At 73.7% G+C, this 54,128-nt stretch carries 60 protein-coding genes and 1 tRNA gene (1 of these 61 only partly in view); 41 read left to right on the forward strand and 20 right to left on the reverse strand.

Annotated elements, in window-relative coordinates:
• Positions 1–7 precede the first annotated feature (7 nt).
• From ACWCYY_RS04420 to ACWCYY_RS04435, 4 genes are all read left to right on the forward strand, one after another.
• Complete coding sequence (locus ACWCYY_RS04420; RefSeq protein ID WP_449795064.1) at positions 8–1,045, forward strand: FecCD family ABC transporter permease; 1,038 nt, start codon at positions 8–10, stop codon at positions 1,043–1,045.
• Positions 1,042–2,112, forward strand: a complete 1,071-nt coding sequence (locus tag ACWCYY_RS04425) for a FecCD family ABC transporter permease (RefSeq protein ID WP_449795065.1) — start codon at positions 1,042–1,044, stop codon at positions 2,110–2,112. Before ACWCYY_RS04420 ends, ACWCYY_RS04425 begins: the two co-directional genes overlap by 4 nt.
• The gene (locus ACWCYY_RS04430; RefSeq protein ID WP_449795066.1) at positions 2,109–2,945 is read left to right on the forward strand and encodes an ABC transporter ATP-binding protein; all 837 of its coding nucleotides are present in this window, start codon (positions 2,109–2,111) and stop codon (positions 2,943–2,945) included. The genes ACWCYY_RS04425 and ACWCYY_RS04430 overlap by 4 nt, the downstream gene beginning before the upstream one ends.
• A 182-nt stretch (positions 2,946–3,127) precedes the next feature.
• Positions 3,128–3,478, forward strand: coding sequence for a hypothetical protein (locus tag ACWCYY_RS04435; protein WP_380150450.1), 351 nt, complete (start codon positions 3,128–3,130; stop codon positions 3,476–3,478).
• A gap of 108 nt (positions 3,479–3,586) precedes the next feature.
• Here ACWCYY_RS04435 and ACWCYY_RS04440 read toward each other — a convergent pair whose 3' ends face one another.
• Complete coding sequence (locus ACWCYY_RS04440; protein WP_449795067.1) at positions 3,587–4,582, reverse strand: MsnO8 family LLM class oxidoreductase; 996 nt, start codon at positions 4,580–4,582, stop codon at positions 3,587–3,589.
• A gap of 234 nt (positions 4,583–4,816) precedes the next feature.
• Here ACWCYY_RS04440 and ACWCYY_RS04445 point away from each other — a divergent pair, with 234 nt between their 5' ends.
• A complete protein-coding gene (locus tag ACWCYY_RS04445) occupies positions 4,817–5,443 on the forward strand; it encodes a histidine phosphatase family protein (RefSeq protein WP_449795068.1) in 627 nt (208 codons plus the stop codon).
• Between the two features lie 35 nt (positions 5,444–5,478).
• Here the strand turns inward: ACWCYY_RS04445 and ACWCYY_RS04450 are convergent, their stop codons facing one another.
• The 4 genes from ACWCYY_RS04450 to ACWCYY_RS04465 all read right to left on the reverse strand — a co-directional run bounded on the left by ACWCYY_RS04450 (position 5,479) and on the right by ACWCYY_RS04465 (position 9,724).
• Positions 5,479–8,175, reverse strand: a complete 2,697-nt coding sequence (locus ACWCYY_RS04450) for an NACHT domain-containing protein (protein ID WP_449795069.1) — start codon at positions 8,173–8,175, stop codon at positions 5,479–5,481.
• A 222-nt stretch (positions 8,176–8,397) separates the two neighbouring features.
• Positions 8,398–8,577, reverse strand: coding sequence for a hypothetical protein (locus tag ACWCYY_RS04455; protein WP_449795070.1), 180 nt, complete (start codon positions 8,575–8,577; stop codon positions 8,398–8,400).
• A gap of 14 nt (positions 8,578–8,591) precedes the next feature.
• Positions 8,592–9,248, reverse strand: coding sequence for a hypothetical protein (locus ACWCYY_RS04460; RefSeq protein ID WP_380150454.1), 657 nt, complete (start codon positions 9,246–9,248; stop codon positions 8,592–8,594).
• Positions 9,249–9,325: 77 nt separating this feature from the next.
• Entirely contained in the window at positions 9,326–9,724 is a 399-nt protein-coding gene (locus tag ACWCYY_RS04465; RefSeq protein ID WP_449795071.1) for a hypothetical protein, read from the reverse strand.
• Between the two features lie 178 nt (positions 9,725–9,902).
• Between ACWCYY_RS04465 and ACWCYY_RS04470 the strand changes: the two genes are divergently transcribed.
• The 13 genes from ACWCYY_RS04470 (at position 9,903) to ACWCYY_RS04530 (ending at position 22,006) form a co-directional block, all read left to right on the forward strand.
• On the forward strand, positions 9,903–11,486 hold the full coding sequence (locus ACWCYY_RS04470) for a phage tail sheath family protein (RefSeq protein ID WP_449795072.1): 1,584 nt from the start codon (positions 9,903–9,905) through the stop codon (positions 11,484–11,486).
• Between the two features lie 24 nt (positions 11,487–11,510).
• Entirely contained in the window at positions 11,511–11,954 is a 444-nt protein-coding gene (locus tag ACWCYY_RS04475) for a phage tail protein (protein WP_380150457.1), read from the forward strand.
• Positions 11,955–11,962: 8 nt separating this feature from the next.
• Positions 11,963–12,421, forward strand: coding sequence for a hypothetical protein (locus ACWCYY_RS04480; protein WP_449795073.1), 459 nt, complete (start codon positions 11,963–11,965; stop codon positions 12,419–12,421).
• Entirely contained in the window at positions 12,418–12,585 is a 168-nt protein-coding gene (locus ACWCYY_RS04485; protein WP_380150459.1) for a DUF6760 family protein, read from the forward strand. Before ACWCYY_RS04480 ends, ACWCYY_RS04485 begins: the two co-directional genes overlap by 4 nt.
• Before the next feature lie 133 nt (positions 12,586–12,718).
• Positions 12,719–14,437 (forward strand): hypothetical protein, encoded by a 1,719-nt coding sequence (locus ACWCYY_RS04490; RefSeq protein WP_449795074.1) that lies wholly within the window; start codon positions 12,719–12,721, stop codon positions 14,435–14,437.
• A 71-nt stretch (positions 14,438–14,508) separates the two neighbouring features.
• Positions 14,509–14,940 carry a phage tail protein gene (locus tag ACWCYY_RS04495; RefSeq protein ID WP_380150462.1) on the forward strand — a complete coding sequence of 144 codons (432 nt, stop codon included), beginning with the start codon at positions 14,509–14,511 and terminating at the stop codon, positions 14,938–14,940.
• Positions 14,941–14,956: 16 nt separating this feature from the next.
• A complete protein-coding gene (locus ACWCYY_RS04500) occupies positions 14,957–15,712 on the forward strand; it encodes a CIS tube protein (protein ID WP_449795075.1) in 756 nt (251 codons plus the stop codon).
• A gap of 91 nt (positions 15,713–15,803) precedes the next feature.
• A complete protein-coding gene (locus ACWCYY_RS04505; RefSeq protein ID WP_449795076.1) occupies positions 15,804–17,630 on the forward strand; it encodes a VgrG-related protein in 1,827 nt (608 codons plus the stop codon).
• Between the two features lie 42 nt (positions 17,631–17,672).
• Positions 17,673–17,954 (forward strand): PAAR domain-containing protein, encoded by a 282-nt coding sequence (locus ACWCYY_RS04510; RefSeq protein ID WP_449795077.1) that lies wholly within the window; start codon positions 17,673–17,675, stop codon positions 17,952–17,954.
• A gap of 2 nt (positions 17,955–17,956) precedes the next feature.
• Positions 17,957–18,412 carry a GPW/gp25 family protein gene (locus ACWCYY_RS04515; protein ID WP_345280972.1) on the forward strand — a complete coding sequence of 152 codons (456 nt, stop codon included), beginning with the start codon at positions 17,957–17,959 and terminating at the stop codon, positions 18,410–18,412.
• Entirely contained in the window at positions 18,409–20,385 is a 1,977-nt protein-coding gene (locus tag ACWCYY_RS04520; RefSeq protein WP_449795078.1) for a putative baseplate assembly protein, read from the forward strand. The genes ACWCYY_RS04515 and ACWCYY_RS04520 overlap by 4 nt, the downstream gene beginning before the upstream one ends.
• Positions 20,382–20,957, forward strand: a complete 576-nt coding sequence (locus tag ACWCYY_RS04525) for a phage tail protein (RefSeq protein WP_449795079.1) — start codon at positions 20,382–20,384, stop codon at positions 20,955–20,957. Before ACWCYY_RS04520 ends, ACWCYY_RS04525 begins: the two co-directional genes overlap by 4 nt.
• Complete coding sequence (locus ACWCYY_RS04530) at positions 20,954–22,006, forward strand: NADase-type glycan-binding domain-containing protein (RefSeq protein WP_449795080.1); 1,053 nt, start codon at positions 20,954–20,956, stop codon at positions 22,004–22,006. Before ACWCYY_RS04525 ends, ACWCYY_RS04530 begins: the two co-directional genes overlap by 4 nt.
• A 9-nt stretch (positions 22,007–22,015) precedes the next feature.
• Here ACWCYY_RS04530 and ACWCYY_RS04535 read toward each other — a convergent pair whose 3' ends face one another.
• The gene (locus ACWCYY_RS04535; protein WP_449795081.1) at positions 22,016–22,555 is read right to left on the reverse strand and encodes a YrhB domain-containing protein; all 540 of its coding nucleotides are present in this window, start codon (positions 22,553–22,555) and stop codon (positions 22,016–22,018) included.
• 81 nt (positions 22,556–22,636) lie between these two features.
• On the opposite strand from ACWCYY_RS04535, the gene ACWCYY_RS04540 reads away from it, so the two are divergent.
• From ACWCYY_RS04540 to ACWCYY_RS04550, 3 genes are all read left to right on the forward strand, one after another.
• On the forward strand, positions 22,637–23,020 hold the full coding sequence (locus ACWCYY_RS04540; RefSeq protein WP_449795082.1) for a PadR family transcriptional regulator: 384 nt from the start codon (positions 22,637–22,639) through the stop codon (positions 23,018–23,020).
• Positions 23,017–23,616, forward strand: coding sequence for an HAAS signaling domain-containing protein (locus ACWCYY_RS04545; protein ID WP_449795083.1), 600 nt, complete (start codon positions 23,017–23,019; stop codon positions 23,614–23,616). Before ACWCYY_RS04540 ends, ACWCYY_RS04545 begins: the two co-directional genes overlap by 4 nt.
• A gap of 86 nt (positions 23,617–23,702) precedes the next feature.
• Positions 23,703–24,653 (forward strand): hypothetical protein, encoded by a 951-nt coding sequence (locus ACWCYY_RS04550; protein ID WP_449795084.1) that lies wholly within the window; start codon positions 23,703–23,705, stop codon positions 24,651–24,653.
• 27 nt (positions 24,654–24,680) lie between these two features.
• On the opposite strand, the gene ACWCYY_RS04555 is transcribed toward ACWCYY_RS04550, so the two are convergent.
• Both ACWCYY_RS04555 and ACWCYY_RS04560 read right to left on the reverse strand, forming a co-directional pair.
• A complete protein-coding gene (locus ACWCYY_RS04555) occupies positions 24,681–25,175 on the reverse strand; it encodes a hypothetical protein (protein ID WP_449795085.1) in 495 nt (164 codons plus the stop codon).
• A gap of 59 nt (positions 25,176–25,234) precedes the next feature.
• The gene (locus ACWCYY_RS04560; protein ID WP_345280950.1) at positions 25,235–25,420 is read right to left on the reverse strand and encodes a hypothetical protein; all 186 of its coding nucleotides are present in this window, start codon (positions 25,418–25,420) and stop codon (positions 25,235–25,237) included.
• A gap of 238 nt (positions 25,421–25,658) precedes the next feature.
• Between ACWCYY_RS04560 and ACWCYY_RS04565 the strand changes: the two genes are divergently transcribed.
• Positions 25,659–25,732 (forward strand) — tRNA-Met (locus tag ACWCYY_RS04565).
• A gap of 86 nt (positions 25,733–25,818) precedes the next feature.
• On the opposite strand, the gene ACWCYY_RS04570 is transcribed toward ACWCYY_RS04565, so the two are convergent.
• Together ACWCYY_RS04570 and ACWCYY_RS04575 are read right to left on the reverse strand one after the other, a co-directional pair.
• Positions 25,819–27,492, reverse strand: a complete 1,674-nt coding sequence (locus ACWCYY_RS04570) for a BTAD domain-containing putative transcriptional regulator (RefSeq protein ID WP_449795086.1) — start codon at positions 27,490–27,492, stop codon at positions 25,819–25,821.
• A gap of 227 nt (positions 27,493–27,719) precedes the next feature.
• Positions 27,720–28,376, reverse strand: coding sequence for a hypothetical protein (locus ACWCYY_RS04575; RefSeq protein WP_449795087.1), 657 nt, complete (start codon positions 28,374–28,376; stop codon positions 27,720–27,722).
• 269 nt (positions 28,377–28,645) lie between these two features.
• Here ACWCYY_RS04575 and ACWCYY_RS04580 point away from each other — a divergent pair, with 269 nt between their 5' ends.
• The 3 genes from ACWCYY_RS04580 (at position 28,646) to ACWCYY_RS04590 (ending at position 30,605) form a co-directional block, all read left to right on the forward strand.
• The gene (locus ACWCYY_RS04580) at positions 28,646–28,768 is read left to right on the forward strand and encodes a hypothetical protein (RefSeq protein WP_449795088.1); all 123 of its coding nucleotides are present in this window, start codon (positions 28,646–28,648) and stop codon (positions 28,766–28,768) included.
• 86 nt (positions 28,769–28,854) lie between these two features.
• Positions 28,855–30,237 (forward strand): NAD(P)/FAD-dependent oxidoreductase, encoded by a 1,383-nt coding sequence (locus tag ACWCYY_RS04585; RefSeq protein ID WP_449795089.1) that lies wholly within the window; start codon positions 28,855–28,857, stop codon positions 30,235–30,237.
• Positions 30,238–30,323: 86 nt separating this feature from the next.
• Positions 30,324–30,605, forward strand: a complete 282-nt coding sequence (locus ACWCYY_RS04590) for a hypothetical protein (protein WP_345280942.1) — start codon at positions 30,324–30,326, stop codon at positions 30,603–30,605.
• A gap of 242 nt (positions 30,606–30,847) precedes the next feature.
• On the opposite strand, the gene ACWCYY_RS04595 is transcribed toward ACWCYY_RS04590, so the two are convergent.
• The 3 genes from ACWCYY_RS04595 to ACWCYY_RS04605 all read right to left on the reverse strand — a co-directional run bounded on the left by ACWCYY_RS04595 (position 30,848) and on the right by ACWCYY_RS04605 (position 33,443).
• Positions 30,848–32,218: an FAD-dependent oxidoreductase gene (locus ACWCYY_RS04595; RefSeq protein ID WP_449795090.1), complete on the reverse strand. Its 1,371-nt coding sequence runs from the start codon at positions 32,216–32,218 to the stop codon at positions 30,848–30,850.
• Positions 32,219–32,337: 119 nt separating this feature from the next.
• Entirely contained in the window at positions 32,338–32,928 is a 591-nt protein-coding gene (locus ACWCYY_RS04600) for a DUF421 domain-containing protein (protein ID WP_345280936.1), read from the reverse strand.
• 89 nt (positions 32,929–33,017) lie between these two features.
• Complete coding sequence (locus tag ACWCYY_RS04605) at positions 33,018–33,443, reverse strand: hypothetical protein (protein ID WP_449795091.1); 426 nt, start codon at positions 33,441–33,443, stop codon at positions 33,018–33,020.
• 152 nt (positions 33,444–33,595) lie between these two features.
• Here ACWCYY_RS04605 and ACWCYY_RS04610 point away from each other — a divergent pair, with 152 nt between their 5' ends.
• On the forward strand, positions 33,596–34,099 hold the full coding sequence (locus ACWCYY_RS04610) for a hypothetical protein (RefSeq protein WP_449795092.1): 504 nt from the start codon (positions 33,596–33,598) through the stop codon (positions 34,097–34,099).
• A 214-nt stretch (positions 34,100–34,313) separates the two neighbouring features.
• On the forward strand, positions 34,314–34,544 hold the full coding sequence (locus ACWCYY_RS04615; protein ID WP_449795093.1) for a hypothetical protein: 231 nt from the start codon (positions 34,314–34,316) through the stop codon (positions 34,542–34,544).
• A 55-nt stretch (positions 34,545–34,599) separates the two neighbouring features.
• Here ACWCYY_RS04615 and ACWCYY_RS04620 read toward each other — a convergent pair whose 3' ends face one another.
• On the reverse strand, positions 34,600–34,821 hold the full coding sequence (locus tag ACWCYY_RS04620) for a hypothetical protein (RefSeq protein WP_380150470.1): 222 nt from the start codon (positions 34,819–34,821) through the stop codon (positions 34,600–34,602).
• 201 nt (positions 34,822–35,022) lie between these two features.
• On the opposite strand from ACWCYY_RS04620, the gene ACWCYY_RS04625 reads away from it, so the two are divergent.
• Positions 35,023–35,976, forward strand: a complete 954-nt coding sequence (locus ACWCYY_RS04625) for a GlxA family transcriptional regulator (protein ID WP_380150471.1) — start codon at positions 35,023–35,025, stop codon at positions 35,974–35,976.
• 173 nt (positions 35,977–36,149) lie between these two features.
• Positions 36,150–36,830 (forward strand): DJ-1/PfpI family protein, encoded by a 681-nt coding sequence (locus ACWCYY_RS04630; RefSeq protein ID WP_449795094.1) that lies wholly within the window; start codon positions 36,150–36,152, stop codon positions 36,828–36,830.
• Positions 36,831–36,946: 116 nt separating this feature from the next.
• On the opposite strand, the gene ACWCYY_RS04635 is transcribed toward ACWCYY_RS04630, so the two are convergent.
• Both ACWCYY_RS04635 and lysA (ACWCYY_RS04640) read right to left on the reverse strand, forming a co-directional pair.
• Positions 36,947–37,327, reverse strand: coding sequence for a hypothetical protein (locus ACWCYY_RS04635; protein ID WP_449795095.1), 381 nt, complete (start codon positions 37,325–37,327; stop codon positions 36,947–36,949).
• A gap of 847 nt (positions 37,328–38,174) precedes the next feature.
• On the reverse strand, positions 38,175–39,548 hold the full coding sequence (gene lysA, locus ACWCYY_RS04640) for a diaminopimelate decarboxylase (protein WP_449795096.1): 1,374 nt from the start codon (positions 39,546–39,548) through the stop codon (positions 38,175–38,177).
• Between the two features lie 287 nt (positions 39,549–39,835).
• Here lysA (ACWCYY_RS04640) and ACWCYY_RS04645 point away from each other — a divergent pair, with 287 nt between their 5' ends.
• The 3 genes from ACWCYY_RS04645 to ACWCYY_RS04655 all read left to right on the forward strand — a co-directional run bounded on the left by ACWCYY_RS04645 (position 39,836) and on the right by ACWCYY_RS04655 (position 42,771).
• The gene (locus ACWCYY_RS04645) at positions 39,836–40,411 is read left to right on the forward strand and encodes a universal stress protein (RefSeq protein ID WP_345285343.1); all 576 of its coding nucleotides are present in this window, start codon (positions 39,836–39,838) and stop codon (positions 40,409–40,411) included.
• Positions 40,412–40,602: 191 nt separating this feature from the next.
• Positions 40,603–41,064, forward strand: coding sequence for a hypothetical protein (locus tag ACWCYY_RS04650; protein WP_380150475.1), 462 nt, complete (start codon positions 40,603–40,605; stop codon positions 41,062–41,064).
• Positions 41,065–41,355: 291 nt separating this feature from the next.
• On the forward strand, positions 41,356–42,771 hold the full coding sequence (locus ACWCYY_RS04655; protein ID WP_449795097.1) for a lamin tail domain-containing protein: 1,416 nt from the start codon (positions 41,356–41,358) through the stop codon (positions 42,769–42,771).
• Positions 42,772–42,845: 74 nt separating this feature from the next.
• Here the strand turns inward: ACWCYY_RS04655 and ACWCYY_RS04660 are convergent, their stop codons facing one another.
• Positions 42,846–43,340: a carboxymuconolactone decarboxylase family protein gene (locus ACWCYY_RS04660; protein WP_449795098.1), complete on the reverse strand. Its 495-nt coding sequence runs from the start codon at positions 43,338–43,340 to the stop codon at positions 42,846–42,848.
• A 92-nt stretch (positions 43,341–43,432) separates the two neighbouring features.
• On the opposite strand from ACWCYY_RS04660, the gene ACWCYY_RS04665 reads away from it, so the two are divergent.
• The 3 genes from ACWCYY_RS04665 to ACWCYY_RS04675 all read left to right on the forward strand — a co-directional run bounded on the left by ACWCYY_RS04665 (position 43,433) and on the right by ACWCYY_RS04675 (position 45,881).
• The gene (locus ACWCYY_RS04665; protein WP_449795099.1) at positions 43,433–44,386 is read left to right on the forward strand and encodes a pirin family protein; all 954 of its coding nucleotides are present in this window, start codon (positions 43,433–43,435) and stop codon (positions 44,384–44,386) included.
• A 386-nt stretch (positions 44,387–44,772) separates the two neighbouring features.
• A complete protein-coding gene (locus ACWCYY_RS04670; RefSeq protein ID WP_345285331.1) occupies positions 44,773–45,528 on the forward strand; it encodes a DUF5131 family protein in 756 nt (251 codons plus the stop codon).
• Between the two features lie 11 nt (positions 45,529–45,539).
• Positions 45,540–45,881 carry a hypothetical protein gene (locus ACWCYY_RS04675; RefSeq protein ID WP_345285329.1) on the forward strand — a complete coding sequence of 114 codons (342 nt, stop codon included), beginning with the start codon at positions 45,540–45,542 and terminating at the stop codon, positions 45,879–45,881.
• A gap of 131 nt (positions 45,882–46,012) precedes the next feature.
• Here the strand turns inward: ACWCYY_RS04675 and ACWCYY_RS04680 are convergent, their stop codons facing one another.
• The 3 genes from ACWCYY_RS04680 to ACWCYY_RS04690 all read right to left on the reverse strand — a co-directional run bounded on the left by ACWCYY_RS04680 (position 46,013) and on the right by ACWCYY_RS04690 (position 49,346).
• Positions 46,013–46,396 carry a hypothetical protein gene (locus ACWCYY_RS04680; RefSeq protein WP_345285327.1) on the reverse strand — a complete coding sequence of 128 codons (384 nt, stop codon included), beginning with the start codon at positions 46,394–46,396 and terminating at the stop codon, positions 46,013–46,015.
• Between the two features lie 18 nt (positions 46,397–46,414).
• Positions 46,415–47,008, reverse strand: coding sequence for a hypothetical protein (locus ACWCYY_RS04685; protein WP_345285325.1), 594 nt, complete (start codon positions 47,006–47,008; stop codon positions 46,415–46,417).
• Between the two features lie 385 nt (positions 47,009–47,393).
• Positions 47,394–49,346, reverse strand: coding sequence for an RICIN domain-containing protein (locus ACWCYY_RS04690; RefSeq protein WP_449795100.1), 1,953 nt, complete (start codon positions 49,344–49,346; stop codon positions 47,394–47,396).
• Between the two features lie 365 nt (positions 49,347–49,711).
• Between ACWCYY_RS04690 and ACWCYY_RS04695 the strand changes: the two genes are divergently transcribed.
• From ACWCYY_RS04695 to ACWCYY_RS04720, 6 genes are all read left to right on the forward strand, one after another.
• Positions 49,712–49,927 carry a hypothetical protein gene (locus ACWCYY_RS04695; RefSeq protein WP_345285321.1) on the forward strand — a complete coding sequence of 72 codons (216 nt, stop codon included), beginning with the start codon at positions 49,712–49,714 and terminating at the stop codon, positions 49,925–49,927.
• A 627-nt stretch (positions 49,928–50,554) separates the two neighbouring features.
• Entirely contained in the window at positions 50,555–51,925 is a 1,371-nt protein-coding gene (locus tag ACWCYY_RS04700) for a hypothetical protein (protein ID WP_449795101.1), read from the forward strand.
• Positions 51,926–52,087: 162 nt separating this feature from the next.
• Positions 52,088–52,492: an SAV_915 family protein gene (locus tag ACWCYY_RS04705; RefSeq protein WP_345285317.1), complete on the forward strand. Its 405-nt coding sequence runs from the start codon at positions 52,088–52,090 to the stop codon at positions 52,490–52,492.
• Between the two features lie 10 nt (positions 52,493–52,502).
• Complete coding sequence (gene lysA / locus ACWCYY_RS04710) at positions 52,503–53,852, forward strand: diaminopimelate decarboxylase (RefSeq protein WP_449795102.1); 1,350 nt, start codon at positions 52,503–52,505, stop codon at positions 53,850–53,852.
• Between the two features lie 97 nt (positions 53,853–53,949).
• Entirely contained in the window at positions 53,950–54,039 is a 90-nt protein-coding gene (locus ACWCYY_RS04715; protein ID WP_345285313.1) for a potassium-transporting ATPase subunit F, read from the forward strand.
• A gap of 79 nt (positions 54,040–54,118) precedes the next feature.
• Positions 54,119–54,128, forward strand: the 5' portion of a protein-coding gene (locus tag ACWCYY_RS04720) for a magnesium and cobalt transport protein CorA (RefSeq protein WP_449795103.1). 995 nt of this gene lie beyond the right edge of the window; only the first 10 of its 1,005 coding nucleotides appear in the window; it begins with the start codon at positions 54,119–54,121; its stop codon lies beyond the right edge, outside the window.

The following is a 54,128-nucleotide window of genomic DNA, read 5'->3' on the forward strand; positions in this document are numbered from 1 at the left end:
CGTGTCCTTGACCAAGTCGCCACCGCAGGCCGCGGCAGGCGCCCCACGGCCGCCGGGGCGTCAGGCCCGGCGCGCCGCCGGGCTGTTCGCCGCCCTGCTCCTGCTGCTCCTCGTCCTGGTCCTGAGCCTGGCGGTCGGGGCGAAGCAGCTGGGCCCCGGCGAGGTGTGGCGGGGGCTCACCGAGCAGGGCTCGCCCGCCTGGACGGTGGTGCACGAGATGCGCCTGCCGCGCACCCTGCTCGGCCTGCTGGTCGGCTGCGCGCTCGGCCTGGCCGGCGGAGTGATGCAGGCCCTGACCCGCAACCCGCTGGCCGACCCCGGTCTGCTCGGCATCAACGCCGGCGCCTCGGCCGCCGTCGCCTCCGCCGTCACCTTCTTCGGCGTCAGCTCCTTCGGCGGGTACGTCTGGTTCGCGCTCGGCGGCGCCGCCGTGGTCTCGGCGGCCGTCTACGCCGTCGGCGGCGGCCGCACCGCCACACCCGCCCGGCTGGCCCTGGCCGGCTCCGCGCTGAACGCCGCGCTCTACTCCTACGTGATGGCCGTGATGCTGCTGAACGCGGCCTCGCTCCAGCAGATGCGGTTCTGGACCGTCGGCTCGCTGGCCTCCGCGCAGACCGACACCGTCCTCAAGGTGCTGCCCTTCGTGGCGGTCGGCGTGTTGCTCGCGCTCGCGCTGGCCCAGCCGCTCAACGCGCTGGCGCTGGGCGAGGACTCGGCCCTCGCGCTCGGCGCCCGGCCCGGCCGGGTGCGGGCCGGCGCGATCCTCGCCGTCGGACTGCTCTGTGGCGCGGCCACCGCCGCCTGCGGCCCGATCGTCTTCGTCGGCCTGCTGGTGCCGCACCTGGTGCGCGCGGTCACCGGCCCGGACCTGCGCTGGCTGCTGCCGTACTGCGCCGTGCTGGCCCCGGTGCTGCTGCTCGGCTCGGACGTGCTCGGCCGGGTGCTGGGCCGCCCCGGCGAGCTCCAGGTCGGGATCGTCACGGCGGTGCTCGGCGGGCCGCTCTTCCTCCACTTCGTCAGGCGGCCGAAGGCGGTGCGGGCATGAGCGCCCCTCAGGTGAGCACCTCCCGCGGTGCCGCCCGGTCCCTCACCCTGCGGACCGGCGGGCTCTCCGTCCGCCTGCGCCCGCGCGTGCTCGTGGCGCTCGCCCTGGTGCTGGCCGTGCTCCTGGTGCTCGCCGTACTGGCGATCGGCACCGGCGACTACCCGATCGCCCCCGCCGAGGTGGTCCGTACCCTGCTGGGCGACGGCACCCCCGCCCAGGACTTCATCGTCCACGAGCTGCGGCTGCCCCGGGTGGCCACCGCGCTGCTGGTCGGCGCGGGACTGGCACTCTCCGGCGCGCTCTTCCAGTCCCTGGTGCGCAACCCGCTCGGCAGCCCCGACATGCTCGGCTTCACCCAAGGCGCCTCCACCGGCGCCCTGGTGGCGATCGTGCTGCTCGGCGGCGGCACCTTCGCGCTCTCGGTCGGGGCGGTGGCCGGCGGCCTGCTCACCGGCCTGCTGATCTACCTGCTCGCCTGGCGCGGTGGCGTCCACGGCACCCGGCTGGTGCTGATCGGCATCGGCGTGATGTCGATCCTCACCGGGGTCAACGGCTACCTGCTCACCCGGGCCGAACTGGTCGACGCCTCCCGGGCGATGCTCTGGCTGACCGGCAGCCTGGACGGCCGCGGCTGGGACCAGGCCGGCCCGCTCGCCCTGGTGCTCGCCGTGCTGCTGCCGGCCGTGCTGCTCGGCGCCGGGCGGGCGCTGCGGCTGCTGGAGATGGGCGACGAGGCCGCGTCCGCGCTGGGCGTGCGGGTGCAGGGCGTACGGCTGCTGCTGATCGCCGCCGCCGTCGTGGTCGCCGCCTTCGCGGCCGCGGCCGCCGGGCCGGTCTCCTTCGTCGCACTGACCGCCCCTCAGCTGGCCCGCCGCCTCTCCCGCGCCCCCGGCCCGAACCTCACCGGCGCGATGGCCGTCGGCGCGGCCCTGACCGTCGGCGCCGACCTGCTCGGACAGCACCTGGTGGCCGGCCGGCAGCTGCCGGTGGGCGTGGTGACGGGCGTGCTCGGGGGAGGCTACCTGGTGTGGCTGATGGCCACCGAACGCAAGGCAGGACGGATATGACGGACCGACAGGAAGAGACCACCAAGGTGACCACCGCGCTCCCCTCCTCCCGGCTCGCGGGGCAGGGACTGACCCTCGCCTACGAGCAGCGCACCATCGCCGAGGGCCTGGAGGTGGCGATCCCGGACAACTCCTTCACGGTGATCGTCGGCCCCAACGCCTGTGGCAAGTCCACCCTGCTGCGCGCGCTGGCCCGGGTGCTCAAGCCCAAGGCCGGCCGGGTGCTGCTGGACGGCGCGGACATCGCCTCGCTGCCCCCGCGCACCGTGGCCCGCACCCTCGGTCTGCTGCCGCAGACCTCCATCGCCCCGGACGGCATCACCGTCGCCGAGCTGGTCTCCCGCGGCCGCCACCCCCACCAGGGCCTGCTGCGGCAGTGGTCCCGCGAGGACGAGCGGATCACCGACGAGTCGATGGCCGCGACGGGCGTACTGGAACTGGCCGACCGTCAGGTGGACGAGCTCTCCGGCGGCCAGCGCCAGCGGGTCTGGATCGCCATGGCCCTGGCCCAGCAGACCCCCCTGCTGCTGCTGGACGAGCCCACCACCTACCTGGACATCGCGCACCAGATCGAGGTGCTCGACCTCTGCGCCCGCCTGCACGAGGAGCAGGGGCGGACCCTGGTCGCCGTCCTGCACGACCTCAACCACGCCGCCCGGTACGCCACCCACCTGATCGCCATGCGCGACGGCCGGGTGCTGGCCGAGGGGGACCCGGCGCGGATCGTCACCGCGGAGCTGGTCGAGGAGGTGTTCCGCCTGCCCTGCCGCGTGATCGAGGATCCGGAGACCGGCAAGCCGCTGGTCATCCCGGCGGCGCGGGCCCGGACCTGACACGGTGTCCGCTCTCTGGTGTAGACCAAATGGTTGAGTCCAATCGGGCGTGGTACCCCGCAGGGTTGACCCGGTGGTGTCCGAAGTAGCCCGCTCGTTCGATGACGCGACCATGGCCAACTGGAAGTCTCTGGTCCCGCAAGCACTGCTCACCGGAACACCGGAAACGGGAAGGCACCTCCATGAAGCTCCGTGCACTGGGCCTGGCCACCACGCTGGCCGCCTCCGCGTTCATCACCGTCGCGACCGGCACCGCCGCCCACGCCATCGGCTGCGGCTCCACGCCGGCCGCGGTCAGCCCCAAGACCGCCACCGTCGACGGCCCGTACAACTCCTACAACCTCTACAACGGCCCGGCCACCAACTGTGGCACCCACGGCTCCCCGGTGCCGGACCGCTCCGGTGCCACGGCCCTCTGCTCGGCCAACATCACCGGCACCACCTGGTACTACATGGACACGGTGAGCGGCAAGGGCTGGATCTCCTCGGCCAACGTCAAGCTCTACAGTGGCTACCCGGGCGTCTGCAAGTGACGTCCGCCTGACACCCCGTCGGACCTCCCGACCTCGGCACCACGAACGGCCCGCCTCCCCCCTGGCGGGCCGTTCGCCGTCCCGGGCCGTTCGCCGTCCCCGGGTCGGTCACGCCAGGGCCTCGGCGATCCGGCGGAGCGTGGCGCGGTGGACATCCGGGTCGTGGGCGCCTGTGGTGACCAGCACCTCCTCGGCGCCGGCCAGCTCGACCAGCCCGTCGAGCTCGGTGCGGACCTCCTCCGCCGTCCCGGCCACCTGGCCGGCCACCGTGCGGTCGAAGAGCTCCCGCTCACGCGGCGTCAGCTCCGCGGCCCGGACCCGCTCGGGGGAGGGCAGCGCGGGGAAGGCACCGTCGGAGCGGGAGCGGACGATCGCCCAGGCCTCGGGCGCCAGCAGGTCGCGGGCCTCGGCGGCGGTGCCGGCCACGGCCACCGGGGCGGCGAGCAGGACGCGCGGCTCGGTGCACCAGGGGGAGGGCCGGAAGGCCTCCCGGTACTCGGTCACGACGCCGAGCAGGCGCTCGCGGTCGTGCAGCCCGCCGACCACCACCGGCAGGCCGGCCCCGGCCGCGATCCGGCCGCCCTCGCCCATCGCCAGGACGTACGGCGCCACCGGCTCGACCTCGTCGGGCTGGACCCGCACCCGGGGGTGGCCGGCCGTCGTCCCCTCGCCCAACCAGTCGAGCAGTTCGGCGAGTTGGGAGGGGAACGCGTCCGCATCCGCCCGCCCGTGCCCGAGCGCCTCCTGGATCGCCCTGGTGAAGCCCACCGAACGGCCCACCCCCAGGTCGATCCGCCCCGGGAACAGCGCGGAGAGCACCCGGAACTGCTCCGCCACCACCACCGGCCGGTGGTTGGGCAGCATCACGCCGCCGGTGCCGATCCTGATCCGCCCGGTCCGCGCGGCCACGGCGGCGGCCAGCACCGTGGGCGCGGACCCGGCGATGCCGGGCACCCCGTGGTGCTCCGACAGCCAGAACCGGTGGTACCCCGCCTCCTCGGCGGCCACCGCCGTCCGTACCGTCTCGCGCAGCGCCTCCGCCGCCCCGTGCCCGTCCCGGACGTGCGAGCGGTCCAGCACGGAGAGCCTGTACCTGGTACCCATGCCGCGAGTCTACGAGGGCGGGGACCGGTCGTCCGTGTGCACTGTGGTGGGGCCGGGACCGGCGCCTCCACGCGCGCCGGCCGGACCGCCGACACCGGGGACTGCGCCGACGGGGGGAAGGCGGCCGCGGTCCTGCGTGTCCGGTCCGGTCGGCACGGGTGGCGCGGTAGGGATGGTGGCCCGGGGCACCGCCGGGCCGAACGCCGTGCGGGCCCGACCGCAGGAGGAGGACCGATGCCGGGAACCGAGGGCCCCAGGCTGCTGATGGCCCGTCACGGGCTCACCGCCTGGGCCAGGTCGGGCCAGCACACCGGCCGCACCGACCTGCCGCTGCTGCCGCTCGGCGAACGCCGCGCCGAACTGCTGGGGCGGCGGCTGCGCGCCGCTCCCTGGAACGGCCTGGAGGGCGCCGAGGTCCGCACCAGTCCGCTCGCGCGCGCCCGCCGCACCTGCGAGCTGGCCGGCTTCGGCGACCGCGCCACCGTCTGGGAGGCCCTGGCCGAGGTCGACTACGGCGAGTACGAGGGCCTCACCACCGCGCAGATCCACCAGCGCCGGCCGGACTGGCAGCTGTGGCGCGACGGCACGCCCGGTGGTGAGGGGCTCGACGCGATCACCGCCCGCGCCGACGCCGTCGTCACCTGGGCCCGCAACGGCGACGGCGACCGACTCGTCTTCGCGCACGGCCACATCCTGTGCGCCGTCGCCGCCCGTTGGCTCGGGCAGCCCGTCGGCTTCGCCGCCCAGCTGCGCCTGGGCCCCGGCTCCCTGTCCGTCCTCGGGCTGCAGCACGGCGTACCGGCCCTGCTCCGCTGGAACGACGACGCCCACGTCCAGGCGGACGCCGACGGCCGGGGCTGACGGGCCGTCGGCTCAGGGGGCGGGGCGCCCGCAGCTCACCTGTCGGTGAGCGGGTCGGTCGGCCGGAGAACCCACTTCTGCGTGCCCGCCGCGTTCACGAGTTCCCGCAGCAGCCGTCCTTCCGCCACCATGCGCTTGGCGAACTCCTGCCAGGTGTTGCCGTCGTGCTCACGTGTCCACCTCATCCGGACGTCCTCGGTCGGGGTGTTGTACTTCCGGTCCACGACGATCGCCGCTCGCGCGTTGGTGATCTTCTCCCAGAAGAAGGCCTCGATGGCGCTCTCGTCGGCGGGCTCCTCGGGCAGGCCGAGGAGTTCGCGGATCTGGCCCGGGGTGGTCGCCAGCCTGCTCTGGGTGTACAGCTCGCTCACCTGCCGGTAGGAGTCGTCCAGCAGGGGGTTCCCGGCGCCGTGCGGCAGCTCCAGGTAGTCGACCCTGCTGTCGGTCAGCCGCAGTCTGACCTGCGGGCCGACGACCAGGTACTTGACCTCGGCCTGATCGAGCGTCACCGTGCCCGAACCGTGCAGTTCGAGCCGGTCCACGACGATCCGGCTGACCGACCTGGCGCTGTCCGCCGTCCCGTGGACGTTGGCCCAGAGCTCACCGAGGCTGGCCATCGTCGCGCGGCACTCGTCTGTGGAGGGTGCGGAGCGGACCAGCTCCTGGAGCGTGGAGACCAGGGCGGTGGGCGTCTCCCCGCGATCCGTCAGCCACATCGACGTGATGAGTTTCGCGCACAGCGCGGAAATGGCCACCTCGGACAGCAGGGCCACCGCCTGCTGGAAGGGCACCCGGACGACCTGCCGGGCGAGGAAGTGCTCGGCTATCGCGAGATGGGTGAACCTGAAGGAGTGCTCGTGCTCGGACTGCTCCGCACTCAGCCCGCACAGTGCGCCCAGCCGACGGCGCCCCGGGGCGTCGAGCTCCCTGCCCCGGACGATCTCGGCAGCGGTCGCGAGATCGTCCTCGGTCACCTCGGCGGTGACGTGGCGAGCGGTCAGTTCCGCGATCTCGCAGAAGATCTGCGCGAGTTCGTCCTGGGTGAAGGGCTCGCCACCCGGGATGTCCTTGAACTTGCGGACCTCGCGCCGGAGGTAGGTGTCGACCACGAACCGCAGGAACTCGCTCGAGTCGCCGGCCTGCTTCCAGGCGGCGTAGGCCAGGCAGAAGAACGGCGTCTTCAACAACTGCCTGACTTCCGGGTCCTCCTGGATCGTGTCGATCGACAGGTGGTTGGTGAGCTCGTCGAGCTGCTTCCGCTTCCACGGCTGGAGCTTCATCGTCGTCAGTTGGTGGTGGGATTCCTTGGAGAGGCTCTTGCGCAGTCGCACCTCGGAGTAGGTCGCCCGTGCGGACAGGATGACGACCCCTCGGTTGCGGAGCCCCTCCAGGATCGTCCGCATGCCGGACAGCGGGTCGTCGTAGGTGCGGAAGCCCAGCATCTCGTCGAAGCCGTCGATCACCAGGACGGCCAGGCCGACCCGGCACAGCGCCAGCACCGTGTCCCGGTCGAGGATGCGGGTACCGGCCACGCGCTCGGTGATCAGCTTGTCCAGGCTGGACGCGCTGGACTGGCTGGAGGAGATGTAGATCGCCACCGGGTCGAGGTCGCCGCCCGTGGTCAGCGTCTCGTCGGCGAACTGGAGGAGGCTGTGGGTCTTGCCGGCACCGGCTTCGCCCGTGAGCGTGATGAGGTGCGTGCTGCCGTTGTAGGAGTGGACGCCCCTGGTGACCTCGGCACAGGCGGCGCTGATCGTCAGGTCCTCGTGGTTCGGTCCCAGGTAGACGTCGTCGAACTGCACCATGGTCGGCACGTGGGGCACCTGCTGGCTGAGGTCCGGGAACAGGTGCTGGCTGATGCGCTTCTCGATCTCGACCTGGTCGTCGAGTTCGGCCCGCAGCCGCTTCCGGAGCAGCGACCAGTTGCAGACGTCCGCCAGGAACGCCTTGTAGGGCAGGAGTCCCGCTTCGGTCAGCCACTTCCTGCCGTTGTCGGCGGTGTCGATGACGAACCGGTCGACGCGGGGCACCGGGCCGTCTGAGCTGCGCCGCTCCCAGTGCACGACGATCGGATCGGACAGCGGCACCACGATGTCGACGGACCCGCGTTCGGCGAAGCACTTGACGTCCCGTTCGAGGTCGAACGCGAAGTCGTCGAGGAGACGGTCACTCCGTTCGAAGTCGAGCGTGTTGAGCGAGCGGACCACGGGCGCGTCCGTCACGTGGATCACGTCGCCCTGGCGCGGCCAGTAGGTCGCGGCCGAACCCGAGAACGAGTTCAACGCTCCGAAGCCGTCCTTGTCCGATCGGAAGTACGGCGCCAACTCGCCCGCGTGGCCGTGTCGGTGCACGCGCACGATGCGCTCGGCGTTGTCGGACAGCACCCGGTGGAGGATCGAACCGTCGATGCCGGGCGGGACCGGACCGCCGTGGTACACCTGGTTGCGGGCCTCTCTGATCGACAGCACCGGATCGGTCACCACCGGGGTCCGGACGCTGTCCGCGACGGCGGTCGCGTCGGCCAGGCACTCGGCGCAGCCCAGGCGCGCGCTCTGCTTCGCGACGTACTCGGCCCAGCTCTCCAGGGAGCCGCGCACGCTGAACCGCAGCGGCTTGTCGTCCGCGGCGGCGCACAGCAACCCCAGGACCCGGAGCTGGTACTCCACGTGGGCCAGCGATCTGGTGGGCTCCTGCTCGACGGGTGGTGCCGAGACGAGATCCGCGATGGTCACATCAGCTCCAGCTCGCGTGGAAGGCGACGGTCGGGAGGATCTACCAATCAGAGGAGCTGACGGTGTGTCAAGTCCGTGTGCCGAACAGGCTGGTGTGCCGGGCCCGGCCGATGGCCCGGTCCGGGCCCAGGGGGATGCGGGCGCGGAGCCGGTAGCCGCCGCCGAGGCGGCGGCGGGCGTCGAGGTCGCCGCCGTGGACGGCGACTCGTTCGCGCAGGGCGGTCAGCCCGTGACCGGCGCCGTCCGGGGCGGGGGCCGTGCGGAGCCGGGGGGCGAGCCGGTGCGGACGCTGGGGCCGCCGCTCAGGACCTCCACCCGCAGGGCGTGCTCGGCGTGACGGATCGTCACCTCGGCCCCGCTGCCGTCCCCGTGCTTCAGCGCGTTGGTCAGGGCCTCCTGCACGATCCGGTAGGCCGTCAGCTCTCGGAGAGGCTGACGACCAGCCAGACCCGGTCGTCCCGGTGGCTGACGGAGACGCAGCGGTCGCGTCGGTCCAGCAGGTAGCCGTTGGGGCGGCAGGGTTCGGCCGAGGCCTTGAGGATCCGGGCAGTCTCCTCGGGCGGCAGGCCCGCCGTGCTGTGGACCTCCCAGAAGAGGCTGCAGACGGTGGAGCCGCAGCTCTCCTCGTGCTCGCGGGTCAGGGTGAAGCCGGCCGGTACGGCCGGGGCGGCCCGCGGGACCCCGCTCGCCGAGTGGAACATCACCAGTGCCGCGAACGGGGTGAGGGCGGCCACGGCGCCCAGCTGGATGCCGAACAGGACGTTCGCGACGGAGACCCGGAGCGGCCGGGGCGCGGGCCGGGGGCCGCCGAGCAGGTCGCGTTCGGCGTAGCGGCCGCCGAGCACGACCAGCCCGGCCAGGATCACGTACTCCAGGTAGAACTCGGGGGCGCCCCGGAAGGTCCACCACCCGAGGGCGTGGCCCTCCAGGGCCACCGTCCCGGCCAGCAGGGCCAGTCCGACCGGGACGCCGACCGTCCGGGTGCGGGCCATCACCGCCCAGCAGAGCAGCGGCAACGCCACGTACAGGTAGATCACGACCACCGGGTCCCCCGACTCCGTCCGTGCGACCACGGATCCGATTCCCCGAAGGGTATGCGGAACTGACGGTGCGGTACGTACGCGTTCGGTAACAGAGCGGGGAGCGGCCCTCAGGCGGGGGTGCTGCGACGGGCGGTGAGCAGGGCGAGGAACTCCTCGGGGTGGTCGAGGCTGATCCGGAGTCCGCGCAGGCGCAGGGACAGGCCGGTGATGCGGCAGCGGGCCGGGGGTGCGACGGTGAGGGAGACGAGGCCGCGGGAGGAGCCGTTGACCAGCCAGTGGCCCGAGAAGCCGTGCACGCCCCAGCCGGTGACGGGCCGTCGGTCCGGGGCGGCGGAGGTGATCGAGGCCAGCGGGATCCGGGCGCGGAAGGCCCAGCCCATCCGGACGTGGACGGTGTCGTGGTCGACCGTCACGGTGGAGCGGCTCGGCGGCAGGGCCGTGGCCCGGGCGAGCGGGGTGAACCAGCGGTCGTGCCGGATGGTGAAGGTCGACTGCTGGGTCGGCACGGCGGTGGGTCTCCTGACGGTCGGTGGTTCGTCCAGAAGGACACCGTAGACCGACGGGCAGGCGGCCTGCCCGATCGGGCAGGGCGGGTGGCACCGGCGGACGGCCGGAGGGTCGTGACCTTGGTCGGGCGCGGGCACCACGCTGGGCGTGCCGTGTCGGGGCTGAGGGAGGATCAGGATGCCGTCGTACCAGTCGCCCGGTGTCTACATCGAGGAGGTGGAGGCCGGGTCGCGCCCGATCGAGGGGGTCGGCACCGCCGTGGCCGCGTTCGTCGGTCTGGCGGCCAAGGGTCCGTTCGACGTGCCGACGCTGGTGACCAACTGGAGCCAGTACGTCCGGGAGTTCGGGGAGTTCGTGGCGGGCGCGTACCTCGCGCACGCGGTGTACGGCTACTTCCTGAACGGCGGCGGGGTCTGCTACGTGGTGCGGGTCGGCGCGGGCGCGGAAGCGCCGGCCGAGGAGGTGCCTCCGGCGGCGGCTCCCGGCAGGCGCGGGGCCAGGGGAGCCGTGGCCGCCGGGCCGAGGGCCGCGCTGGACGGCTTCCGGGTGGCGGCACTGGAGGGCAGCGGCGAGGGCCTGGTGGTGGAGGTCGCGGACGCGGGCGGCGAGGCGGCGGGCGAGGACGCGTTCACGCTCCGGGTGAAGCGCGGTGAGCAGGTGGAGGAGAGCTTCGAGGTCTCCGCCAAGCGCGGCCAGCGCGGTTACGTGGTGGCGGTGGTGCGCGAGCGTTCACGGCTGGTGCTGGTGGAGGAGGCGGGTGCGGGCGGCACGGCGGCCGTCGCCAGGCCGGGGAACCAGAGCGTGGCGCTGCCACCGGCTCCGGCGGCCACCCCCGTCGCGGCCGCTCCGGCCGTCACCCCGGCGGCTTACGTGGGCGACGCGGCGGACCGGACCGGCTTCGCCGGACTGGAGGCCGTGGACGAGGTCACCATGCTGGCCGTGCCGGACCTGATGAGCGCCTACGAGCAGGGCACGCTGGACGCGGAGCAGGTCAAGGCGGTGCAGCTGGCGATGATCGCCCACTGCGAGCTGATGGGGAACCGGGTCGCGGTGCTGGACCCGTTGCCCGCGCTGACGCCGCAGCAGGTGAAGGACTGGCGGATGGTCGGGGCCGGCTACGACTCCAAGTACGCCGCGCTGTACTACCCGTGGATCAAGGTGGCCGACCCGGCCGGCGGCGAGCTGCGCCTGGTGCCGCCGAGCGGGGCGATGGCCGGGATCTGGGCGCGCAACGACGACACCCGGGGCGTGCACAAGGCCCCGGCCAACGAAGTGGTGCGCGGCGCGGTCGACTTGGCGGTCAACCTGACCAAGGGCGAGCACGACCGGCTCAACCCGATCGGGGTGAACTGCATCCGGGCCTTCCCCGGCCGCGGCATCCGGGTCTGGGGTGCCAGGACGCTCTCCTCGGACGCGAGTTGGCGCTACCTGAACGTCCGACGGCTCTTCAACTACCTGGAGGAGTCGATCCTGATCGGCACCCAGTGGGTGGTATTCGAGCCCAACGACGACGCCCTCTGGGCCCGGATCCGCCGGACCGTCGCGGCCTTCCTGGTGAACGAGTGGCGCAAGGGCGCGCTCTTCGGGCTGACGCCCGACGAGGCCTTCTACGTGAAGTGCGACCGGGAGACCAACCCGGCCGAGGGCATCGACGCCGGTCAGGTGGTCTGCGAGATCGGCATCGCCCCGGTGAAGCCCGCCGAGTTCGTGATCTTCCGGCTGGCCCAGTTCTCCGGCGGCACCAGTCTGGTCAACGAGTAATCCAGGAAGGCGGGTTCCCTGCGCATGGCACTTCCCGACATGGACACCTCGGTCGGTCACTCCTTCGGCTTGGAGTTCGACGGCGTGGTGATCAAGCAGATCAACGAGGTCTCCGGCCTCAAGATGGAGCAGGACGTCATCGAGCTCAAGCAGAACACGGCCGACGGCAAGTACGTCATCAAGAAGCTGCCCGGCCGCCCGAAGGCGGGCGAGGTGACGCTCACCCGGGGCCTGACCGCCGACAACAGCTTCGAGAAGTGGGTGAAGGACAGCCGCTTCGGCAAGATGAGCTCGGTGCGCAAGGGCGGAGCGATCATCGTCTTCGACTACGAGGGCAACCCGATCAAGCGCTACGTGCTCGTCAACGCCTGGCCCAAGAGCCTGGAGATCGGCTCCCTGAAGGCCGGCGACACCAGCGTGCTCACCGAGAAGATCGTCATCACCTACGAGCAGATGGATGTGGGCTGAGCCGAGCGATGCGCCGACAGATCGCCTCCCCGACGGAGGCCACGGAGCAGGCCGCCGCTCCCGCCGCAACGCCCGTTGCCCGCAAGGAGAGTGAGCCGATGCGGACGGAGTTCGCGTTCGAGCTCCCGCGCGGGTACGTGGACGAGGCGGGCACGGTGCACCGGGCCGGCGTGATGCGGCTGGCCACCGCCCGGGACGAGCTGGTGCCGCTGCGGGACGACCGGGTGAGGGAGAACCCGGCGTACCTGTCGGTGGTCCTGCTCGGCCGGGTGGTGACCAGGATCGGCGGCGTGACGGACGTGCACGCCGGGATCATCGAGGACCTGTTCGCCTCCGACCTGGCCTTCCTCCAGGACTTCTACCGCCGGATCAACGCCGAGGGCCACACCCGGGCGCAGGTCACCTGCCCGGCCTGCGCGACCGACTTCGCGGTCGACCTCGCCGGTGGCCGCCTGGGGGAATCGTGACGTACGCGACCGAGCGCCTGTACGAGGAGGTCGCGTACGTCGCCTACCACTTCCACTGGCCGCTGGACAGCATTCTGGACCTGGAGCACGTGGAGCGGCTGCGGTACGTCGCACAGATCGCCCGGCTCAACTCGGCTGCTGCGGCAGCCGGTTCGGGGAGGTGAGGGTGGGGTGGGCCGGTGGTGGGGGCGCCGGCCGTGGCGGGCCGACGGCGACGGAGGTGTGCCGAGGCCCGTACCGGCGGCGGCAGCGGTGGCGCCGGTGCGGGCGCCGGTGGGTGGCTGGCGGGAGCTGCCGGTGCAGCGTCTCGGGACCTTCGGGGCCGTGGAGTTGACCGCTGACCCCGCCAGGTTCGGTGCGGGGCTGAGCAGTTGGCGGGATCCGTCGTTCATGGGGCGGCTCGGGCACGTGGTCTCCGGTGCGGCGCCCGGTGGGTCGGTGGAGGGCGTGGCGACGGTCGCCCGGTCGGCGGTGGCGCCGGTGGCGCCGGTGGCGCCGGTGGTGCGGCAGGGGCGCGCGGAGGGGGTGCCGTCGCGGGTGCCGCTGCGCGGGAGCGGTGGGGCGGAGGCGGCTCCGCTGACGGTGGCGCGGGTGGTGGAGTTGCCGGTGCTGCGGCTCCCGGCGAGGGGTCCGGTGGACGGGCCGGAGCCGGAGGCGGTCGCGCCGTTGGTGGGGGAGGTGGAGCTCGTGGCGCCGCCGGTGGTGCCTGAACCTGCGGTGGCGGAGCGGGCGTTGGGGTTGGGGGCGCCGACGGGCGGTCCGGTGCCGGTGCGGATGCCGACGGCGGTTCAGCGGGTGGCGGGCGGACGGCCTCGGCGGCGGCTCGGGGCGCCGTTGCGGGAGTTGCCTCCGACGGCGGCACGGCAGGTGGACGTGGTGCGGCCTTTGGAGGTTCAGCGGGAGCTGGGGCCGGAGCCGGTGGTGGGGGCGGAGGTGCGGGAGTCCGTACGGCCGGAGCCTTCGGTGCCGCTGGTGCACGGGCCGTGGCCGTTGCAGCGGCTGACGACGCCAGGGCCGTTGCTGCGGGGGGCGGTGGAGGACGGTGTGCCGGAGGCCGTGGTGGGCGGGACGGTGGCCGGGTTGGTGGGGGACCGGGCGGGGGAGCTGTGGGTCCTGCCTGCTCTGCCGTCCGGGGTGCCGTCGGTCGGCGGGGTGCCGGAGGCGGTGCCGGTCCGCTGGGGCGGGACGGGTGGTGACGGGGCGTCGGCCGGGGGGCGGCGCGGGGCGGACGGGTCGGTGAGCGTAACGGAGGCAGTCGTCCAGCGGCGGGGTTCGGCCGGGGGCGCGGGAGTTCGGCGGGCGGCGGCGGGCCGACCTGGGGCGCGGAGCACCGCAGGGGAGGGCGGAGGAGGGGATGGGCTGATGACCGACCCGGGCACGGTGGCGGTCGCGGCGGGCATCGCCCGGCGGATGGCCGACGGGTCGGTGGTGTTCGAGCCCCCGGCGCCGCTGTCGGGAGGGCAACCGCTGTCGGCGGTGCCGCTTCGGCCGGCGCTCGGGTCGATCTGGTCGGGGGAGTCGCCGGTGCCGCCGCTGCCGTCGGTGTCGCGCTCTGTGGGACAGCGGGCCGGGCGGTCGGTGCACGGGGCGGCGTGGCTGTCGGTGCCTGTGCGGACGGTGGCGGACGGGGCCGGCCGGCCGGTGCGGTCCGGGGCGTTGATGCCTTCGTCGCGGCCGCCGTTGTCGCGCCTGCCGGAGCCGCTCCAGGGGGCCGGTCCGTTGGTGTCGGCTCAGCGGCAGTACGACCCGCCGCCCGAGCGGGTCGCGGCCGCCCCGCCCCAACCGCCGCCGCCCGAGCCGGTCGTCGAAGCAGCCCCCGAGGCGGCGGCGGCCGTCCGGTCGGAGACGGCCCCGCCGCAGTCGGCCGCGCCGTCGCCCGGAGCGGGCCCGCCGCAGGCGGAGAGCACGGACGAACTGGTGCGCCGCCTGATCGACCCCCTCAGCCGCCGGCTGCGGGCGGAGCTGAGGCTGGATCAGGAGCGGGCCGGACTGCGCCGCGACGACCGCCGGTACTGAGGGACGACGGATGTGCAGGGACGACGGATGTGCACCGACCCCTGCGGAGCCGAGGAGAGGAGGTGGCCGGGATGGCCGACGAGGACCCGGCGGTGAGCGTCTGCTTCATCGTCGAGATCGACGACTTCAGCCTCGGGGCGTTCAACAGCTGCGAGGGCCTGGGCTGCGAGGTCGTGATGGAGCAGCGCGAGGAGGGCGGCAACAACGGCTACGTCTGGCAACTGCCCTCGCGGATCAAGTACTCGACCATCAGACTCAGCCGCCCGGTCACCAGGGACACCGAGAAGGTGACCCGGTGGATCGCCGGGATGATGTCGGGCGTCACCCGCAAGACCGGGCAGATCAGTGCGATGACGGCCGACGGCCGGGTGGTGGCGCGGTGGAACCTGATGGGAGTGGTGCCGGTCCGCTGGCAGGGGCCCTCGCTCAACCCGGAGACGGTGAAGGTGGCCACCGAGACGCTGGAGATCGCCCACCACGGCTTCCTCGACTCCGGCCAGTGAAAGAAGACCTGTCGACATGTCATCTTCCCCGGTCACCTTCGGCGCCGCGTCCCCGGGCCCGGCCGGCGGGGCGCGGCCGAAGCTGGAACGGGCCTATCTGGAGCTGCGGCACCCGCCCGGCGACGGCGGCACCAGCGCCCCCGGCCCGCACCTGAGCCGGATCGACTTCCAGTTCAACCCCAAGGAGCTCAGCCTCAGCAAGCAGGCCAGGTGGGAGCGGAAGACCGCGCGCGGCGCGCGGACGGCCGGCCCTGCGGAGTTCAAGGGGCCGGAGCCGAGCAAGCTCTCCCTGGAGATGTTCTTCGACGCCACCGCCACCCACGGGGACGGGGTGGTGGTGGCGGTCGAGGCGCTGTTCTCCTGCTGCGTGCCGACCGCGCAGACCCACAGCCGACGCCAGGGCACCCCGCCGTTCGTGGTCTTCCACTGGGGCGGGCTGACCGGCTTCGTCGGCTTCATCAGCCAGGTGCAGGCCAAGTACACGCTGTTCACGGCCGGCGGCCTGCCGATCCGGGCGGTCTGCCAGGTGACGCTGGAGGAGCTGAGCGGCAGTCAGCCCGGGCAGAACCCGAGCTCCGGTGCGCTCGCCGCGCGGCGGGTGCACCGGGTGGTCGCGGGCGACACGCTGGCGCTGCTCGCCTGGCAGGAGTACGGGGACCCGGCCGCCTGGCGGGTGATCGCCGAGGCGAACGGGATCGACGACCCGATGCGGCTGCGCCCCGGCACCGCCCTGCTGCTGCCCGGCCCGGAGGAACCGCGCGACCACGGCTGAGCCGCGGCTCGACCGGATCTGACCGTTGCCCGACCGTTGCCAGACCACCGCAGGACCACCGCATGTCCCGCCGAGCAGAGGAGCACCCCGGATGGCAGGCGAGACCTTCGCCAACGCGCTGACCGTCGAGGTCGAGGGCCGGGCGCTGCCCGCCCCGGTGGCCGAACTGCTGGTCTCCGCACGGGTGGAGGACAGCCGCGTGGTGCCGGACCTGTTCGTGCTGCGCTTCCGCGACCCGAACCACACCGTGCTGGAGCGCGGGGGCCTCACCATCGGCAGCGGCGTGAAGCTGTACGCCAAGGCCGGCGACGAGCCGGAGCGGCGGCTGCTGGTCTCCGGGGAGGTGACGGCCCTGGAGGTGGACCTGGACGACACCGGCACCTTCACGGTGGTGCGGGGGTTGGACCACTCGCACCGGCTGTTCCGCGGCCGCCGGGTGGTGGGCTACCGCGAGATGACCGCCTCCGACATCGTCCGCACCGTGGTACGCAGGGCCGGGCTGGTGCTCGGGACGGTCGACGCCACCCGCACGGTGCTGCCGTACACCACCCAGGGCAACGTCACGGACTGGGAGTTCCTGACCGTGCTGGCCGCCGAGTCCGGCTGCGAATTCGCGGTGGTGGACGGAAGGTTCGACTTCCGCAAGCCGGCCGAGGCCGCGGCCGCACCCAGCCCCGACACCCCCGTGCGCGCCAGCCCGTACGTGCTGGAGCTCGGGCGCAACCTGCTGCGCTGCCAGGCGGTGGTCACCTCCGCCGACCAGGTGCACGACGTGGAGCTGCGCGGCTGGAGCGTCCCGGCCAAGCAGGCGGTGGTGGCCCGGGTGCCGGCCGGGTCGACCGGCCGCTTCGCGCTCGGGCTGACTCCGGCGAAGGCGGGCGAGCCGTTCGGGCGGCCGGTGCTGCCGGTCACCGGGGTGCCGTACCGGAACGGGGCGGTGGCGGACACCGCTGCCCGCGCGCTGGCGGAGGAAGTCGCCTCCTCCTTCGCGGAGTTGGAGGTGGTGGCGATGGGCATCCCGGCGCTGCGGGCGGGATCGGCGATCGCGCTCACCAACGTCGGCAAGCCCTTCGAGGGGCGCTGGACGGTCACCGCGACCCGGCACGTCTTCGATCCGGGCGTGGGGTACCAGACCTGGCTGACCGTCGGCGGGGGCGGCACCCGGCCGGAGCCCGCGCGGCGGCGCGAGCGGATCCACGGCGTGGTCAACGCGGTCGTCACCGACATCAGGGACCCGGAGCACCAGGGCCGGGTGAAGCTCTCCTTCCCCTGGCTCTCCGAGGACTACGTCAGCGACTGGGCCCGCTCGGCGCAGTTCGGCGGCAAGGGTGGCGGCGGGGTGTTCGGCCCGGAGGTGGGGGACGAGGTGCTGGTCGCCTTCGGCCAGGGCCTGCTGGACCACCCGTACGTGCTGGGCGGCCTCTACAACGGACAGGACCACCCCGGTGCGCACGCCTCGGGGCTGGTGGACTCCACCAGCGGCCGGCTCAACCGCCGCTCCCTCGCCTCCCGTTCGGGCCAGCGGCTGGAGCTGCTGGACGTCGAGAACGGGCCGGTCGGGGTCCGGCTGGCGTCGGGGGACGGGAAGCTGCGGATCGACCTGGAGCAGCAGCGGACCGCGATCACCGTGCACAGCGACGGCACCGTCACGGTGGAGGCCCGGGAGAAGGTGACCGTCACGGGCAAGGGCATCAGCCTGGACGCGGGCGGAGGCGAGCTCGAACTCTCGGGCCGGTCGGTGCGGGTGACGGCCCGCTCGGGTGTCCAGGTGGACGGCGGCGCCGGGGCGTTGAAGCTGCAGAGCAACGGTCAGGTGGACCTCAAGGGCGCCACCGTGGGCATCGACGGGCGGGCGAGCACCGAGATCAAGGGCGGCGCGAGCTGCTCGATCCAGGCGGCCCTGGTGCGGATCAACTGAGTGGACGTCAACCCAGCGGAAGCGAAAGGACGGAGAGCGCGGATGCCGCCAGCAGCGAGGGTCGGGGACCCGACCGGACACCCCGGGGCGGTCGGGCCGCCCGGCGTGCCCACCGTGCTGATCGGCGGCCTGCCGGCCGCCGTGGTCGGCACCCCGCACGTCTGCTCCTTCCCACCGCCCGCCGTGCACCCGCCCACCGTCATGGCGCCGCCGGGCTGCCCGACCGTGCTGATCGGCGGGCGTCCGGCCGTCCGGATGGGCGACCTGGCGGGGTGCGGGGCCCCGGTGCTGGTGGGCTGCATGACCGTGCTGATCGGCGGATGAGCGTGAACGGGCAGTTCATCGGGGCCGGTTGGGAGTTCCCGGTGCGCACCGACCGGACCGGCTCGATCGCCCTGGTCGGCGCCGACCGCGAGATCGAGCAGAGCATCCACCTGATCCTGGGCACCGCCCCCGGGGAGCGGCCGATGCGCCCGGCCTTCGGCTGCGCCATCCACGACCACGTCTTCGCGCCGGCCGACTCGGCCACCGCCGGGCTGATCGCGTACGAGGTGCGGCTCTCCTTGGAGCGCTGGGAGCCGAGGATCGAACTGGCCGACGTGGCGGTCGGGTTCGACACCGTGGACCTCGGCAGGCTCTACATCGACATCCGGTACACGGTGCGCGGCACCAACGACCCGCGCAACCTGGTCTTCCCGTTCTACGTGATCCCCGAGCACGAGGGCGCCGACCTCCACGAAGCCGAGCACGACGGAGCCGGGCACGAGGGCGGGCAGCCGTGAGCCTGCCCGGGCCGAACCTGGACGACCGCCGCTTCCAGGACCTGGTGGACGAGGCCAAGCGGGCGGTTCAGCAGCACTGCCCCGAGTGGACCGACCACAACGTCTCCGATCCGGGCGTGACCCTGATCGAGACCTTCGCCCACATGGTCGACCAGCTGCTGTACCGGCTCAACCGGGTGCCGGACCGCAACCACCTGGCCTTCCTGGACCTGATCGGCCTGCGGCTGCACCCGCCGGCCGCCGCCCGGGCGGAGGTGACCTGCCGGCTCTCCGCCGCGCAGGACCAGCCCGTCGTGGTGCCGGCCGGCACCGAGGTGGCCACCGAGCGGACCACCGAGGACGAGCCGGTGGTCTTCTCCACCGACCGCGAACTGGTGATCCTGCCCTGCGCGTTGCTCCACCTCGCGACCGGGGCGGCCGACGCGGCCGGCGGTGTCGGCGAGGTCCGCGGGGCCGGCGGGGAAGGGCGCCTGACCGACCGTGACGTGGAACTGGCCGGCGCCGGGGGCACGGCCTGCTTCTCCCCGGTGCCGCGGCCGGGCGACGTGCTGGCCTTCGGCCTCTCGCAGGCGGTGCCGCACTGCCTGGTGGTGCTCCGGCTGGAGTTCCCGGTGCGCGGCCACGGCATCAACCCGCTGTACCCACCGCTGGTCTGGGAGGCCTGGACGGCCGAGGGGTGGGTGGAGTGCGAGGTGGAGGGCGACAGCACCGGCGGCCTGAACCAGAGCGGTGACGTGCAGCTCCACGTGCCCGCCGGCCACACCGCCTCGGTGGAGGCCCGACGGCGGGCCGGCTGGCTGCGCTGCCGGGTGCTGCCGCCGCTGCCCGGCCGCCCCGACTACTCCGCCAGCCCGGAGCTGGTCACGGCCCGGGCCTTCACCGTCGGCGGCACCACGAGTGCCGTGCACGGCGAACTGGTCACCGCCGAACTGCTGGGCACCGCCGAGGGCGTGCCCGGCCAGTGCTTCCCCGTGGCCCGCCCGCCGGTGGCCGCCGGCGGCGGGCCGCTGGTGCTGGAGGTGGCCGGCGCGCCGTGGCGGGAGGTCGAGCACTTCACCGACTCCGGCCCCGAGGACCCGCACTTCCGCCTCGACCGGGCCGCGGGAGAGGTCCGGCTCGGCCCGGCGGTACGGGAACCGGACGGCACCCTGCGCCGCTACGGCGCCGTCCCGGCGAAGGGCGCCCCCGTCCGGCTGCGCGCCTACCGCACCGGCGGGGGACGGCGGGGCAACGTGGCCCGCCGCACCCTGACCGTGCTGCGCAGCTCGGTGCCCTACCTGGCCAGGGTGGAGAACCGGGCCGCCGCCACGGGGGGCGTCGACGGCGAACGGGTGGCGGACGCCCGGCAGCGCGGACAGCTCGAACTCCGCACCAGGGGAAGGGCGGTGACGGCCGAGGACTACGAGCAGCTGGCCCGGGAGGCGGCTCCCGAGGTCGGCCGGGTGCGCTGCGTGGGGGAGGAGCGGGGGCCGGACGCGGGCGGAGTGCGGGTGCTGCTGGTGCCCCGGGCCGAGGCCGATCCGCGGACCGGGCAGCTGGACTTCGGCCAACTGGTCTGCTCGGACGACCTGTTGGCGAGGGTGACGGCCCACCTGGACGCGCGGCGGCTTCTCGGCGCCCGGCTGCTGGTCGAGCCGCCGTACTACCAGGGCGTGACGGTGGTGGCCGAGGTCCAGGCCCGGCCGGGCCATTCGCGCGGCGTCCTGCAACGGCTGGCGACCGCCGAACTCCACCGCTACCTGGACCCGTTGACCGGCGGGCCGGGCGGTGGGGGCTGGCCGTTCGGCCGGCCGGTGGTGGCGGGGGAGCTGTTCGCGGTGCTGCAGCGGCTGCCGGGGCTGGAGCTGGTGGAACGGGTACGGCTGTACCCGGCCGATCCGCGGACCAGGCGCCGCGGCGAGGCGGCGGACCGGGTGGCGCTGGCACCGCACGCGCTGGTCTTCTCCTTCGAGCACCAGGTGCGCGTCTCGTGAGCGGCGGGGCGGTGCGGGGCGCCCTGTCCGGGCTGGGCACGCCGCACCCCATCGCCGGTCAACTCCCGGCCGTGTACGGCGAGAACGAGTTCCTGCACCGGTTCACGGAAGCCTTGGACGGCGTGCTCGCCCCGGTGTTCGCCACCCTGGACAACCTGCCCGCCTACTTCGACCCCGCGCTGGCCCCGGCGGACTTCGTGCGGAGCCTGGCGCACTGGGTCGGCGCGGCCCTCCCGGCGGAGCCGCGGCGGCAGCGGGAGGCGGTGCGGCGGGCGGTCGGCCTGCACGCCCTGCGCGGCACCCCGGCGGGGCTGGCGGACCGGGTGGAGCTGCACTTCGGGGTGCGGCCGGAGATCGAGGAGAGCGGCGGGGCGGCCTGGTCGGCCGTACCCGGAGGCGCCCTGCCGGGGACGGTGGAGGGGCGGCTGGTGGTGCGGCTGCGGCTGCCGGAGGGCGCCGCGGCGGTGGACGCGGCGGCGGTGCTGGAGCTGGTCCGGGCCGAGTGCCCGGCGCACCTGCGGCCGCGGGTCGAGGTCCTGACCGGCGACGACGGGAGTGGGCGGAGCACATGACGACCTGCGAGAACTGCGGGGCACCGACCGCGTGGGGCGAGGACTTCTGCGGGGCCTGCGGCGCGTACCTGTCCTGGGAGGACCGCCCGCGGCAGCCCGAGCCGACTGCCGCGCCGGCACCGGTGGAACCCGCGACGCCGAGGGCGCCGACGGTGCCGGCCGCGCACGCGGTGCCGCCCCGGCCGACCGTGCCTCCGGCCGTCCCCGCGGTGGCGCCGACGGCCGGGCCCGTCCAGCCGGGGGCGCCGGTGCCCGCCCTCCCGGGGCCGGCGGCTCCACCGATCGAGCCGCCGGAGCCGCCCGCCCCGGGCGAGTTGATCTGTGGTCAGTGCGGCAGCGGGAACGTGCCGATCCGGCGCTTCTGCCGCCGCTGCGGGGCCTCCCTCACGGACGCCCCCGTGGCGGTGCGGCCACCGTGGTGGCGGCGGCTGTCCGGGCCGCGCCGCCCGGGGCGGGCGGCGCCGGCGGCGGGGGAGCGGCTGAGGCGGCGGGTGTGGCGGCGGCCCCGGTTCGTGCTGCCGCTGCTGGTCCTGGTGCTGCTGCTGGGCGGTGGCTACCTGGCCCGGGCGCAGCTGTCGGCCGGGGTCGAGGCGGTCCGGGACCGGATCGCGGATCCCCAGCAGATCCACCCCACCGCCGTCCGGGCCTCCTCCGAACAACCCGGCCACCAGGCCGCCCTGGCGGTGGACGGCACCAACGACCGCTCCTGGTCCCCGGCCGGGGAGGGGGACGCCCGGGGCGAGTACCTGGAGGTCGAACTGCCTTCCCCGGTCCGCCTGGTGGACCTCGTGCTGCACAGCGGCGTGTCCGCCAACGCCGAACAGTTCCTCACCCAGGCCCGCCCCCGGGCGCTGACCGTCACCCTCACCGCCCCCGGCGGAGGCGTCACCACCCGCACCCTGCAGCTCGCCGACGCCCCGGGCCCGCAGAGGTTCCGCCTCGCCGTGAGCGGGGTCCAGCGCCTGCGCCTCACCGTCGACGGGGCCTACGGCACCGGTCCGGGCCGCCGGGTGGCCCTGGCCGAGGCGGAGTTCTTCCGCCGTCCCTGAGCGCCGCCGTCAGACGGCCGGGCCGGCCACGGTTTCGATGTGGGCCGGGGTCGGGAGGGGGAGTGGGCGGGTCAACTCGTAGAGCTCGTCCGGGGGTTCGGATCCGTCGCGGACGGCGGTGAGATAGGCGCGGGCCTGGTGGAGGAGCAGCCGCGGCGCGACCCTGCGGAGGTGGGCCAGGGCGGCCACCGCGCCGTCGGCGGCGTCCAGGGCACGGACGGCGGCGGCGAGCCGGTCGGGGGAGCGGTGGCCGTGGACGTGCATCAGGTACTCGTCCGTCCAGCCCTCGTCGGTCCACCAGACCGCGTTGACGTAGTGGAGGCTGCCGTCCACGCCGTCGACCACGAGGTGGCCGCCGTTCCAGCCGACGGCGTGCGGCTCGGCGTGCGGGTCGAGGTCGGAGCGGTCGTAGTGGATCAGCCAGCCGGCGTGGGGGATCTTCTTCACGCGCTGGATGTGGAACGGGGGCGCGGTCTCCGAGTGGGGCCAGCTCTCCTTCTTGGCGAGGTGGGCGCGGAGGATCTCGAGGGCGCGGTCACGGCTGATCACCCTGCCATCCTGTGGCACCGGTCAAGCGGGTTTCGCCTCGCTGTTGCGCCGAGCCTTGCACCGCCTGCTATCTTGCATCGCATGGTACCTGGCGACACACACACGGGCGGAGGTGGCGCCGACCCGTCGGACGGGGCGGTCGCCACCCAGCTGCGCAAGGGCGTGCTGGAGTACTGCGTCCTGGCACTGCTGCGCGACGCCCCGCGCTACGGGGTCGAGCTGCTCCAGGAGCTCGAACGCTTCCCGACGCTGGCGACCAGTCAGGGGACCATCTACCCCCTGCTCTCCCGGCTGCGCCGGGCCGGGCTCGCCGACACCTTCCTGCGGGACTCCGCCAGCGGACCGTCCCGCCGCTACTACACGCTGACCGAGGCCGGCCGCGCGGCGCTGGAGGAGTTCACCACGCTGTGGCCCGCCTTCCGCGAAGCCGTCGACCACGTCCTCACCCCGGGAGAGAAGCCGTGAACAACCCCATCGACCACCCCCTGGTCCGCGAACACCTCGACGCCGTCGCCCGGTTGACCGCCACCCTGCCCGCCGAGCGTCGGCGCGAGCTCCTCGCCGACCTGCGCGAGCACGTCGAGGTGGCCCTCGCCGAGGCGTCGGAGGGGGACGAGGCGGCGGCCCGGCAGGTGCTGGAGCGGCTCGGCACTCCCCGGCAGATCGCCGACGCGGCGCTGGCCGAGGAGGGCCAGCCCCGGCCCGTCGCGGAGGGCGGGCGGCGGACCACCGTCACGCTGCTGACGGCCGGCCTGGTCCTCCCGCTGCTCCTCGTCCCGGGCGTCGGTCCGGGCCTCGCCCTGATCGCCGCGATCGTCGCGGCCGTACGGGTCGCCCGGGCCCCGCAGTGGTCCGCGCGCGAGAAGCGCCGGGCCGCCCTGCTGCTGCTCAGCCCCCTGGTGGTCGTGCCGCTGGCCGGTGTCGCGATCGCCCTGACCACGGCCATGGGCCTGACCCCGGCGGCCGTGCTGGCGGCCTGCCTGGTGGGCTTCGCCCCGACCGTGCTCGCCGTGGCCCTGCTGGCCCGCTCCGCCGCCCGGGTGCGGGCCGCCGCTGCCTGAGTCCCCGGCGGGGGCTTGACCCTGACACCGTGTGAGGCCGTTGGCTGAGCCCGTCGGCCCCAGAGGAAACGGAAGAGGACCACCGCATGTTCGGCTACACCGGCTCAGGCCCCTACTGCTACACCAACTCCCTCGCGATGCTGCTCGGGCCCGCCGCCCCGTCCACCACCGTGCTGGAGACCCTGACCGGCTCGGCGTTCGGCGCCGAACTCATCGCCGGGGAGCTGCCCTTCTTCAGCCCGTACGGCTGGGACCCGGAGCTCGGCCTGGACGCGGCGGTCGACCTGCTCGGCTGGCGCTGCGAGCGCACCGCCGGAGGGACGGCCGAGCAGGCGGTCGAACGGCTGCGGCGCGCCTGCGCCGAAGGCGGACCGGTGCTCGCCGGGCCGGTGGACATGGGCCTGCTCCTGTACCAGCCGGGCACGCCGAACGCCGACGGCGGCGACCACTACGTGGTGGTCCTGGAGGTGGGGGAGGACGGCACCGTGCTGCTCCACGACCCGCACGGGCACCCGTACGCGACCATGCCGCTCGACGCCTTCACGGCCGCCTGGGCGGGGGATTCGGTCGCCTACACGGCCGAGCCGTACGTGCTGCGCAGCGGCTTCGTGCGGGAGCGGGAGGTCGGCACCGAGGAGGCCCTGCGGGCCTCGCTGCCGGGTGCGGTGCGGTGGCTGGCGGGCCGTCAGGAGCTGCGGATGCCGCCCGGCTCGCTCGGCGGGGAGGCGGCGCTGGAGGCGCTGGCACGGCAGGTGGAGGCCGGGCTCGCGCCGGGCGTGCGGGACCTGCTGCAGCACTTCGGCGTCCGGGTCGCCGCGCGGCGGCTGGCCGACGCGGCCTCGTGCCTGACCCTGCTCGGGCTGGACGCGGCGGCCGCCGAGGCGGCCGGGCAGGCCCGCGCCCTCGGCGGCCTCCAGTACCCGGTGGTCACGGGGGACGACGCGGCCCTCGCCGCCGGGCTGCGCCGCCTGGCGCCCGGCTACGCGCGCCTGCGGCGGGCCCTGGAGGCCGCCCTCGCGGACGGGGCGGCGGTCTGACGGGCGGGGCGGCGGCCTGACGGACGCTCAGCCGGTCGGCGGGAGGTGCCGGGCCGGGACGATGGCGACGAGGTCGGATCCGCCCGGCAGGGCGCAGGGCACGTCCTCGATCCGCGCCGACGCGTCGTCGGTCGGGAGGATCCAGTCGAAGCAGGCCCGTACCCGGGCCTCGTCCGGGGCGCCGATGCCGAAGCGGGCGTGGCCGACGGCGTCGACCGTCAGCCGGATCGCGCCCGGACGGATCTCGGCCTCCACATCGGTGCCGTGGGCTCGGCCGTAGCCCTCGGCGGCGGTGGCGGCCCATGCCGCGTCCTGCTCCGAGCGGGACGGGAGGTAGCTCTCGCTCATCCGGGCGGCGGCGCCCTGGGACACGGCGAGCGCCCTGTCCCGGGCGTCGGCGAGGGCCTGGTCCCCGCCGGGGGCGAGCCAGGTGGTCCAGGCGTAGCAGGCGGCCACCGCACAGGCCGTCACGACGGCCGAGCAGACGCCGAAGACGGGCAGGAGCACCGTGCGGACACGCATCGTCGGCGACCTTTCGCGGCTGGGACTTCGAGGGGACGGAACGCGAGGCCCACGGCTGCTCAGCGCTTGAACAGCGGTGGGAGGAGGATGACCGCCACCGCGCCGAGGATCAGCACCAGCGCCAGTCCGAACCCGCGCAGGAGCCGGCCGAGCGGTGGGCCGGAGGCGAGGGCGGTGAAGGCCGCGCCGACCACCAGCACGATCAGCAGGACGACGCCCGCGAGGGCCACGACTCCCAGTGCCATGGGTCGATCCTGCCTCGGAGGGTGTAGGGGCTGGTGCGGGTGGTGCGGGTGGTGCGGGTGGTGCCGGTGAGGGCCGCAGTGCGTGAACACTCGGTGGGCACCAAGTCATTACAGCAGCTTCACAAGGTGCAAACCGGACATCGGGCCCCGTCCGAGGTCACGGCTGGATACCGTTCGTCGGCGATCGGGTTATCGATTTCGTGTTGGCCGGGTCATGGCGTAGTGTCGTGTTCACCGACGCGGGGTGGAGCAGCTCGGTAGCTCGCTGGGCTCATAACCCAGAGGTCGCAGGTTCAAATCCTGTCCCCGCTACGAAGAGGAGCCCGGATTCGGCACGCAGCGCGTGCCGAATCCGGGCTCCTTCCGTTTCCTCGCGTTCCTCGCGTTCCTCACGTTCCTCAAGGGGCGGCCGGGGGGAGCCCCAGGGAGTGGAGCATGCGGGCGTGGCCCAGGCGGGACCGGGCCGCGGCTGCGGGGTCGCCGTTGCGGCGGTGGGCGGTGATGAGCAACTGCCAGGCCTCCTCGCGGAACGGGTCGATCTCCAGGCTGCGGGCGGCGGTCTGGGCTGCGGCGGCCGGGGCGCCGTCGAGGAGTTCGAGCCGGGTGAGGGCGAGCGCGGCCTCGGCGGCCTCGCGGCGGTAGTGCTCCCGGCGCTCGACCACCCACTCGGCGGGGCCGTCCTCGGGGAGCAGGTCGCCGGTGTAGGTGCTGAGGGCCCGGCGCAGGCCGGCCCGGCCGCCCTGGGCCACCGCCTGGTCGAACTGCCGTACGTCGCACGACCACTGGTCGGGCACCCGGAGCTGGTAGGCCTCGCCGAGGCGCTGCAGGAGCTGCGGTGTGCCGCGCGCGGCGCCGGGCTCCAGCAGGGCGCGGAGCGAGGACACCGCGACCTGGAGCGAGCGGCCCGCCGCGGCCGGCGGGCGGCCGGGCCAGAGGGATTCCATCAGGATCTCGCGGTGCACCGGCCGGTTGGGCTGGATGGCCAGTATCCGGAGCAGGGCGCGCGCCCGGGGCCTGGTCAGGCCCCAGTCCAACAGCCGCCCGTCGCGGCCGAGTTGGAAGCCGCCGAAGCAGCGCAGGGTGGTGGCGGGGAGGGTGGGGGCGGGAGCGAGGTGTCCCTGGAGGTGGAGCCGGAGCAGGGGTGCCACCCAGCGGCCGTCGGGGGTCAACAGGGCGCGGTCCTCCGTGAGTTCGGCCAGCAGCCAGTCGCTGTCGGTGCGGCCGGTGACGGCGTCGCAGCGCTCGGGGGTGAGCACCGGGAGGGCGGAGACCTGGGCCAGGAAGCTGCGCAGTGCGGCCGGCAGCGGGGCCAGCACCTCGCGGTCCAGGTAGGCCCGGGCGAGCGGCCCCGGGCGGGGGGCGCCGCCGAGCAGGAGGAGGGCGGCGGGCCAGCCGGCCGCGAGCTCGTCCGGGGCGGTCGTGTGACCGTCCGCCGCGGCCGCCGGTCCGTGCTCGGTGGCGACGTGCAGCCGGGCCGTCTCGGCGGGGCCGAAGCGGAGCTCGGCGGGGCCGAGCACGGTGGTGCCGGCGAGTTCACGGCGGGTCAGGTTGATCAGGGGGCGGCGCCGTCCCGCCGCCACCACCCGCAGGCCGGGCGGGGCGAGCAGGGCCAGCTCCTCGACTGCGGCCTCGGCCGGGGTGCCGTGCACCTGGTGCAGGTCGTCGACCAGCAGGAGGACGGGCCGGCCACGGCCGCCGCAGGCGCGCAGGAAGCCCTCCACCGTGCCGCCGGACTCCGGGAGTTGGCGGCCGAGCGCGCTGAGCAGCGAGTCCGTGCCGGTGGTGCCCCGGCAGGGCTGCCAGCGGACCACGCGGGTGCCCGGCCCGGCCCGGTCCGCGGCCTGGGCCAGCAGGGTGGACTTGCCGAACCCGGCCGGGGCGACCAGCAGGGCGAGCGGGCTCCGGCCCGCGTCGGCCGGCCTCGGGAGCACCCGGTCGAGGAGCCGCTCCCGGAGCAGGACGGGCGGCCGGTCCTGCCCTCGGTCCGCCTGTCCGTCGGCTCGTTCGCCGGCCCGTCCGTCCGCCCGTCCGTCCGCCTGACCGCCTGCCTGCCCGTCCGCCTGTCCGGTCATCCGTCGGGCCGGAGCCCGGGCCGGGCCCTCCTCGCTCGTTCCGCGCACAGTCCGCAGCGCTCCCACCTGCACGATGAGACACCATCAGTCGCCGCCCGCACCTGGGCACGGACACTGTAGGAGCTGCCCACCGCGCACACCAGAGGCGCACATCGCGCGCGCATCCGGCGCGCGGTGGGCTTGGTGCGCCGTCGAACGAGCACCTGGACGCGGTGGACGCGGCGGACTCAGGGGCGGTACAGCTCGTCGATCTTGTCGATCTTGCCGGAGCCCTTCTCGAGGGTGACGGCGAACTGGTTGCCGTAGCAGCCGTAGGGGAGACGGACGGAGTTGCGGTCGGTCAGGCAGGTGTCGAGGTGCTTCATGAAGTCCTGGAGCGGGAGCTGCCTGGCCTTCAGCTCGTGGAGCACGGAGCTCTTGACCTCGTTGGTCAGCTGGAAGACCTTCACCGGGCCGGTGGCCTCGAAGTAGCCCTCGCCGGGGACCTCGGGGCCGCAGCGGAAGACGGTCTCCTGGGCCTTGATCCAGACCGAGGTGGAGTAGCCGACCTCGACGGCCTGGAGCACCCGGCCGACCTGGGCGGCGTTGGCGGTGCAGTCGGCGGACGGTGCGGCGCCGGGCTTGGTGGTCTTGGTGGCGCTCGGCTTGGCCGGGCCGGCGGTGGGGGTGCCGGTGGATCCGTTCGTCACCGGGGTGGCGGCCGAACCGGGCGTGGTGGCGGTGGGCGTGGCGGTGGTGCTCGGGGCGACGGCGGTGTTGGCGGTGCCCGGCGCGGCCGCGGACGAGCCTCCGTCGCCCTGCGGCCCGCAGGCGGTCAGGGCCAGGCCGGTGGCGGCCAGCAGCAGGGCGGTGGTGGCGGTGGTGGAGAACTGGCGGACTCGCATGGTGCTTCCCCCGAAAGGTGAGTGGGCGTTGGTCACCCCTCCACACGGGCGTCCCCCCGGGGTCGGTCGCACCCTCTGACGTGCTGTGACGGGAACCGGACATTGTCACGGGGGCGCGCGGGCGGGAAGTGCACGCTCCCTTGTCGGCCTCCGGGGCCGGTGGTGTGATGAAGTGACCGGTCGCTGCGCCAGGTGGGGGAGAACCCCGTGGCCCGGGCGGCGGTTCGGTCTGACGGTCCACCAGGCGGGGTACGGGGCGGCTCGACGGGGTGACGGCGGCGGCAGCGGTGATCGCGGCCGCAGCGTTGACGGCGGTGGTGACGGCAGTGGCGGCGGCAGCGTTCGCGGTGGCCGGGCGAGGTGACCGGGAGGCGGCGGCGGTGCGGCTGTGACGGCCGAGGCGACAAGCGGACGGCAATTCGTCGTCAAGTCGCGCGGGCCATGCTCGTTCCGGCAAGCGCACGACGAGGAGGACGGCATGACGGGTGGGAAGAGCGGCGGGCACGCGGTCGTCGCAGGGGCTGGGATCGGCGGGCTGCTCGCGGCCCGGGTGCTGTCGGAGACGTACGAGCGGGTGACCGTGGTGGACCGGGACGCGCTCCCGGAGACGGCGGCCGCCCGGCGCGGGGTTCCGCAGAGCGGGCACGCGCACGGAATGCTGGCCAAGGGCTTCCAGGTGCTGGAGGAGCTCTTCCCCGGCCTCGGTGAGGACCTGGTCGGCCAGGGGGCACTGGTCCGGGACGCGCAGGCGGACGTGCGCTGGTTCAACGACGGGTACGAGATGAAGCAGGCGCACTCGGGCCTGCCCTGTCTGCTGGTCAGCCGGCCCGCGCTGGAGCGCTACCTGCGCTCCCGGGTGGCCGCGCTGCCCGGTGTGGAGGTGCGCGACCGCTGCGAGGTGCTGGAGCCGGTCGCCGACCCGACCCGGAGCCGGATCACCGGGGTACGGGTGCTGGAGGTCAACGCCGAGCCGGAGCAGCTGACGGCCGACCTGTTCGTCGACTCGACCGGCCGCAGCAACCGGGGCGAGGCCTGGCTGCGCTCGCTCGGCTACCAGCCGGCCCCGGAGGAGCGGATCGACTCCAAGGTGGTCTACGTCTCCCGGGAGTACGTGCGCCGGGCCGGCGAGGCCGACGCCGACGCGTACGTGGTCGGCGCCACCGGGGCGGTCCCGCGCGGCGGCGTGGCGCTCAGCGCCGAGGGGGACCGCTGGCTGGTCACCATGTTCGGCATGAACGGCGACCACCCGCCGGTGGACCCGGAGGGCTACCTGGGCTTCGCCGCCCGGCTGGCCGTGCCCGAGCTGCACCGGCTGATCGAGCGTCTGGAGCCGGTCACCGAGCCCAAGCTGATGCGCATTCCGGTCTCCATCCGGCGGCGCTACGAGAAGGTCGAGCGGATGCCGGAGGGCTACCTGGTCTTCGGCGACGCGATCTGCCAGTTCAACCCGACCTACGGCCAGGGCATGACGGCGGCGGCCTGCCAGGCGGAGGCGCTGCGCGAGGCGTTCGGCCGGCTGCGCGGGGCCGCCGCCGCGAAGGAGTTCTTCCGCCGGGCGGCGCAGGTCACGGACGTGCCGTGGGACATGTCGGTGGGGGCCGACCTGCGGTACCCGTTCGTGGAGGGCAGGCGCACCCTGCGGGTCAAGCTGCTCAACCGGTACGTGGGCCGGCTGCACCGGGCCGCGGCCGAGGACGCCGCCACCGGCCGGGAGTTCCTGTGGGTGGCCAACCTCCAGGCGCCGCCGCAGCGGCTGTTCGCCTGGAAGGTGCTCGGCCAGGTGCTGCGGCCGCGTCCGTCGCGGGCGGCCGCAAGGCCGGCGGTGCGGACCTCGGCGCAGCCGGGGACCTCGGCCACCTGAACGCCGGGACCGTCGCGGGGGACCGGCGGGGAACCGTCGGCGGCGACGGGCGGGGAACTGTCGGTGGGGACCGGCAGGATGGCGGGATGGACGAACACGACGAGGAGCTGTTGCTACGGGGCCGGGTCTACGGCGCCGACCACGGGGCGCCCGACCAGGGGCCGCTGCCCGGCCGCGTCTACCGCGAGCTGGTCGGGGGTCCGCTGGACGGGCTGCTGCTGGACGTCACCGGTACGGCCGAGGACGAACTGGCGGCGGGGGCGGCCCTGGTGACGGAGCTCGGCTCGCACGGCCCCGGCGGCCGGGCGCACTACGAACCGCGCCCGTCCGACCAGGGCAAGTGGGACTGGGTCGGCGACTCGCTCTGACGAGCCGCCCGCCCGGAGGAGCGGGCCACCCTGGCCCACGGGGGTGGTCAGGGTAGCCCGTTCGCTCGGTGCGGCCCGCCGCTCGAGGTCCTCGCCCTCCGGGGCCGCCCGGTGGCGGGGTCAGGTGCTGAAGGCCTCCTGGTAGGCGGGGGTGGTGATCGGGAGGCGGCCGAGCAGCGGCTCGGGGAGGTCGAAGGCGTCCACCAGGAGGAGGGCGTGCCCGGCCAGCCGGTTGAGGCCCGTCAGCGGGCCGGCGCCGACTCCGGCCGCCTGCTGACGGCCCGTCGGGCGATCTTCGTCAGGACCGAGGGGTGCATCAGCAGGGAGGACGGGGCGGTCATGTTGGCCACCCGGACGAAGCGGGTCCAGACGTCGGCGTCGTACCGGGCGAGTGCGAACACCTGCTGGTTGAACCAGTGTGCGAAGCGGGCGGCCAGGGGCCGGTCCGACTCGCTCCACATCAGGTCCGAGGTGGTGGAGAGCGACCACGGCACCTTGATGATCGCGGCCGCCCGGCGCAGGTAGTCCCGGCTCAGGCCCGCCAGGCCCGTGCCCGCCGCCCGGCGACGGCGCAGCAGCGAGCCCAGCATGTCGGTCTCGATGGCGGGGACGGTCAGCCCCTGGCCGTAGACCGGGTTGAAGACGCAGAGCGCGTCGCCGATCGCGATCAGCCCCTCCGGCCAGCCGGGGTTGCGGTGGTGCAGGCGCCAGGTGCTGCCGGGGTTGGTGTAGCGGTGCAGCTCGTCGTGGCTGCTGCGGCGGGCGATGTGCTCGGCCAGGCGCGGGTTGTCCAGGGTGCGGGCGTACTCCAGGAAGCCGTCCGGGTCGGTGGGCGGATGCTGCTCGAAGCCGAACAGCGAGCAGACCCAGCGGCCGTTCTCCACCGCCAGCATCGCGCCGCCGCGCCGCACCGAGGGGGCGAAGCTCATCTGGTACGCGAGGTCGTACTCCTGCGGCTCCGTGGTGCGGTCGAAGACCATCGTGGTGTAGGTGATCTTCGCCTTGACCGTGTTCCGCGCCGAGACCGGCAGCCGGGCCCCGGTCAGCCACTCGTCGATCGCGGTGGTGCGGCCGGAGGCGTCCACCACCAGGTCGGCATCGGCCTCCAACTCCTCGCCGGCCGCGGTCCGGTAGCGGACCGACCCGATCCGGCCGTCGGCGGCGCGGCCCAGGCCCTGGACGCGGACCCCGCCGAGCAGCCGGACCGGCGGCAGGTCGAGCACCCGGCCGCGGATCCGCCGCTCCAGCTCGTCCCGGGTGAAGCACTGCACCCGCACACCGGTGGTGGTCCGGGTGGCGTAGCCGGTCGGCAGCAGGAAGCTGATCCGCTCTCCGTAGTCGAAGACCGGCGCCCCGAGCGCCTCCAACTCCGCGCGCAGACCCGGGAAGAGCTCCTCCAGCACCTCGGCGCCCTTGGCCAGCATCGCGTGCGCGTGGTACCCCTGCGGGGCGCTCGGATGCGCACCGGTCTCCCGGTCCATCACGTCCCGCTCCAGCACCAGGACCTCGGCGAAGTGGTCGGCCAGGGTCCGCGCCGCCAGCAGGCCGGCGTAGCCGCCGCCGATCACCACGGCCCGTCCCCAGGCCGGGCTTCCCGCGCTCGTCTCGTCCATGCCTGCCGCTCCCCGCTCGTCGGGCCACCCGTCCGTGCCCCACTCCATCCTGTGGCTCCGGGGGTGATCAAGGGGGACCGAGGGGCGCGCGGAGGTGCACGGGCGGCGCTGACGCGGTGTCAGGGTGCGCTGGGCGGAGTGCCGTTGGCGGGTCGGTACTCCGGCAGGCGGGCCTGGAGGTCCGCGAGCAGCGCGCGCAGGGCGGCCACGTCGTCCTTGTCGGCGACCTGGTCGCCGGGCCGCAGCCGGACCAGCAGCGTGCCGCCCGGCTCCAGCACCACCAGGGAGGCCTCCTCGATGGAGTCACCGCCCTGGTGGTGCACCGCGACGTCCAGGTCCGCCGGGCGCAGCCCCTGACGGCGGATCATGCGGCGGTCGTACGCCCCGTCCCGCGCCAGCACCGTCTCGGTCCCCTGGAACAGCCGCGAGAACCAGTCCCAGCGCGCCGCCTGACGCACCAGCACCGCATCGGTGAAGAGCAGCACGACGGCGCCGAACAGGCCGCCGCTGAGCGAGTTGTCGTCCCCGATGACGGCGTTCTGCACCACGTTGGAGAGCAGCAGCATGACCACCAAGTCGAAGGTGTTCAGCTGCGCCAGCCCGCGCTTGCCGACCACCCGGAGCAGCACCAGCAGCGCCAGGTAGACCACCACGGTCCGGACGGCCTTCTCGGCGTACGGGACGCCCGCGTCGAACAAGTCCTGCCACATCCGCCCGAGGCTAACCGCGGTGCGGCGGCCGCCCGCCGCGCCGCGCCGCCACCCGTCCCCGGTCGGCCCAGCGCCGACGCGGCCCTCGTCTACGGCAGGCCCGCCGCGACCTCGAAGCCCGACGCCTCGTCCCACGGGACCGCTCCCCACAGCCGCTCCAGGGCCGTCCCGATCCGGCCGACCAGTGGCCAGTCCGGGGCGTCCCCGACGAGGGTGACCGTGGCGAGCAGGTCGCAGCCCCAGACGCCGTGCCCGTCATCGGGCGAGGCCTCGATCACGAACTCGGCGATCCGCGCCACCCCCACGTGGACCTCCAGGGTCAGCAGGTCACCCACCGGCCGGCCGTCGGGCCCCGCCGTCGCCAAGCGGAACGCGGAGACCCCGTCGGCGAGGCCTGGGCAGCTCTCCCCGAACAGCGGCCCACCGGTGGCCAGGAGCTCGTCCAGCAGGAGGCTGACCGCGCTGTCCGCGTGCTCCTCATCAGCGCGGCAGAAGAAGCTGAGCCGGTACGCCACGATCCGCCCCGTCCTCGCAGGAGCCGTCCCCGCCCTTCGGGGAAGCCGTCGGCGACCCTACCGGCACTCCGGACGCCTCCGGGGACCGCCGCGGAAACCACCTGGCCACACCGGTGGTCGCTGCGGCATGCTGCCGGTTGAGGGGAGGACCGATGTCCCTGTCGGAGGACGCGACCACCCGCCTGTGGTGGCTCGCTGTCGAGCGGGCAGCCGGGTGGCAGGTCGGCGCCGACCGTCTGATCGAGGCGGGCCTCGCGGCCTTGCTCGACGGCGTGGACTGCCAATCCCTGCGCTTGCTGGCGGGGTTGGGGCGATCGGAGGAGTTGGAGGCGGCCTCACTGTTCGAACGGACTCTGGAGGAGCTCGGTGTCGCCACTGCCGTCCCGGCCGACGCGGACCAGGCCCTGTGGGCGATGGCCCGTTGCTGGGCGTCCAGGATCGTCGACGGTCGGCTCGACCCCCTGGAAGGAGCGGACCTGATCCTGTGGTACGTCTACGTGCCGCTGGACGGACCGGAGGAGCTCCACGCCATCACCGAGGGAGCGATCGACCGCGACCCGAGTCGGACCGTCCCGCCGGAACAGAAGCGGACCAACACCATCCGGGCCGCCGAGCGGTTCCTCGGGAAGCGATCCCCGGATCCGTCCGGACCCTGACCCCGTGACGGTGCTTCACCGGGGCCGATGGCTGCGGGGTTGGTCAGTCCGGTCGTTCTTCGGCACCGGTCGGCGGCGTGGGATGTCCCGCGAGTGGGAGCTCAACGTGACCGGGGACCGCAAGCGCAAGGCGGGCGTTCGTGCCCACCAGGACGTCGTATCTCATGGCCCGGAGGCAACTCGTTCTGCAGACCTTGCCCGAGGTGACGGTGAGGTGGCAGAGACCGTCGCATGGCTGGGCGAGAACGTCACGCGGATCGAGACCCCGACCGCGAGCAGCTACGGCGTCAAGCACGTGATGGAGCGGGCGGGCGGCGCGTACGTCACGAACGGCGTGTTCATCGCTGCCGCCCTCATCGCGGGCTACCCCTTCAAGTACGACCAGCCGAACGTGCTGTTCGGCATGAGCGCTCGTGATCTGAACCGGCTGCGGTCGATCCGCTGACCGAGGGACAGGGAGGGGGCTCCGGTGGGGGTGGGGGCCACCGGAGCCGGTGGGGTCAGTGGGCGCGGTCCTGGAGGTCGGCCATGGCGACGGCGGCGCGGATGTACTTGTTGCGGCCGAGGTCGCCGATGTTCTTGATCTTCAGGGCTTCGAGGGCGGTGCCGTGGGCGTCGGTCAGTCCGGCCAGGGCCGCGACCGGGGCGTTGAGCACCTCCTCGAGGGTGAGGTTCTCGTAGGCCTTGTCGAGGAGCTTGTCGAGGTCGGCGGTCACCGTCATGGCACAGGTCCCTTGCTTGTCGGAGCGGTCTCCCGACAGCAAACCCGTCGCGGGCGGGCCCCGCACTCCGGATGCGGCGCCCGGATGAGAGCGCGGTGCCGGTCCTGGCTCCGCTCCCGTGCCCGACGTCGGCGGTGGTGGCAGAAAAGGTGGGAAGTGCGTCATTGCTGACGCGGCGTCGGCGCTGGGAGGGTGGAGGGCATGGAGCAGCGCAGTGTGCTGGTGGTCCTCTTCGAGGACGTGCAGAGCCTGGACGCCACCGGGCCGTTGGAGGTGTTCGCCGGGGCGGGCGGGGTGTCGCCCGGGTACCGGGTGAGCACCGCCGCGCTCGGTGGGGGGCCGGTGCGGGCGGACAGCGGGCTGCGGCTGCTGCCCGACCACGACCTTGCGGAGGTCGGCCCGCCGCACACCCTGGTGGTGCCCGGTGGCCAGGGCACGCAGCGGCCGGACCCGGTGCTGGTGCGGCGCATCGCCGAACTGGCCGCCGGGGCCGAGCGGGTGGCCTCGGTCTGTACCGGCGCGTTCCTGCTCGCCGAGGCCGGTCTGCTGGCCGGCCGCCGGGCCACCACGCACTGGGCCTACTGCGAGGCGCTGGCCCGCCGCTTCCCCGAGACCGAGGTCGACCCGGAACCGATCCACGTCCGGGACGGCCCGATCGCCACCTCGGCCGGGGTGACGGCCGGGATCGACCTGGCGCTGGCCCTGGTCGAGGAGGACCACGGCAGGGAGGCCGCGCTGACCATCGCCCGGCACCTGGTGATGTTCCTGCGCAGGCCCGGCGGCCAGGCGCAGTTCTCCGTCCAGCTCTCCGCCCAACTGGCGGAGCGGCAGCCGCTGCGCGAGCTCCAGCAGTGGATCGCCGAGCACCCCGCGGAGGACCTCTCGGTCCCCGCGCTCGCCCTCCGGGCCGCGCTGTCGCCCCGTCACTTCGCCCGCGCCTTCACGGCCGAGGTCGGCGTCACGCCCGGCCGCTACGTGGACGGCGTCCGGCTGGAGGCGGCCCGGCGCCGCCTGGAGGAGGGACGGGAGGGGATCGAGGAGGTCGCACGGGCGTCCGGCTACGGCACCACGGAGGCGATGCGCCGCGCCTTCGCCCGCACCCTCGCGGTGACGCCGGGGGAGTACCGCAGGAAGTTCGCCGCCGAGCCGAACTGAGGTGGCGCGGGCGTGCGGCCACGGCACCGCGGAGGCGATGTTCAGGGCTCTCGCCGCATGGCCCCGCGGTGACGTCCGGGGAGTACCGCCGGAAGTTCGCCGCCGAGTTGCTCCGCCCCGAGCTGCTGCGCGCCGCTCGGTTTCGATGAGGAAGACGACCAGGGAGGAAGACCATGAAGATCGCGATCCTGCTCTACGACCGCTTCACCACACTGGACGCCGTGGGCCCGTACGAGGTGCTCGGCCGGATGCCGGGCGTGGAGGTGGTGTTCACGGCCACGGCGGCCGGACCGGTCCGCGGCGACCAGGGCAGTCTGGCGTTGGTGGCGGACGCGGCGTTGGCGGAGGTGACCGCGGCCGACCTGCTGCTGGTGCCGGGCGGGCCCGGTACGGAGGCGGTCCTGACGGACCCGCAGGTGCTCGACTGGGTGCGGGAGGTGGACGCGGGGAGCTCCTGGACCACCTCGGTCTGCTCGGGCTCGCTGATCCTGGCCGCGGCCGGTCTGCTGACCGGGCGGCGGGCGACCACGCACTGGGCCGGCCACGAGGTGCTGGCCCGCTTCGGCGCCGTGCCGGCCGAGGAGCGGGTGGTCTTCGACGGCAAGTACGCGACCGCCGCCGGGGTTTCGGCCGGGATCGACCTCGGCCTTCACCTGACCGGGCTGATCGCGGGGGACGCGGTGGCCCAGGCGATCCAGTTGATCACGGAGTACGACCCGCAACCGCCGTACCGGGCCGGCTCCTTGGCCACCGCGCCGACGGAGGTGGTGGCCTCGGTCCGGGCCGCCGGGATCGAGGTGGATCCGGCGCTGATCGACCCGGCCTCGCCGTTGGCGGCGGCCGCCCGGGCCTGAGGCGCGAAGGGGCGGGGGCACGGGGGACGAGGAACGGGGGACGAGGAGCGGGGCGGCGGCGCGTCCGGCGGCACAGGGGTGTGCCGGACGTGCCGCCGCCCCGCTCTGTCGCTCCGTCAGGCGGAGGGGTGGGTACAGAGGGTGGTCTGCTGCTCCGGGGTCAGTGCCGGGGCGGTGGTGACGCAGACGATGCTCAGCTCGTTGGTGACCACCTTGGGGGTGGAGACCGAGGCCGTGCCGGTGCGCAGGGCGGTGCTCGAGGAGACCGTCAGCCAGGGGCTGCCCCAGGCGCGCTGGGTCTTGAGCTCGACCTTGACCAGCACCGGCTGAGCGCTGGTGGAGGTGAGCCGTGCCAGGCCGGCCAGGCCGCCCCCGTCCCGCTGCTGCCAGGCGCAGGGCTGGCCGGCGAACGAGGTCTCGGTGGCGCAGGTGACCGGACCGGAGGTCACCGCCGGAGCGGCGGAGGCCGTGGCGGGCACGGCGAGAAGGGCGGTCATACCGACAGCAACGGCTGCGATGCGGGTGCGCATTACGGTGTACTCCCTAGGAATCGAAGGCTTTTGGCCCGACGGGGTGAGTCTTGCACACCGTGCGCGCATCATCACTGTGTGGATCGTCACACGCTTGGTAGCCGCGTGAACACCGTGGGCTACCGAGATGGACGGCTCGCGACCGCCGGGCGGTCGAAGTGAACGACCGTCGTCCGCCGGGCTACCGGAGCCAGTGGGCGGCGGGCGCTCGGGGGCGGTCGGGCCATCCTCCGTGTGCTCCGGCGCACACCTGATGCCGGCCGTCGGCGACGGCGGGCGACGGGAACTCGCCGACGCTGTCCGTGACTTGCTGTACGAAGTGGGCGGCGGGTGGTGGACGTACCAATGGTCGGACCGTCCCCTGGCCGGTGGCCCGCATCGGTGCGAGCAGGGTCTGTCCAACTCCCTTCTGTTGCAGACTGATTGCGGGAGGATCCGGATCCGTGGGGCGCGCCGGTTCTGCCGTCTCGTTCGCGTGAGAAGCACCGGATCCGCCTGACGGGTCGTCACTGTCCGTGGTGAGCTGAACCGGTACAGCAAGTCGTGACCGGGCGGCACGGATGCGGCTCGTCAGGCCGTACGATGAGCGCGGACCGCCCCACGGCACACGGGACCACCGTCCTGGAAGGCCGATGGATTCCGCCATGGCTCCGTCCAGTCGGACGAGTCCCTCACCGTGGTGTGCGTGGCCTTCCCGGACCGGGACGGTCGCGTCGGTGGTCCGCCAAGCTTCTCCCGTCGCCCTCGGGCGGGCGGGGCGATCGGGTTCCGGACCTCGCGGGGCCGGGTGCCGGTGTGCGGTACGGACCGGTGCTCAGGCGTGCACCTCGCGGGCGCGGAAGTCCTCCACCGTCTCACGGCGGATCAGCAGCCGTGCCCGGCCGTCCCGGACGGCGGCCACCGCGGGCCGGCCGACCAGGTTGTAGCCGGAGGCCATCGAGAGTTGGTACGCCCCGGCCGCCGGAACGGCCAGCAGGTCTCCCGGCCGCAGGTCGGCGGGCAGCCGGGCGGCCCGGACCAGGACGTCGCCCGCCTCGCAGTGGCGCCCCACCACGTCCACCTCGCGCAGGGCGGCGCCGGCTGCCGGGGCCCGGCCGGCCAGGCGGGCGCAGTAGCGGGAGCCGTAGAGGGCGGGGCGCGGGTTGTCGCTCATGCCGCCGTCCACCGCCGCGAACACCCGGCCGTCGGCGCCGGTCTTGACGGTCAGCACCCGGTAGAGCGCGACCCCGGCGGAGGCGACGACGGCCCGGCCCGGTTCGAGCAACAGCCTTGGCAGGTCCAGGCGGTGGAGCGCGCACTGCTCGGCGAGGCGCCCGTGCAGGGCGTCGGCGAGGTGGTGCGGGTCGAGGCCCCGCTCGCCCGGCAGGTACGGCACGCCGTGTCCGCCGCCGAGGTCGAGCTCGGGCACCTGCACGCCGTGCCGGTCCCGGATCTCGGCGAGCAGTGCGACCAGGCGGTCGACGGCCGTCAAGTAGGGCTCGGTGGAGGTGATTTGGGAGCCGAGATGGCAGTGCAGACCGGCCAGGACCAGCCCCGGCTGCTCCAGCACGCGCCGCACCGCCTCGGCGGCGTCGCCGCCCTCCAGGGCGAAGCCGAACTTCTGGCCGGTGACGCCGGTGCGGACGGCCTCGTGGTGGCCGGCCGCCACTTCGGGGACCACGCGGACCAGCACCCGCTGCGGTACGTCCGCGAGGGTGAGGGCGGCGAGCCGGGTGATCTCGGCGTGGTTGTCGACCGCGATCCGGCCGACCCGCAGGCGCCGCGCCAGCCGCAGCTCCTCGGGGCTCTTGGCGTTGCCGTGCAGCAGGATCCGCTCGGGCGGGAAGCCGGCGGCCGCGGCCAGCCGCAGTTCGCCCTCCGAGCAGACATCCAGTCCGAGCCCCTCCTCGGCCACCCATCCGGCCACGGCCGAGGAGAGGAACGCCTTTGCGGCGTACAGCACTTCGGCCTCCGGGAAGGCGGCGCGGTAGTCGCGGCAGCGGGCCCGCAGCTCGGCCTCGTCCAGGACGTAGAGCGGGGTGCCGAAGCGGTCGGCGGCCTCGGCGAGGCTGACCCCGCCGATGGACAGGTCACCGGAGGGGGAGGCGGTGGCGCCGGCGGGCCAGGGAGGGCCGAGGGGAGTCGGAGCGTCGGCGGGATCGGCGGGATCACCGGGGCCGTCGGGGTGGAGGCGGAAGCAGGTGGTCACGGTGTGCGCTCCGAGGGGGATGGGTGGGCCGGGTTCGGTTCGACGCTAGGGCGGATGCCGGTGCGGGGGTCGATTCCTGACGCTCCGTTGACCGTCCGTGCCCCGGTCCGTACAGGCCCTTGACGCCGTGGGGGTGACGGCGGGGCGGCCGCCGGGGGCCGTGTCAGGGAAGTGTTGGGATTCGAACGGCCCTCGTCAGGGAAGCGTCAACGGGCGGCTCAGGGGGGTGCGGGAGCGGTTTTGCTGTCTGCCACACAGCCGGACGAGCGAGAGCAGGGGACAGCGGGATGGACGAGCAGGGCGGGGACCGGGAGACACGGCGGCCGCGGCGGATCGTCGTCGGGGTGAGCGGCTCGCTGGGCAGCCTCGCCGCGCTGCACCGGGCCGTCGCGGAGGCGCGGTGGACCGGCTCCGAACTGCTGGCCGTGCTGGCCTGGCTCCCTCAGGGCGGAGAGGCCGGCTACCGCCGGGCCCCCTGCCCGCCGCTGCTGACGGTGTGGGAGGAGAGCGCGACGGCGCGGCTGGCGGAGGCCCTGGAAGCCGCGTTCGGTGACGGCGGGCCGGTGGGCGTGCGGCTGAGGAGCTGCGTGGTGCGCGGGGAGACGGCGCGGGCGCTGGCGCTGTTCGCCGACCGGCCGGACGACCTGGTGGTGGTCGGCGCGGGCAGTGGCAGCCTCCTGCGCAGGGGTCTGCGGGCGTCGGTGCCGGCGGAGTGCCTCAAGCGGGCCGTGTGTCCGGTGCTCGCGGTGCCGCGGCCGTCGCTGCAGCGGGAGTTGGAGGGCCGGTCGTGGCGGCACCTGTGGCACCTCCCGGCGAGGCTGGTGCCCGCCGACGGGGCGGGTCGGGTCGCGCGCGAGCGGTGAGGCGGGGCCTCTGGCCCGGTCGGCCGGGCCGCTGCGGGGGCGGGGCCGGAGCGGGATGGTTCGGAGGGGCGGCGGGCCGGAGGGGTGGCGGGTCGGCAGGGTGGGGCGTACGGTTCCCGGTCCTGCGGTGGTCGGCCGGTCGGGTGGTGGGGCGCGGGCGGTGAACTCCGGTGCGGTAGGAAGGGGTTGGGGTGATCGGGAACGACGAGGGGATGAGGCTCTACCGGGCGCGGCCCGGCGGGCGGACGTTCCGTCCGGCGGTGCGGCGGCTGCCGGTGGGGATGTCGCTGGCGCTCGCGCTGAGCGGGGCGGCCGGGCTGGTCCCGGCCCTGGCGGTGCTGGGGGAACGGCACGCGACCTGGTTCGCCCTGGGCGCGTTCGCGCTCGGGTGCGCCGTGCTCGGGGCGAACTCCCGCCCGGCCGCCGCGCCGCTGATCGCCGTGGCCGCCTGGCTGTTCTTCAACGGCTTCGTGATCCACCGTCATGCCGTGCTGGGCTGGTCGAGCACCGGCGGCGAGTTCGGCCGGCTCGCCCTGTTCTGCACGGCCGCGCTGACTGCCGCTCTCCCGGCGGTCTGGCCCCGGCGGACGGTACGGGCGCTGTCCGTGGCCCCGCCGGAGGCCGACGGCGGCCCGCCGGGACGTGCGCTCTGAACGGGACGGACCAGGAGGGGACGGTCCGGCTGTCCTGAACGGGCCGACCAGGGCGGTCCGTTGCGGTGCGAGCGGTGCGGTGCGAGCGGCGTGAGTGGTGTGAGCGGTGCAAGTGGTGCGGTGCGGGCGGTGCGGGGCAGGGTCCGGCCGGGTACACGGGGGAGGACGGGATCACGGACGGTTCGGCCACCGTTCATGGATCAACCACCTGTTGGTGGTGGGCCATTCGGCCGGAGCGAGGACTGTCATGCCCGCCCCGACGCACCCAACCTCCCCCGAGGACGGAAACCCGTGACCGCATCGCTCGCCGCCCGTTGGCGCCGCAGCCTCGCCCCCTCGCTCGCCGCCGCCACCGCCCTGGTGGCCGGCGTCCTGACCGCGGCCCCCGCCCAGGCGGCCCCGGCGGACGACATCCGGATCAACGAGGTCGTGACCACCGGCAGCGTCAACGACTCGATCGAGCTCTACAACAAGGGCACCGCCGCGGTCGACGTCTCCGGCTGGGTCCTCAAGGACGACAGCAGCTCGTCCAACTACACCATCGCCTCCGGCACCACCCTGGCGCCGGGCGCCTTCCGCGCCTTCGACGTCTCGGGCTCCTTCGGCCTCGGCTCCAGCGACAAGGCCCGCGTCTACCTGCCCGGCGGCTCCACCCTGGTCGACAGCTTCACCTGGACAAGCCACTCCGCGCCGTCCTGGTCGCGCTGCGCCGACGGCACCGGTGCCTTCAAGTCGGCTGCCGTGACGCTCGGTTCCGCCAACGCCTGCGGCACCGGCGGCGGCTCCACCACCCCGGTGGCCTGGCCCGGCAGCTCCACCGTCGCCACCGCCGACGGCTCCAACGTCTTCGGCTCCGACCTGAGCGGCCTCGCCCTGGAGGGCAGCGGCGTGCTCTGGGGCGCGCAGAACTCCGGCAAGCTCTGGCGCCTGGTGCCCAACGGCTCCGCCGGCTGGAAGCCCGACACCGCCAACGGCTGGACCTCCGGCAAGACCCTGCGCTTCACCAACGGCTCCGGCGCCCCCGACGCCGAGGGCGTCACCGTCACCTCGGCCGGCGCGGCGGGCGGTGTCTTCGTCTCCAGCGAGCGCGACGGCTCCGGCAGCAGCCGTCTCTCGGTGCTGCGCTACGACGTCTCCGGCACCTCCACCTCGCTGACCGCCACCAAGGAGTGGAACCTGACCGCGGACCTCCCGTCGGTCGGCTCCAACGCCGGTCTGGAGGCGATCACCTGGGTGCCCGACGCGGCGCTGACGGCGGCCAGCTTCAAGGACGCCTCGACGGGCGCGGCGTACGACCCGGCCGGGTACGGCGCGCACAGCGGCGGCGTGTTCTTCGTCGGTCTGGAGGGCAACGGCTCGGTCTACGGCTACGTCCTGCAGGACTCCGGCAGCTTCACCAAGGTGGCCACCGTCAGCTCCGGCATGAGCGGCGTGATGGACCTGGAGTGGGAGCCGCAGGCCAGCCGCCTCTGGGTGGTCTGCGACGACACCTGCAGCGGCCAGCACCGCACCTTCACCGTGAACGCCTCGGGCGCCTTCGCGGTGGCCGCCGTCTACAACCGGCCGACCGGCATGGCGAACCTGAACAACGAGGGCTTCGCGGTGGCGGGCGCGGCCGAGTGCGTCGGCGGCTCCAAGCCGGTGTACTGGTCGGACGACTCCAACACCAGCGGGCACGCGATCCGCAAGGGCAGCATCAGCTGCTGACGCTCCGTCCGACGCGGCGGCCCCGTCCCCAGGTGGGGGCGGGGCCGCCGTTCGTCCGTCGGTGACGGCCGGCCTCAGCGGGCCGGGCGGACGGGGTGCTTGCTGAGGATGGAGACCCGGTTGAAGGCGTTGATGGTGACGGCCACCCAGATCACGGCCGAGATCTGCTCCTCCGTCAGCGCGGCGCGGGCCTGCGCGTAGGCGTGCTCCTGCGCGGTGTCGTCGGAGGGGACGGTGGTGGCCTCCGCCAGTGCGAGGGCGGCGCGCTCCTGGGGCGTGAACAGCGGGGTGTCGCGCCAGGCGGGCAGCACGCCGAGGCGCTGGACGCTCTCGCCCTCCTGGAGCGCCGCCTTGGTGTGCACGTCCAGGCAGTACGCGCAGCCGTTCAGCTGGGAGACCCGGAGGTTGACCAGCTCCACCAGGCGACGGTCCAGACCGGCCTCCGCGGCCGCGACCCGGACCGCCTCGCCGGTGGCGCGCATGGCGCGGAAGGGTTCCGGGTGCTGCTTGTCGATGAACACGCGCCGGGGAGCCGGAGCGGTCGTCACATCGGTCGCGGTGTCGGTCATGGGGACTCCAGTGGTCGGTGGCGATCATCAACGATCTTCCCATGGCATAATAGTTGAATCTGGAACGATCGGGCTCAACGGGAGGAACTGCCATGGACTATGTCGAGACCGGTGCCGCGCAACCGTCGGTCGAGGTGCTGCCGGTACGGGACGTGCCGCTCGGTGGTCCGCGGTCGATGACCGTCCGGCGCACCCTCCCGCAGCGCGGCCGCACCCTGATCGGCGCCTGGTGCTTCGTCGACCACTACGGCCCCGACGACGTCGCCGACACCGGCGGCATGGATGTCGCGCCGCATCCGCACACCGGCCTGCAGACCGTCAGTTGGCTGTTCACCGGCGAGATCGAGCACCGAGACAGCCTCGGCGTGCACGCCTACGTCCGCCCCGGCGAGCTCAACCTGATGACCGGCGGCCACGGCATCAGCCACTCCGAGGTCTCCACCCCCGACACCACCGTCCTGCACGGCGTCCAGCTCTGGGTCGCCCTCCCCGACGAACACCGCCACGCCCCACGGGACTTCCAGCACCACGCTCCGACCGCCGTCCCCCTCGCCGGCGGCGGCGAGGGGGACGGCGGCGAGGCCCGGGTCTTCCTCGGCACCCTGGCCGGCGACACCTCCCCGGTGCCCACCTTCACCCCGCTCCTCGGCGCCGAACTCACCCTCCGCCCCGGCGCCACCGTCACCCTCGCGGTGGACCCCGGATACGAGCACGGCCTCCTGGTCGACCGCGGCACCGTCCTGCTCTCCGGCACCACCCTGAAGCCCGCCGACCTCGGCTACCTCGCCCCGGGCGCGAGCGAGTTGACCCTCACCAACACCGCCGACACGGACGCGGTCGCCGTCCTGATCGGCGGACCGCCGTTCGGCGAGGAGATCGTCATGTGGTGGAACTTCATCGCCCGATCCGGTGAGGAGATCGTACAAGCACGGGAGGACTGGGAGAAGGGCGATCGCTTCGGAGAGGTGCAGGGGTACCCCGGTAAGCGTTTGCCGGCGCCGGAGCTGCCGAACGTGCCGCTGAAGCCGCGTGGAAACCGTATCTGACCTGGGGTTATCCGCTCCATCGAGTGGGCTGCTCCACCTCGCACGGCGGATGAATGGTGAGTGCAGCGGCTGGGTGATCGGGCGGTTCGGTCGGTTGTCAGGGGACGGCGACGGAACCGCTGGCTCGGCTCGGCTGGTTCTCGAATACGGGAGTCTGTGGCAGGGTCTGGTCGGATCGATGCTGACCCTTTGCTGGCTTCTCTGACTGATCGTCAGATCCGGGATGAGTACAGATTCGCTCGCGGCCTCGGCCGGTGCCGCTGTCATTCGATGGTTCTAGCCTGCTGGTTCGACACCGGTGGGCCCGGCGGAGGATGGTGGAGCCCGGCGACGGCCGCGGCGAGTGTTCGCTTCGCGACCTCCGAGGCGATGGGCGAGGTGCGGCAGTGAGTGATCGCAGCGCGATCGAGTGGACGGAAGCGACCTGGAACCCCACCACCGGGTGCGATCGCGTGTCGGCCGGATGCGACAACTGCTACGCCCTGGCCCTGGCCAAGCGGCTGAAGGCGATGGGGACTCCCAAGTACCAGGCGGATGGTGACCCACGGACCTCGGGTCCCGGGTTCGGGCTGGCCCTGCATCCGGACGCCCTTGATGTTCCGAAGCGTTGGCGTAGTTCGCGGATGGTGTTCGTGAACTCCATGAGCGACCTCTTCCACGCCCGGGTGCCGCTCGTTTTCGTCCGGGACGTGTTCCAGGTGATGGCGGATACCCCTCAGCACACCTATCAGGTGCTGACGAAGAGGTCGGTCCGGCTTCGGCGCGTGGCGGAGCGGCTCGACTGGCCGGAGAACCTCTGGATGGGCGTATCGGTTGAGGACTCCGGGCAGCTGAGTCGGGTGGACGACCTGCGGGCCGTTCCGGCGGCGGTGCGGTTTCTGTCGCTGGAGCCGTTGTTGGGGCCGCTGCCAGGGCTGGAGTTGGACGGGATCGGCTGGGTGATCGCGGGTGGGGAGTCCGGGCTCGGACACCGGCCGATGGACCCGGACTGGGTGGTCGAGATCCGCGACGTGTGCGAGGCGGCCGGGGTGCCGTTCTTCTTCAAGCAGTGGGGTGGGCGCAACCCCAAGGCCGGAGGCCGCGACCTTCAAGGGCGGACCTGGGGCGAGATGCCGGCGCGTTCTCAGCTCGCTGCGCCGTGATGCAGTGAGCCGTGCACGCCCCCTGGTCGCCGCGTGATGATATGTGGGTCGTCGATTCGACCTCCGGCGTTCGGTACATCTATCCCAAGGATCCGAATCAGCAAGCCCTTGAACTGGACATCGAGCCGGACACTGGGCCCCTGCGCCGCATTCTGCTCGGGCACCTACGCGCTTCGCCGGTCGAGCGGAGCGTGGACCAGCTCAAGGAGTTCACCCTATTGGAGACCGTCTATCGGCCCACTCAGGTCATCCCCTTGCTCAGGCGGCTGCGTGACGAGCAAGAGATCGATGTGTCACCTGGCCGGATCGTCGGGACCAGCATCGTCGCAGCCAGTCAGGACGCGCTCTTCTGAGCGTTGGACGACGGGGCGGTGCTGCGGCGGGCAGCAAGGCGGCGCCCGGTTGATGGGGCCGGTCGCGGCCTGGCGGTGTGGGTCACCACGTTTGTGGTGACCCACACCGCCAGGTGCCGAGTCGGCCGTCGCTACGCGTCGGGCGGCACCGGCAGGGTGACGGGGTGGGCCTGCTCCGAGCCGCCGATCAGGAAGACGAAGCGCACGGTCAGCGCCGTGGCTTCGGCCGGCAGGGCGGGCTGCCCCGAGATGCGGCCTTCGGTGGAGTGGCCGTCGGGGGTCAGGCCCCGGGCGCCGCCGTAGTCGGCGTAGGTGTTGCCGAGGTCGTCCTCGGCCTCCAGCCAGAGGAAGACGGGCTCGGCGGCGGGGCCGGTCCGGAGGTCGTCCGGGAGGGGCGGCGTGATCGCGTAGTCCAGGGTGAAGGACGCGTCCGCCCGGGTGATCGAACGGACCGTCAGCCGGTGACGGCCGTCCAGGACCTCGGTCCGCTGGGCCGGGGTCTGCTCGTCGGCCATGGGGTGCTCTCCGTCCGGTCAGGCGCTGCCGGGGGTCGGGACCTGGCAGGTGATGTAGCGGTCGGCGGCGGTGTTGGGGTTGGAGCCCTTGAGGAACCAGTAGAAGGTGAGCTTGTTGCCGGTCTGGATCGTGCCACCGCCACCGCCGATGAACTGGTAGCTGTTCATGCTGCCGTGGAAGTTGTACCAGTTGGGCTCGGTGTGCGGGCCGTAGGGCGGGTTGACCGCCTTGCCGTCGACGTAGGCGTAGGGCATGGTGACGGTCACCGTCGGGCCGAGCGCGGACTTGGAGGCGTTGGAGAGGTTGAAGCTCCAGGCCAGGGTGCCGCCTGCGGCCCGCTGGAACTGGACGGTGGAGACCGCGTGCGTCCAGGTCCCCGTGCAGAGGGTGTCCCCGGGGCTCATCAGGTGCTGCTGGACCGCGCGGGCGGAGGCGGAGGCGGCGTCCTGGGCCGCGGACGCGCCGCTGAGGAAGGCGCCGCCGTTGGCCGGGGACGGCCCGGTGGCGGCAGAGGCGGCAGTGGCAGGTGCTGCGCCCGCGGCGATCAGCGAGCCGGCGGCGACTGCACTGACGAGTGCGGCGGTGATCCTGGCTTTGACGGAAGAAGACACGTGAATTCCCCTCGTACTGAAGGCCGTTGGTGGAATCCACCCTGCCGATCAGTGGGTGCCCGGGGCAAGGGGATTCGTGTCAGGGATCCGTCAGGAACTGCTTCCGCGCGTGGTCACGGGATTGAGAGGTACGGGATGCCGCCGAAGAGTGGACATCGGGCCGTCGCTGACGGGCGTTCAGCTGATCACCATCTGGCCTGACGGTGCGCCACCGGATCCGGTGGCGCACGGCTGCGTGGACGGAGCGGTGCCGTGGGTGCAGCGGACTCGCAGCAGGGCGAGGTCGCCCCGGTCACCCGCGAGGTCCTCCGCGAGGCTGAACCGGACCGCTCCCGCCGCCCTCGGGTTCACGTGGGATAGGGGGCGGGAGCAGTCCGGTGGTGGGTCAGCGGAGTTGGAGGGACCACTCCTGCTTCCAGCCGCCCTCACAGGTCCAGACGCCGAGCTGCTTGTGGTCGGAGTCGTGGGTGAGGCAGTCGTCGTCGGAGATCTGGATCTGGTACTTGCCGTTGCCGACGCTCTTGAACTGCCACTTCTGGTTGGAGGTGTCGCCCCAGGCCTGCTGCTCGGCGAGGTAGGTGTCGGGGTTCTCGGTGAGGTTGTAGCCGAGGTCGTTGACGATCCGGTAGCGGTCGCCGCCGAGGGACTTGACCGTCCAGGTGGAGCCCTTGGCGCCGACGATCCCGCCGAGCACGGGGGCGCCCCAACTCGCCGTCTCGTTCGGGGCGGTGGCGCCCAGGCCGTTGTCGAGCCTGATGAACATCGGCCGCTCGGTCGGGATGCTCGAACCGCCACCGCCACCGCCACCGCCACCGCCACCGGGGACGATCACGCCGCCGCCGTTGGCGGACTCCAGGACCCACTCCTGCTTCCAGCCGCGCTCACAGGTCCAGACGCCGAGCTGCTTGAAGTCGGAGCTGTGGGCCAGGCAGTCGTCGGAGGAGATCCGGATCTGATAGCGGCCGGTGCTGACCGGGTTCAGCTCCCACTTCTGCTTGGAGGAGTTGCTCCAGGGCTGGAGCTCGGCCATGTAGCCGCCGCTCTCGGTGAGTTCGAGGCCGTAGGCGCTGGTGATCCGGTAGCGGCCGCCGCCGACGGAGGTGAGCTTCCACTTGGACTCGTTGCCGCCGCGGAGGCCGGGGACCACGGCCGAGCCGGCCGCGCCGCCGACCGGGACGGCGCCGAGGCCGTTGTCCAGCTTGAGGATGACGTCGGCGCCGTTGCCGGGCGGGGTGGTGGGGTTGGTGGTGGGCGGGGTGCCGCCCCAGGCCCAGTTCTGGTTGGGGGCGTCGCGCCGGTCCTCGGAGCCGCAGGCCCAGGCGGTGACGGCGCTGCCGTTGGCGGTGGCGCCGCTGAAGTCGTCGATGCAGACGTCCTGGGAGCGGTCGTTGAGGTCGGTCAGGTGGCGGAAGCCGCCGCTGGGCGACATGTACCAGCGCTGGCCGGGGATTTCGAGGCAGTCCCAGACCTGGAGCTTGGTGCCGTTGGCGGCCCGGTTGTCGGCGAGGTCGAGGCATTTGCCGTTGGCGGCGCGGAGCTTGTAGCCGTTGTAGGTCCAGCGCTGGGCGTCGCCGCCGTTGCACTCCCACATCTGCACGGAGGTGCCGTTGGCAGCGCTGTTGCCGCTGACGTCCAGACAGGCGTGGTAGCCGGCTGGCGCGGCGGAGTCGGGGGTGAGGCTGCCGGTCCGGCTACCGACGCCGGCCCGGGCCGGGAAGTGCAGCGTGCGTACGTCACCGTCGCACTTGTACGGGCGGGCGGTGCCCATCCGGCAGGTCCAGGGCTCCTTCTTGACGGTGTCGGAGTCCTGGCCGATGAACGCCCAGTTCATGAATCCGCCGTCGCCGCGGTTGCGGAAGGTGGAGTCGCCCTGGAAGACCCAGATCCGGAACTTGTCGTAGCCGCTGGGGTCCTTCTGCTCCTTGTCCATGAAGTGGTTGAGCTTGAAGGTGGTGTCGATCAGCACCCCCTTCATGTCCTCCTTGTACTCGTTCTTGAACCACTCGGTCTCGTAGAGGTCGGTGCCGACGGTCTTGAACACCAGGACGTTGAATCCGGGGAACTTCTTGCTGAGCTCGGTGGCGGTGTTCTGGGTGAACTGCGCGTTGTCGAGCTTGTTGTTGTTCGCGGCGTTGCGGAAGCCCTTGATCATGTCGAAGCCCGCGCTGATCAGCGAGGTCATGCAGTTGCCGCCGCCGGGGACGGCGGGGGTGCCGCAGGTCTTGTCGACCGGCATGCCGGCGGCCGTTGCGGCCTGGGCCTGCACGGTCAGGCCGGAGGCCAGGGCCACGGCGGCGAGGCCTGTCGCGAGGGTGCGTTTCAGGTGGAGGAATCCCACGTCAGATCCATCTTTCTGCTCGGCCAGGGAACAGCGTTCTGTTCGGGTCCTGACTGCCGGGGATCACGATGGCACCGCTCGGGCCGCCCGCCCGGCGATCTTTACGCCGCTCATATCCGCTCGGCCTCAAAGGGCAGGAGCCGCTGGTGCTGCGGGGCAACGGACCGGGCCGGTCGGGCGAGGGATGCGTCAAGACGGGTGAGGGGGGCGTTAGCGCTGCGTCAACGGCCGGTGCGGTGCGGCCGGTTGGGGCGTCCACTGGATAGGACAGACCTCTGCTCGACGGGTCGCCGAGCCCGAGGGCTGATGAAGTGTCCGGTGCGGTGTGCCGCACCGGACCACCAACTCCGAGGAAGCAGAAGGACATGAGCAGCGCTCTGCAGGTGGCCGCCCCGGCCAACGGCACCACCTCCGTACGTCCCGCAGCCGGCTGGCTCCCGGCCCTGACGAGGCCGGGTGGTTTCCTCCAGCGGCCTATGGACACCGACGCCTTCACGAGGGAACGCCCGGAGGACACCTCCGAGGAGAGCCGCCGGCGGGTCGGCGGGCACTGCCGGATCTCGATGGGGTACCTGGACTGACCTCGGTGGACGGTCGGGCGGGCCGGCTGAGCAGGTCGGTGCCAACGGGGCGTCAAGATGGGCCGGGCCAGTGCCAAGAAGGCGTCAGGGAGATTGGAGTCGGTCCCTCCGGTGCCTAGTCTCGTCACCGAGGGAGCAGGAGCGGTCCGTGGGGGGACGCTTCCGCTCCGCGCACCGGTGGGGATTCCCACCGGAACACCGGCGATGGCCTGGTGATGAGGAGAGGGCGCGGCAACGGGTGCCGGCTGTGCGGGGATCGGGATCGCCGGGGGTGGTGGTTCCGAAGCACAGCCCGACCCCCTGCCGCGCCCTCGGTCGTTCGGAAGGGCTTCGGTGCCAACGATGCGTCAGGAATCCGCCGTGGTGCGTCAAGGGCGCGTCAGGGACGGCTGCGACCGGGCCGTGCGCTCCTAGCGTCTGCGGGCAGGCGATCCCGCTCCGGTGATCGGCCGGTGGGGGAGAGGGCGAGCGGTCGTGGCAGTGGGGGAACAGCTCGGAGCGGTCGTCCGGCAGCGGTCGAGAACGGTTGCCTTCGGGCCGACTGTACCTGGACCGGCCGCACCCGGGCCGGCGGTCCGGGCGAGGTGGAGTTCCGCGCTGACCGCCTCGTGGTGGAACACCCCCCGGTTGCTCCGGGCGCTCACCGCACTGTGCCTGGTGGCCGTGCTGGCCCTCGCCGCGGCGGCGGCCACCGTGCTCGCCGGCAGCCGGGGCGGCATCGACACCATCGGACGCCGGGCCGCCCCGCAGGCGGTCCGGGCGGCCGACCTCTCCTTCGCCCTCAGCGACATGGACGCCCAGGCCGCCAACCTGCTGCTGATCGGCGCGGACCCCGACTACACCGCCCTGCGCCGCCAGACCCTGGACACCTACGAGCAGCGCCGCACCCAGGCCGACGAGGACCTCCAGCGCGCCGCCGAAGCCGCCGTCGCCGACCCGGCCGGGCAGCTCGCCGTACGGACGGTGCTCGGCGAACTCGGCCGCTACGAAGCACTGGTGGCCAGGGCCCAGCTGCTGGCAGACCAGGCGGGGGCACCGGCGGGCCAGCCCTCGGCCGAGACCCTGGAGGCCTACCGTCAGGCCACCGACCTGCTCCGGCAGGAGCTGCTCCCCGCCGCCGGGCAGGTGACCGCGGCCAACGCCGCCACCGTCGACCGGACCTACACCGAGCAGCGCGGGGCGCTGGCCGCCGACCGGTGGTGGCTGCTGGCCACCGGACTGACCGCCCTGGTGTCGCTGGCCGCCCTGCAGCGCGTCCTCGTGGTGCGTTTCCGACGGCTCGTCAACCCGCCGCTGGCGGCGGTCACCCTGCTGGTCGTCCTCGCCCTCTCCACCGCCCTGGGCCTGGCCACCCGGGCGGGGCACCACCTGGTGGTGGCCAAGAGCAACGCCTACGACTCGGTGATCGCCCTGAGCCAGGCGCGGGCGGTGGCGTACGACATGAACGCCGACGAGAGCCGCTACCTGGCTGACCCGGCCCGCGCGGCCGCCTACGAGCAGAGCTTCCTCGACAAGACCCAGGCCTTCGCCCGCCTCGACGGTGCCACTCTGGCCGACTACGGCTCCCGGCTGGCCACCGCGGCCGACGCCCACCGGGCGGACCACTCGGCCGTGCCCTTCGGCGGCTTCCTGGGCGCCGAGCTGCGCAACATCACCTTCCCGGGTGAGCAGGACGCCGCGGAGAAGGTCCTGACGGCGTTCCAGGCCTACCAGCGCGATGACCGGAAGATCCGCGAACTGCGCGGCCAGGGACGGTTGAAGGAGGCGGTGACCTTCAACACCGGTACGGCACCCGGTCAGTCCAATGCCGACTTCATCCGGCTGAGCGATGCGCTGGGCGAGGTCCTGACGATCAATCAGCAGGCACTCGACCGCGCGGTCCGGGACGCCGACGACGACCTCGGCACGGGGATCGCGACGGCCGGCGCCGCAGTGCTGGCAGGAATCTTCGTCCTGATCCTGCTCGGGGTCCGGCCCCGCCTGCGGGAGTACCGCTGAGACCTGGCCCGGCGGTCGTCAGCGTCGCGTCATGAAGTCCGGGATCCGTGTCAAGCAGGCGTCAGGACGGTGGCGCCGCCCGTGCTCCGTGGGCGTAGCGTCAGGTCCGTGCCCGCAGCCGCCGTGGTGGGCGGGCGCCCGTCCTCCGAGAAGGAGCAAGCCATGTCGCAGTGCGAGTACACCGAGGATCCCGAACCCCTCGAACGCGTCCCGGCCGGACCGCTCTACGTACCCGTCCGGCCGGGACCGATGGGGTGCACCACCCGGTTCTTCCGTACTCCGCTCGGCGGCCGCACGGCCGTCGCCTTCAGCTCCGAACTGCTGCTGACCGCCGCGCTCGGCGCCGAGCAGCCCTGGATCAGGCTCGCCGAGCCGGCCCTGCGGGCCCTCGCCGCCCCGATGGGCGTCACCGCCCTCACCGTCGACCCCCAGCTCTCCGCCCCCGCCGCCGCGCCGAGCCCCGAGCGCGCGGACTCCTGGCAGCACTGGGATCCCCAGCGGATCGGTGCCCTCCGGGGCGCCGGAGCCGTGGCGGCCGTCCCGGCCCTCGACCTCCTGATCGGATGAGCGGGCGACCATGGCACTCACCGATGCGCCGGCCCTTCCGGCCCCTGCCGTCCTGCCGCTCGACGGCTGCCTGTCCGTCTGGCCGGCCTCGGCCCGCACCGCCCCCGGCGGCGACATCTCCGTCGGCGGAGTCCCGCTGGCCTCGGTCGCCGAGCGGTTCGGCACCCCGGTGTACGTCCTGGACGAGAGCGAGGTCCGGGGCCGCTGCCGGACCTACCGCAGCGCCTTCCCGGAGGCCGACGTCGTCTACGCCGCCAAGGCCTTCCTCTGCCGGGCGGTCGCCCAGTGGGTGCGGGACGAGGGACTGGGCCTGGACGTCTGCTCGGCGGGGGAGTTGGGCCTGGCGATGGCCGCCGGCTTCCCGCCCGAGCGGATCGTGATGCACGGCAACGCCAAGAGCCCCGAGGACCTGCGGGCCGCCGTGGCCTACGGCGTGGGGCGGATCGTCATCGACAGCACCTCGGAGATCGCCCGCCTCGCCGCCCTGGTGCCGCCCGGCCGACGGCAGCAGGTCCTGGTCCGGGTCGTCCCCGGGGTGGCGGCCGGCGGTCACGCGGCGGTGCGCACGGGCACCGACGATCAGAAGTTCGGCCTCTCCGTCACCGACGGATCCGCCCAGCACGCCGTCACTCGTGTCCTCGAGCAACCCGGGCTCCGACTCGTCGGCCTGCACTGCCACATCGGCTCGCAGATCGACAGCGTCAAGCCCTACCAGGCGGCGCTGCGCCGGATGATCGGCCTGATGGCCCGGATCCGGGACCAGCACGGCCTGGAACTGCCCCAGCTGGACCTGGGTGGCGGCCACGCCATCGCCTACCGGCCCGGCGAGCAGGCCCTGGACGTCCCGGCCCTGGCCCAGCGGATCCGGGCCGAACTCGCCGACGGGTGCGCCCGGGTGGGCCTGCCGGTGCCGCGGCTCACCCTGGAGCCGGGGCGTGCGGTGACCGGGCCCGCCGGGGTGGTGGTCTACCGGGTCCTGACGGTCAAGCAGACCGGGAGCCACACCTTCGTCGCCGTCGACGGCGGGATGAGCGACAACCCCCGGCCCGCCCTCTACGGGGTGCGCTACGCCCCGCGCCTGATCGGCCGTCACACCACGGCCGCACCCCGGCAGGTGACGGTGGTCGGGCGGCACTGCGAGGCCGGCGACGTGCTGGCCGCCGACGTGGAGCTCCCCGCCGACGTCCACCCGGGCGACCTGCTCGCCGTTCCGGCGGCGGGCGCGTACCACCTGTCGATGGCCTCCGGCTACAACCTGGTCGGCCGCCCGCCCGTGGTGGCGGTGGCCGACGGCGACGCGCGCGTCCTGGTGCGGCGCGAGTCGCTGGAGGACATGACGGTGCGCGACATCGGCGTGTAGCGCCCTCAGGGTCCGTTCCGCCCTCCGCCGGGAAGCCCAGCTCCCGGCGGAGGGCCTTCCCGTGGATGCCCGAGACGAGTTCGAGTGTGAGGTTCCGTTGACCGTGGAGAACGTCGTCGGCCTGATCGTGGCCGGCCTGCTGGTCGGCTACCTGGTGCTGGCCATCAAGTACCCGGACCGGTTCTGACGTGCACGCGGTTTCGTCGGGCGGTGTAGCTTGGCGCCCTGAGAGCGCGGGCGGCTCGGGTCGGAGGGGCGGTGCCGGGGTGAGTACCC

This window comes from Kitasatospora sp. NPDC001664 (genome assembly GCF_053596675.1).

Bases quoted from the DNA above. Each gene is read 5' to 3' on its own strand.
- ACWCYY_RS04425 (WP_449795065.1), top strand. From the start codon at position 1,042: ATGAGCGCCCCTCAGGTGAGCACCTCCCGCGGTGCCGCCCGGTCCCTC.
- ACWCYY_RS04430 (WP_449795066.1), top strand. From the start codon at position 2,109: ATGACGGACCGACAGGAAGAGACCACCAAGGTGACCACCGCGCTCCCC.
- ACWCYY_RS04435 (WP_380150450.1), top strand. From the start codon at position 3,128: ATGAAGCTCCGTGCACTGGGCCTGGCCACCACGCTGGCCGCCTCCGCG.
- ACWCYY_RS04440 (WP_449795067.1), bottom strand. From the start codon at position 4,582: ATGGGTACCAGGTACAGGCTCTCCGTGCTGGACCGCTCGCACGTCCGG.
- ACWCYY_RS04445 (WP_449795068.1), top strand. From the start codon at position 4,817: ATGCCGGGAACCGAGGGCCCCAGGCTGCTGATGGCCCGTCACGGGCTC.
- ACWCYY_RS04470 (WP_449795072.1), top strand. From the start codon at position 9,903: ATGCCGTCGTACCAGTCGCCCGGTGTCTACATCGAGGAGGTGGAGGCC.
- ACWCYY_RS04475 (WP_380150457.1), top strand. From the start codon at position 11,511: ATGGCACTTCCCGACATGGACACCTCGGTCGGTCACTCCTTCGGCTTG.
- ACWCYY_RS04480 (WP_449795073.1), top strand. From the start codon at position 11,963: ATGCGCCGACAGATCGCCTCCCCGACGGAGGCCACGGAGCAGGCCGCC.
- ACWCYY_RS04495 (WP_380150462.1), top strand. From the start codon at position 14,509: ATGGCCGACGAGGACCCGGCGGTGAGCGTCTGCTTCATCGTCGAGATC.
- ACWCYY_RS04500 (WP_449795075.1), top strand. From the start codon at position 14,957: ATGTCATCTTCCCCGGTCACCTTCGGCGCCGCGTCCCCGGGCCCGGCC.
- ACWCYY_RS04505 (WP_449795076.1), top strand. From the start codon at position 15,804: ATGGCAGGCGAGACCTTCGCCAACGCGCTGACCGTCGAGGTCGAGGGC.
- ACWCYY_RS04510 (WP_449795077.1), top strand. From the start codon at position 17,673: ATGCCGCCAGCAGCGAGGGTCGGGGACCCGACCGGACACCCCGGGGCG.
- ACWCYY_RS04530 (WP_449795080.1), top strand. From the start codon at position 20,954: ATGACGACCTGCGAGAACTGCGGGGCACCGACCGCGTGGGGCGAGGAC.
- ACWCYY_RS04540 (WP_449795082.1), top strand. From the start codon at position 22,637: ATGGTACCTGGCGACACACACACGGGCGGAGGTGGCGCCGACCCGTCG.
- ACWCYY_RS04550 (WP_449795084.1), top strand. From the start codon at position 23,703: ATGTTCGGCTACACCGGCTCAGGCCCCTACTGCTACACCAACTCCCTC.
- ACWCYY_RS04555 (WP_449795085.1), bottom strand. From the start codon at position 25,175: ATGCGTGTCCGCACGGTGCTCCTGCCCGTCTTCGGCGTCTGCTCGGCC.
- ACWCYY_RS04560 (WP_345280950.1), bottom strand. From the start codon at position 25,420: ATGGCACTGGGAGTCGTGGCCCTCGCGGGCGTCGTCCTGCTGATCGTG.
- ACWCYY_RS04570 (WP_449795086.1), bottom strand. From the start codon at position 27,492: ATGACCGGACAGGCGGACGGGCAGGCAGGCGGTCAGGCGGACGGACGG.
- ACWCYY_RS04575 (WP_449795087.1), bottom strand. From the start codon at position 28,376: ATGCGAGTCCGCCAGTTCTCCACCACCGCCACCACCGCCCTGCTGCTG.
- ACWCYY_RS04585 (WP_449795089.1), top strand. From the start codon at position 28,855: ATGACGGGTGGGAAGAGCGGCGGGCACGCGGTCGTCGCAGGGGCTGGG.
- ACWCYY_RS04590 (WP_345280942.1), top strand. From the start codon at position 30,324: ATGGACGAACACGACGAGGAGCTGTTGCTACGGGGCCGGGTCTACGGC.
- ACWCYY_RS04595 (WP_449795090.1), bottom strand. From the start codon at position 32,218: ATGGACGAGACGAGCGCGGGAAGCCCGGCCTGGGGACGGGCCGTGGTG.
- ACWCYY_RS04600 (WP_345280936.1), bottom strand. From the start codon at position 32,928: ATGTGGCAGGACTTGTTCGACGCGGGCGTCCCGTACGCCGAGAAGGCC.
- ACWCYY_RS04610 (WP_449795092.1), top strand. From the start codon at position 33,596: ATGTCCCTGTCGGAGGACGCGACCACCCGCCTGTGGTGGCTCGCTGTC.
- ACWCYY_RS04620 (WP_380150470.1), bottom strand. From the start codon at position 34,821: ATGACGGTGACCGCCGACCTCGACAAGCTCCTCGACAAGGCCTACGAG.
- ACWCYY_RS04625 (WP_380150471.1), top strand. From the start codon at position 35,023: ATGGAGCAGCGCAGTGTGCTGGTGGTCCTCTTCGAGGACGTGCAGAGC.
- ACWCYY_RS04630 (WP_449795094.1), top strand. From the start codon at position 36,150: ATGAAGATCGCGATCCTGCTCTACGACCGCTTCACCACACTGGACGCC.
- ACWCYY_RS04635 (WP_449795095.1), bottom strand. From the start codon at position 37,327: ATGACCGCCCTTCTCGCCGTGCCCGCCACGGCCTCCGCCGCTCCGGCG.
- ACWCYY_RS04645 (WP_345285343.1), top strand. From the start codon at position 39,836: ATGGACGAGCAGGGCGGGGACCGGGAGACACGGCGGCCGCGGCGGATC.
- ACWCYY_RS04660 (WP_449795098.1), bottom strand. From the start codon at position 43,340: ATGACCGACACCGCGACCGATGTGACGACCGCTCCGGCTCCCCGGCGC.
- ACWCYY_RS04665 (WP_449795099.1), top strand. From the start codon at position 43,433: ATGGACTATGTCGAGACCGGTGCCGCGCAACCGTCGGTCGAGGTGCTG.
- ACWCYY_RS04680 (WP_345285327.1), bottom strand. From the start codon at position 46,396: ATGGCCGACGAGCAGACCCCGGCCCAGCGGACCGAGGTCCTGGACGGC.
- ACWCYY_RS04695 (WP_345285321.1), top strand. From the start codon at position 49,712: ATGAGCAGCGCTCTGCAGGTGGCCGCCCCGGCCAACGGCACCACCTCC.
- ACWCYY_RS04705 (WP_345285317.1), top strand. From the start codon at position 52,088: ATGTCGCAGTGCGAGTACACCGAGGATCCCGAACCCCTCGAACGCGTC.
- lysA (WP_449795102.1), top strand. From the start codon at position 52,503: ATGGCACTCACCGATGCGCCGGCCCTTCCGGCCCCTGCCGTCCTGCCG.